This window comes from Cytobacillus solani, from assembly GCF_001420595.1.
GTDB classification, from domain to species: domain Bacteria; phylum Bacillota; class Bacilli; order Bacillales; family Cytobacillaceae; genus Cytobacillus; species Cytobacillus solani.
In genome coordinates this window covers 3,372,909-3,429,300 of record NZ_LJIX01000006.1, presented here as the reverse complement: position 1 = coordinate 3,429,300, position 56,392 = coordinate 3,372,909, and the positions used below count along the sequence as shown (strand labels likewise).

At 37.9% G+C, this 56,392-nt stretch carries 63 protein-coding genes, 1 other RNA gene and 2 riboswitches (1 of these 66 running past the window's edge); of the genes, 51 read left to right on the top strand and 13 right to left on the bottom strand.

From position 1 onward, the window contains the following. The 11 genes in view from AN957_RS19015 to AN957_RS18970 are tightly spaced (at most 40 nt apart) and all read left to right on the top strand, a layout consistent with a single transcriptional unit that may run on beyond the window. Positions 1–291, top strand: the 3' portion of a protein-coding gene (locus AN957_RS19015) for a phage adaptor protein (protein WP_056685608.1). It extends 258 nt beyond the left edge of the window; the window shows 291 of its 549 coding nt (coding positions 259–549); its start codon lies beyond the left edge, outside the window; the stop codon is at positions 289–291. After that, positions 291–1,844, top strand: coding sequence for a hypothetical protein (locus AN957_RS19010; RefSeq protein ID WP_056685605.1), 1,554 nt, complete (start codon positions 291–293; stop codon positions 1,842–1,844). The genes AN957_RS19015 and AN957_RS19010 overlap by 1 nt, the downstream gene beginning before the upstream one ends. Before the next feature lie 11 nt (positions 1,845–1,855). Beyond that, positions 1,856–4,291 (top strand): hypothetical protein, encoded by a 2,436-nt coding sequence (locus AN957_RS19005; protein ID WP_056685602.1) that lies wholly within the window; start codon positions 1,856–1,858, stop codon positions 4,289–4,291. Next, on the top strand, positions 4,288–4,590 hold the full coding sequence (locus AN957_RS19000; RefSeq protein WP_056685599.1) for a hypothetical protein: 303 nt from the start codon (positions 4,288–4,290) through the stop codon (positions 4,588–4,590). The genes AN957_RS19005 and AN957_RS19000 overlap by 4 nt, the downstream gene beginning before the upstream one ends. A gap of 17 nt (positions 4,591–4,607) precedes the next feature. Beyond that, a complete protein-coding gene (locus tag AN957_RS28150) occupies positions 4,608–4,763 on the top strand; it encodes a hypothetical protein (protein ID WP_172797658.1) in 156 nt (51 codons plus the stop codon). Positions 4,764–4,803: 40 nt separating this feature from the next. Beyond that, entirely contained in the window at positions 4,804–6,270 is a 1,467-nt protein-coding gene (locus AN957_RS18995; protein WP_056685596.1) for a M23 family metallopeptidase, read from the top strand. A 13-nt stretch (positions 6,271–6,283) separates the two neighbouring features. Further along, entirely contained in the window at positions 6,284–6,778 is a 495-nt protein-coding gene (locus tag AN957_RS18990; protein ID WP_056685593.1) for an HNH endonuclease, read from the top strand. A gap of 39 nt (positions 6,779–6,817) precedes the next feature. Then, positions 6,818–11,071, top strand: a complete 4,254-nt coding sequence (locus tag AN957_RS18985; RefSeq protein WP_056685590.1) for an LPD38 domain-containing protein — start codon at positions 6,818–6,820, stop codon at positions 11,069–11,071. 11 nt (positions 11,072–11,082) lie between these two features. Then, positions 11,083–11,331, top strand: a complete 249-nt coding sequence (locus AN957_RS18980) for a hypothetical protein (protein WP_056685587.1) — start codon at positions 11,083–11,085, stop codon at positions 11,329–11,331. 40 nt (positions 11,332–11,371) lie between these two features. Next, on the top strand, positions 11,372–11,785 hold the full coding sequence (locus AN957_RS18975; RefSeq protein ID WP_056685583.1) for a phage holin family protein: 414 nt from the start codon (positions 11,372–11,374) through the stop codon (positions 11,783–11,785). Continuing rightward, complete coding sequence (locus AN957_RS18970; RefSeq protein WP_056685580.1) at positions 11,782–12,477, top strand: peptidoglycan recognition protein family protein; 696 nt, start codon at positions 11,782–11,784, stop codon at positions 12,475–12,477. The genes AN957_RS18975 and AN957_RS18970 overlap by 4 nt, the downstream gene beginning before the upstream one ends. A gap of 36 nt (positions 12,478–12,513) precedes the next feature. On the opposite strand, the gene AN957_RS18965 is transcribed toward AN957_RS18970, so the two are convergent. From AN957_RS18965 to AN957_RS18955, 3 genes are read right to left on the bottom strand one after another with little or no spacing between them, the layout of a single operon-like run. Next, complete coding sequence (locus AN957_RS18965) at positions 12,514–12,780, bottom strand: hypothetical protein (protein ID WP_056685577.1); 267 nt, start codon at positions 12,778–12,780, stop codon at positions 12,514–12,516. 9 nt (positions 12,781–12,789) lie between these two features. Next, the gene (locus AN957_RS18960; RefSeq protein ID WP_056685574.1) at positions 12,790–13,065 is read right to left on the bottom strand and encodes a hypothetical protein; all 276 of its coding nucleotides are present in this window, start codon (positions 13,063–13,065) and stop codon (positions 12,790–12,792) included. A gap of 1 nt (position 13,066) precedes the next feature. Then, a complete protein-coding gene (locus tag AN957_RS18955) occupies positions 13,067–13,270 on the bottom strand; it encodes a helix-turn-helix domain-containing protein (protein WP_156341153.1) in 204 nt (67 codons plus the stop codon). Positions 13,271–13,541: 271 nt separating this feature from the next. On the opposite strand from AN957_RS18955, the gene AN957_RS18950 reads away from it, so the two are divergent. The 11 genes from AN957_RS18950 (at position 13,542) to AN957_RS27040 (ending at position 19,972) form a co-directional block, all read left to right on the top strand. Next, a complete protein-coding gene (locus AN957_RS18950) occupies positions 13,542–15,383 on the top strand; it encodes an FtsK/SpoIIIE domain-containing protein (RefSeq protein WP_156341152.1) in 1,842 nt (613 codons plus the stop codon). 16 nt (positions 15,384–15,399) lie between these two features. Further along, positions 15,400–15,873, top strand: coding sequence for a hypothetical protein (locus AN957_RS18940; RefSeq protein ID WP_056685568.1), 474 nt, complete (start codon positions 15,400–15,402; stop codon positions 15,871–15,873). Between the two features lie 33 nt (positions 15,874–15,906). Further along, positions 15,907–16,302: an ATPase, T2SS/T4P/T4SS family gene (locus AN957_RS18935; protein WP_075209183.1), complete on the top strand. Its 396-nt coding sequence runs from the start codon at positions 15,907–15,909 to the stop codon at positions 16,300–16,302. After that, entirely contained in the window at positions 16,289–17,320 is a 1,032-nt protein-coding gene (gene comGB / locus AN957_RS18930) for a competence type IV pilus assembly protein ComGB (protein WP_056685563.1), read from the top strand. The genes AN957_RS18935 and comGB overlap by 14 nt, the downstream gene beginning before the upstream one ends. Beyond that, positions 17,320–17,655, top strand: a complete 336-nt coding sequence (gene comGC / locus AN957_RS18925) for a competence type IV pilus major pilin ComGC (protein ID WP_053476997.1) — start codon at positions 17,320–17,322, stop codon at positions 17,653–17,655. The genes comGB and comGC overlap by 1 nt, the downstream gene beginning before the upstream one ends. Then, entirely contained in the window at positions 17,648–18,088 is a 441-nt protein-coding gene (gene comGD, locus AN957_RS18920; protein ID WP_056685560.1) for a competence type IV pilus minor pilin ComGD, read from the top strand. Before comGC ends, comGD begins: the two co-directional genes overlap by 8 nt. Further along, complete coding sequence (locus tag AN957_RS18915) at positions 18,072–18,404, top strand: hypothetical protein (RefSeq protein ID WP_053476995.1); 333 nt, start codon at positions 18,072–18,074, stop codon at positions 18,402–18,404. The genes comGD and AN957_RS18915 overlap by 17 nt, the downstream gene beginning before the upstream one ends. Next, a complete protein-coding gene (gene comGF, locus AN957_RS18910; RefSeq protein ID WP_056685558.1) occupies positions 18,358–18,840 on the top strand; it encodes a competence type IV pilus minor pilin ComGF in 483 nt (160 codons plus the stop codon). Before AN957_RS18915 ends, comGF begins: the two co-directional genes overlap by 47 nt. After that, a complete protein-coding gene (gene comGG, locus AN957_RS18905; RefSeq protein WP_053476993.1) occupies positions 18,827–19,210 on the top strand; it encodes a competence type IV pilus minor pilin ComGG in 384 nt (127 codons plus the stop codon). Before comGF ends, comGG begins: the two co-directional genes overlap by 14 nt. Before the next feature lie 14 nt (positions 19,211–19,224). Continuing rightward, on the top strand, positions 19,225–19,728 hold the full coding sequence (locus AN957_RS18900) for a shikimate kinase (protein ID WP_053476992.1): 504 nt from the start codon (positions 19,225–19,227) through the stop codon (positions 19,726–19,728). 67 nt (positions 19,729–19,795) lie between these two features. Continuing rightward, positions 19,796–19,972: a YqzE family protein gene (locus AN957_RS27040; protein ID WP_075209182.1), complete on the top strand. Its 177-nt coding sequence runs from the start codon at positions 19,796–19,798 to the stop codon at positions 19,970–19,972. Positions 19,973–20,009: 37 nt separating this feature from the next. Here AN957_RS27040 and AN957_RS18895 read toward each other — a convergent pair whose 3' ends face one another. After that, a complete protein-coding gene (locus AN957_RS18895) occupies positions 20,010–20,822 on the bottom strand; it encodes a YqhG family protein (RefSeq protein ID WP_056685555.1) in 813 nt (270 codons plus the stop codon). Beyond that, on the bottom strand, positions 20,791–22,488 hold the full coding sequence (locus AN957_RS18890) for a DEAD/DEAH box helicase (protein WP_056685552.1): 1,698 nt from the start codon (positions 22,486–22,488) through the stop codon (positions 20,791–20,793). The genes AN957_RS18895 and AN957_RS18890 overlap by 32 nt, the downstream gene beginning before the upstream one ends. 205 nt (positions 22,489–22,693) lie before the next feature. After that, a riboswitch (glycine riboswitch) is annotated at positions 22,694–22,785 on the top strand. Positions 22,786–22,788: 3 nt separating this feature from the next. Continuing rightward, a riboswitch (glycine riboswitch) is annotated at positions 22,789–22,944 on the top strand. Positions 22,945–23,037: 93 nt separating this feature from the next. On the opposite strand from AN957_RS18890, the gene gcvT reads away from it, so the two are divergent. From gcvT to gcvPB, 3 genes are read left to right on the top strand one after another with little or no spacing between them, the layout of a single operon-like run. Then, entirely contained in the window at positions 23,038–24,144 is a 1,107-nt protein-coding gene (gcvT, locus tag AN957_RS18885) for a glycine cleavage system aminomethyltransferase GcvT (protein WP_056685549.1), read from the top strand. A gap of 16 nt (positions 24,145–24,160) precedes the next feature. Continuing rightward, positions 24,161–25,507, top strand: coding sequence for an aminomethyl-transferring glycine dehydrogenase subunit GcvPA (gene gcvPA / locus AN957_RS18880; RefSeq protein ID WP_056685546.1), 1,347 nt, complete (start codon positions 24,161–24,163; stop codon positions 25,505–25,507). Further along, a complete protein-coding gene (gene gcvPB, locus AN957_RS18875; RefSeq protein WP_056685543.1) occupies positions 25,500–26,960 on the top strand; it encodes an aminomethyl-transferring glycine dehydrogenase subunit GcvPB in 1,461 nt (486 codons plus the stop codon). Before gcvPA ends, gcvPB begins: the two co-directional genes overlap by 8 nt. A 299-nt stretch (positions 26,961–27,259) precedes the next feature. On the opposite strand, the gene AN957_RS18870 is transcribed toward gcvPB, so the two are convergent. Then, on the bottom strand, positions 27,260–27,643 hold the full coding sequence (locus AN957_RS18870; protein ID WP_053476986.1) for a rhodanese-like domain-containing protein: 384 nt from the start codon (positions 27,641–27,643) through the stop codon (positions 27,260–27,262). Between the two features lie 189 nt (positions 27,644–27,832). On the opposite strand from AN957_RS18870, the gene AN957_RS18865 reads away from it, so the two are divergent. The 5 genes from AN957_RS18865 (at position 27,833) to AN957_RS18845 (ending at position 32,290) form a co-directional block, all read left to right on the top strand. Next, on the top strand, positions 27,833–28,669 hold the full coding sequence (locus AN957_RS18865) for a lipoate--protein ligase family protein (protein ID WP_056685540.1): 837 nt from the start codon (positions 27,833–27,835) through the stop codon (positions 28,667–28,669). Positions 28,670–28,921: 252 nt separating this feature from the next. Next, positions 28,922–29,821, top strand: a complete 900-nt coding sequence (locus AN957_RS18860) for an ABC transporter ATP-binding protein (protein ID WP_056685538.1) — start codon at positions 28,922–28,924, stop codon at positions 29,819–29,821. Next, positions 29,821–30,561 (top strand): ABC transporter permease, encoded by a 741-nt coding sequence (locus tag AN957_RS18855; protein WP_053476983.1) that lies wholly within the window; start codon positions 29,821–29,823, stop codon positions 30,559–30,561. The genes AN957_RS18860 and AN957_RS18855 overlap by 1 nt, the downstream gene beginning before the upstream one ends. 5 nt (positions 30,562–30,566) lie before the next feature. Further along, positions 30,567–31,691, top strand: a complete 1,125-nt coding sequence (locus tag AN957_RS18850) for a sensor histidine kinase (protein ID WP_056685535.1) — start codon at positions 30,567–30,569, stop codon at positions 31,689–31,691. Beyond that, a complete protein-coding gene (locus tag AN957_RS18845; protein WP_056685532.1) occupies positions 31,688–32,290 on the top strand; it encodes a response regulator transcription factor in 603 nt (200 codons plus the stop codon). The genes AN957_RS18850 and AN957_RS18845 overlap by 4 nt, the downstream gene beginning before the upstream one ends. 35 nt (positions 32,291–32,325) lie before the next feature. Here AN957_RS18845 and AN957_RS18840 read toward each other — a convergent pair whose 3' ends face one another. From AN957_RS18840 to AN957_RS18830, 3 genes are read right to left on the bottom strand one after another with little or no spacing between them, the layout of a single operon-like run. After that, positions 32,326–33,237: a glycine betaine ABC transporter substrate-binding protein gene (locus AN957_RS18840; protein ID WP_056685529.1), complete on the bottom strand. Its 912-nt coding sequence runs from the start codon at positions 33,235–33,237 to the stop codon at positions 32,326–32,328. Then, a complete protein-coding gene (locus AN957_RS18835) occupies positions 33,237–34,085 on the bottom strand; it encodes an ABC transporter permease (protein WP_056685525.1) in 849 nt (282 codons plus the stop codon). The genes AN957_RS18840 and AN957_RS18835 overlap by 1 nt, the downstream gene beginning before the upstream one ends. Further along, positions 34,085–35,353, bottom strand: coding sequence for a quaternary amine ABC transporter ATP-binding protein (locus tag AN957_RS18830; protein ID WP_056687233.1), 1,269 nt, complete (start codon positions 35,351–35,353; stop codon positions 34,085–34,087). The genes AN957_RS18835 and AN957_RS18830 overlap by 1 nt, the downstream gene beginning before the upstream one ends. Before the next feature lie 340 nt (positions 35,354–35,693). Between AN957_RS18830 and AN957_RS18825 the strand changes: the two genes are divergently transcribed. The 3 genes from AN957_RS18825 (at position 35,694) to AN957_RS18815 (ending at position 40,169) form a co-directional block, all read left to right on the top strand. Next, complete coding sequence (locus tag AN957_RS18825) at positions 35,694–36,236, top strand: GbsR/MarR family transcriptional regulator (RefSeq protein WP_142108660.1); 543 nt, start codon at positions 35,694–35,696, stop codon at positions 36,234–36,236. Between the two features lie 340 nt (positions 36,237–36,576). Next, the gene (locus tag AN957_RS18820; RefSeq protein ID WP_056685523.1) at positions 36,577–39,138 is read left to right on the top strand and encodes a vitamin B12-dependent ribonucleotide reductase; all 2,562 of its coding nucleotides are present in this window, start codon (positions 36,577–36,579) and stop codon (positions 39,136–39,138) included. Positions 39,139–39,284: 146 nt separating this feature from the next. Beyond that, positions 39,285–40,169, top strand: a complete 885-nt coding sequence (locus tag AN957_RS18815) for a patatin-like phospholipase family protein (protein ID WP_053476976.1) — start codon at positions 39,285–39,287, stop codon at positions 40,167–40,169. A gap of 25 nt (positions 40,170–40,194) precedes the next feature. Here the strand turns inward: AN957_RS18815 and AN957_RS18810 are convergent, their stop codons facing one another. Next, positions 40,195–40,584 carry an SA1362 family protein gene (locus tag AN957_RS18810; protein ID WP_281176508.1) on the bottom strand — a complete coding sequence of 130 codons (390 nt, stop codon included), beginning with the start codon at positions 40,582–40,584 and terminating at the stop codon, positions 40,195–40,197. A gap of 237 nt (positions 40,585–40,821) precedes the next feature. Here AN957_RS18810 and AN957_RS18805 point away from each other — a divergent pair, with 237 nt between their 5' ends. From AN957_RS18805 to efp, 4 genes are all read left to right on the top strand, one after another. Next, positions 40,822–41,343, top strand: a complete 522-nt coding sequence (locus AN957_RS18805) for a YqhR family membrane protein (protein WP_056685519.1) — start codon at positions 40,822–40,824, stop codon at positions 41,341–41,343. A 131-nt stretch (positions 41,344–41,474) separates the two neighbouring features. Continuing rightward, positions 41,475–41,921, top strand: coding sequence for a type II 3-dehydroquinate dehydratase (aroQ, locus tag AN957_RS18800; protein WP_053476973.1), 447 nt, complete (start codon positions 41,475–41,477; stop codon positions 41,919–41,921). A gap of 2 nt (positions 41,922–41,923) precedes the next feature. Then, positions 41,924–42,985, top strand: a complete 1,062-nt coding sequence (locus AN957_RS18795) for a M24 family metallopeptidase (RefSeq protein ID WP_056685516.1) — start codon at positions 41,924–41,926, stop codon at positions 42,983–42,985. Positions 42,986–43,068: 83 nt separating this feature from the next. After that, a complete protein-coding gene (efp, locus tag AN957_RS18790) occupies positions 43,069–43,626 on the top strand; it encodes an elongation factor P (protein ID WP_056685514.1) in 558 nt (185 codons plus the stop codon). A 42-nt stretch (positions 43,627–43,668) separates the two neighbouring features. Here the strand turns inward: efp and AN957_RS18785 are convergent, their stop codons facing one another. Continuing rightward, positions 43,669–43,848, bottom strand: a complete 180-nt coding sequence (locus AN957_RS18785; RefSeq protein WP_053476970.1) for a hypothetical protein — start codon at positions 43,846–43,848, stop codon at positions 43,669–43,671. A gap of 142 nt (positions 43,849–43,990) precedes the next feature. Here AN957_RS18785 and ssrS point away from each other — a divergent pair. Continuing rightward, a non-coding RNA gene (gene ssrS, locus AN957_RS27035) (6S RNA) lies at positions 43,991–44,174 on the top strand. 48 nt (positions 44,175–44,222) lie between these two features. Here the strand turns inward: ssrS and AN957_RS18780 are convergent. Further along, complete coding sequence (locus tag AN957_RS18780; protein WP_281176535.1) at positions 44,223–44,843, bottom strand: SIMPL domain-containing protein; 621 nt, start codon at positions 44,841–44,843, stop codon at positions 44,223–44,225. A 597-nt stretch (positions 44,844–45,440) separates the two neighbouring features. Between AN957_RS18780 and spoIIIAA the strand changes: the two genes are divergently transcribed. From spoIIIAA to AN957_RS18740, 8 genes are all read left to right on the top strand, one after another. Beyond that, on the top strand, positions 45,441–46,373 hold the full coding sequence (spoIIIAA, locus tag AN957_RS18775) for a stage III sporulation protein AA (protein ID WP_053476968.1): 933 nt from the start codon (positions 45,441–45,443) through the stop codon (positions 46,371–46,373). Then, a complete protein-coding gene (gene spoIIIAB, locus AN957_RS18770) occupies positions 46,367–46,882 on the top strand; it encodes a stage III sporulation protein SpoIIIAB (protein ID WP_053476967.1) in 516 nt (171 codons plus the stop codon). Before spoIIIAA ends, spoIIIAB begins: the two co-directional genes overlap by 7 nt. A 20-nt stretch (positions 46,883–46,902) precedes the next feature. Then, complete coding sequence (gene spoIIIAC / locus AN957_RS18765; protein WP_009794945.1) at positions 46,903–47,109, top strand: stage III sporulation protein AC; 207 nt, start codon at positions 46,903–46,905, stop codon at positions 47,107–47,109. A gap of 14 nt (positions 47,110–47,123) precedes the next feature. Next, complete coding sequence (spoIIIAD, locus tag AN957_RS18760) at positions 47,124–47,513, top strand: stage III sporulation protein AD (protein WP_172797718.1); 390 nt, start codon at positions 47,124–47,126, stop codon at positions 47,511–47,513. Between the two features lie 110 nt (positions 47,514–47,623). Further along, entirely contained in the window at positions 47,624–48,832 is a 1,209-nt protein-coding gene (spoIIIAE, locus tag AN957_RS18755) for a stage III sporulation protein AE (protein WP_053476965.1), read from the top strand. A 12-nt stretch (positions 48,833–48,844) separates the two neighbouring features. Then, positions 48,845–49,474: a stage III sporulation protein AF gene (gene spoIIIAF / locus AN957_RS18750; RefSeq protein ID WP_053476964.1), complete on the top strand. Its 630-nt coding sequence runs from the start codon at positions 48,845–48,847 to the stop codon at positions 49,472–49,474. Continuing rightward, entirely contained in the window at positions 49,467–50,141 is a 675-nt protein-coding gene (gene spoIIIAG / locus AN957_RS18745; protein WP_053476963.1) for a stage III sporulation protein AG, read from the top strand. The genes spoIIIAF and spoIIIAG overlap by 8 nt, the downstream gene beginning before the upstream one ends. Positions 50,142–50,144: 3 nt before the next feature. Continuing rightward, positions 50,145–50,693, top strand: a complete 549-nt coding sequence (locus AN957_RS18740) for a SpoIIIAH-like family protein (protein ID WP_056685511.1) — start codon at positions 50,145–50,147, stop codon at positions 50,691–50,693. 51 nt (positions 50,694–50,744) lie between these two features. Here AN957_RS18740 and AN957_RS18735 read toward each other — a convergent pair whose 3' ends face one another. Continuing rightward, a complete protein-coding gene (locus AN957_RS18735) occupies positions 50,745–52,226 on the bottom strand; it encodes a methyl-accepting chemotaxis protein (RefSeq protein ID WP_056685508.1) in 1,482 nt (493 codons plus the stop codon). A gap of 299 nt (positions 52,227–52,525) precedes the next feature. Between AN957_RS18735 and accB the strand changes: the two genes are divergently transcribed. The 5 genes from accB to folD all read left to right on the top strand — a co-directional run bounded on the left by accB (position 52,526) and on the right by folD (position 56,366). Next, positions 52,526–53,014 carry an acetyl-CoA carboxylase biotin carboxyl carrier protein gene (gene accB / locus AN957_RS18730; protein WP_053476960.1) on the top strand — a complete coding sequence of 163 codons (489 nt, stop codon included), beginning with the start codon at positions 52,526–52,528 and terminating at the stop codon, positions 53,012–53,014. Positions 53,015–53,028: 14 nt separating this feature from the next. Further along, positions 53,029–54,387, top strand: a complete 1,359-nt coding sequence (gene accC, locus AN957_RS18725; protein ID WP_053476959.1) for an acetyl-CoA carboxylase biotin carboxylase subunit — start codon at positions 53,029–53,031, stop codon at positions 54,385–54,387. A 15-nt stretch (positions 54,388–54,402) separates the two neighbouring features. Further along, entirely contained in the window at positions 54,403–54,807 is a 405-nt protein-coding gene (locus tag AN957_RS18720) for an Asp23/Gls24 family envelope stress response protein (protein WP_053476958.1), read from the top strand. 255 nt (positions 54,808–55,062) lie between these two features. After that, positions 55,063–55,452 carry a transcription antitermination factor NusB gene (gene nusB / locus AN957_RS18715; RefSeq protein WP_053476957.1) on the top strand — a complete coding sequence of 130 codons (390 nt, stop codon included), beginning with the start codon at positions 55,063–55,065 and terminating at the stop codon, positions 55,450–55,452. Positions 55,453–55,499: 47 nt separating this feature from the next. Then, positions 55,500–56,366, top strand: a complete 867-nt coding sequence (folD, locus tag AN957_RS18710) for a bifunctional methylenetetrahydrofolate dehydrogenase/methenyltetrahydrofolate cyclohydrolase FolD (RefSeq protein ID WP_053476956.1) — start codon at positions 55,500–55,502, stop codon at positions 56,364–56,366. Positions 56,367–56,392 lie beyond the last annotated feature (26 nt).

Genomic DNA, 56,392 nt, shown 5'->3' with positions numbered 1-56,392 from the left:
AAAAAGTGGGGCAATGCCTTAACTATTCAGCCAAAGCCTGAAAATAACGGAGAATTAACGCTATATTACTATGCGAAATTACCGCACCTTGTAAACCCTGATGATGAACCTGTACTTCCATCGAATTATCACGATCTATTAGTCTTGTATGCAGTTGCTCGAGCAAAATATCAAGATGAGGAACCAGAAATGCAAATGAATGCATGGAGTGAGTACCAGGCAAAGAAAAGAGATTTTGCTATTGAGCAGAATCAGGATGGAGAAGTCGGGCAAGTAAGGTTGGTGACTTGATGGCTAAGAAATTACTTTATCCACTCCGAACATTTGAATTAGGTATTAATGATAAAACAGCAGCCAATCTCATACCTGATCAGGCGGTAGTTGATGCCGAAAATGTGGTATTTGGCAAGGGGCCGATATCCAAGAGAAACGGCTATGTGAAATACTCTAATCATTTACCAAATCCAATTACAAAGCACTATCAGCACAACAGATTTAATGGAGATAGGGCTTATTTGGCAGTCAGTGATAAAAAGGTTTACTCGGAATCAAACGGCAATCTGAGCGTAATTACAGGCTCTTTATCTAGTTCCGAAGTACAAATGATTAGCTATAAAGACCGTAACATTGGGGATGTAGTGCTGTTTGCCGATGGCGGTAAGTTAAAACAATATCAAGCTGGGGTTGTATCTGAAGTAATTCCACATGTTCCGGTTGTGGAAGGGACCGAGGGAACAGGAGTGAATGAAGAACAAGATCCCGGGCTTAATGATTTAGCTAATCTCACTAATTTTAGGGCATTGGCTATTAAACAAGACCGAATTTATGCTGCAGCACACCCAACAGTTAAAAATCGACTTTCCTTCTGCCATCATGATCCAAAGCTTGGATATGCGGTATATGATTATTGGCCAGCCATATTCTTTATTGATGTAGCGACTGATAATAACGATGTGATCAACCAGTTAGAAGCTTTCCGTGACGGTTTAGTTATCCTTTGTGAAAGCTCTGTGTGGTTCTTACGGGGTGATGGCCGAACAATCGAAGCGTTTGACCTTCAGAAAATAAATGTACCTACAGGGTGTATTGCTCCAAACTCCGTTAAAATGGTCGGCAATGACCTTTTCTACCTTGCGGAAGATGGTGTATATGCCATGTATTCCACTGATCAGAACTATGTAAGTGCAAGGCAAGTGTCTACTCTTACTAGTCAAGGCAGGGTACTATCTAGTATTGAAAGCACTCTGAAAGGTATTTCGCTTGCTGACAAAAGAAAAGCTGTTGGACATTACTTTGATAACAAATACTATCTCTCTTTCCCAAGTGGTTTAACACTTGTTTACGATACAATTCTTCAATGCTGGACCAAGTTTACAAACATTAAGGCAAACTCCTTTTTATCTAAAGAAGGGGTTTTATTTTTTGCTTCTGACTTAGGGTACATCTATAGATTTGATGAAAATGTATATTCAGATGATGGTGCAGCTATTACTTTTAGACTTCAAACAAAGAATTTTGATTTTGGAAAAGAGGTTCAAGATAAGAAGTTCCGTAAGTTTTGGACTTTATGTAAGCAATATGACAAAGAACAATCAGTATTTAATCTCTCGGCTAAAGTGGATTATATAGATGTTGATATAGAGGAAGTTTCAACGGATGAATCTGACCCATGGGGAGAGGCAATCTGGGGTGAATCCTTCTGGGGCTACAGGGATGTTGTTGAGAATGAGTTAAGGATTCAAAAAAGAGGTAAAAACATTCAGTTAATCATCACCAATGATAAAGTAGATCAGCCCTTAACAATTTTAGGAATGACATTTCAATACAAAGTAAAGAAGCCATAAGGAGTGATAATATGGCAAAGATTCAAAGGAAATATGATTTTCAGAACGGAACTAGAACAAATGCTGAACAGGTAGATGAGGAATTTAATAATATTATAGATGCCCATAATAGTCTTGATGATGAAGTGAAGAAAAAAGTTGATGAAACTGGTGACTTTAAAGGTACCTGGAATGGCCATTCATTTCAAGAAGCAGATCCTTTAATCTCTTCACGAGTCACAGAAATGGAAAACATGGTCAAGGAAGAAGAAAAGATAACAGTAACCCTAAAGCGTGGAGAAAATACCATTGAAGCTCCTGAAAATGCTGCGCTTGTTCCGGTTGAAATACTAGGGGATGAAGTGAAAAACCATGCTCTTGATTTCAATCATTGGACCTTACATGCAAACGTGGTTAAAAACAGCCCTGATAAAGTTACCTTGAATGCTGCCAGTGCTAAAGAAGTAAGTTCTATTAGAGTTGAAATCAAACGCAATCAGGATTATGTGTATAGTATGAAGCATTCTGGAGCGATTGCAATTCTTGACTCTACAATGAGTGATACGGCAGTAGTAGCTTATACAGATGCGCAATTTATTAAATTTAATTCGGCAAACAACTCTATAATTCATCTTGCTTTTAAAAATAAAAATGATGAACCTGGTACTTTCACTTTTGAGGGTCCGATGCTTGTCGAGGGAACTGTTGAAAGGGAATTTGTGCAAAACTATCAGCCAGTGAGAGGGCCGTATATTGAAATAGATAATGGCTCTGGCTTATATTTTGATGAATATTTATATAAAGGCGATAAGCTGTATCAAGATGATCGCGGAAATTGGCGTAAGAAACAGAATAAAATTGAATGTGAATTGACTGCTGAAACCGTTAAAAATCCAACTATTAACAGTAGCTATATAGGTGGTAAGGCTATAAAGATACCATTAAGTGATTTTTCTAAAGGGATTGATATATACGATGTAGAGGTTATTAAATTCAATAACTCTTACTTTACTCGTACCGATTCTGCTGCCAATATTACTAACAATCGATATTATCTCGATAATGATAGTTTAATATTGTTTGTTTCTGCAACAGATACTGGATGGCAAGATGATCCTGCGCCACCTGTAAGTGGACAACCAACTTACAATATTATTCCAAATAAGCATGAGATTTTAGCATTTATACTAGGATGGAAAATGGCTCACGCTGATGGTACAGTACCTTATGTCGATGCAAACAAAGCAACAAAAGGTGACAAAAAATGGCTCCGTATAATCGGCACGGGTGAAAGCTTAACTCTACCAACAGCGAGTTACCATGACTGGAAGCCAATAAAAGTCATTTATAAAACTGTTTCTGAACAAGATGTTTCTACTAAGTATGAGGGTGCTTTGCGTTTAGTAAAGGGCACAAATAAGGTTACTTTAGGTGAAGGTGTTGTAATAAGAGAAGTAACTAATCCAGTTCACATTGAAAAGCTTTACCGTATTAATGATAAAGGTCTACAAGATTCATCGTTAAAAAATGAGGTTTCACAGTTTTTAGGTGTTTATAAAAATAATAAGAAGGATAATTTGTGGAGTTATTATGAAAAAACAGATGTTCCTAACGCATTCGGTGACTATATTGCCCAAATAGATGATAGTCTCTATGACCCTGTAGCTATTTATACAGCCACCTACAAAGTTCTAGATCGCTTTAGATATTCTTGTTATGTAAAAGACACACTAGTAAAGGGCAACGTTAACTTCCATATGGAAAGTGACGAACAAGTAGTCCAGATTGAAGAATTGAAAAGGCGAGTTTCCCAAATTGAGCTAGACATTGTTGATAAACTAGGTAAGCCGTACGGTATTCCTATGATTGGAAAAGACGGATATCCTCGTACACCTGACGGTAAGACTGTAGGAAAACTAAGATATAAAAGGTTTTATTGGGAAGTCTACACTACTGATAATATATCATTGTACCCTGCCCATTTGGAAGCTCCTGACAAACCGAATAAGTATACTAAAACAATTCCATTGGATGGTATCGTTCCTAAAATGATTAAGGTATATTTTAGTAAAATAGCTACCAAACCATCAACCGCAACCGTTATAGAGTCAGCGAATGTTAGGAGACAAGATCCAACTTTTGGGTATACGATGGGCGTGGAGGAATGGCTTACTACTGGCAGAGTGTGGATTGAAGATCGTTCAAGCTCTGATGCTACCAGAAAGTATTATGTTCAGTTTAATAAGGACATCGATCCTAAAAATCCCTATAATTCCTCATCCGCACCGCCGGGGCATAGTCATGGTAGCACATATTCAAATAGCGGCGGCATATATCTAACTAAGTTTTATAATCTCGATCCTTTATTTAGTGCTTTTCTTCTTGAATTTACAAACACTGTAAATAACACTGTAAACACACCTATTAACCTGACAGCACAAGTGGAAGTGGAGGTTTGGGGAATATGAGTGTTAAAATCTATCGTAAATCTGATTTAAAGATTGTTTCTACCGTTCCTGTAGGGATAAGTCCTGAAAGAGATTTTGAATTAAATGTAGGCGGGAATGTAGAAGATTACGGATTTATTGAGGTAACAATACCATACTTTCGATTAGAGAGGGTAAAAGGAGAAGTAGTAGCAGTAGAAATTGAAGCACCGCCTTCCCCTCCTGAACCACCACAACCACCAACAGAAACAGAAATACTCATGGATTATGTGGTGAATGTAGATTATCGTGTAACTGCCCTTGAACTAGGAATCATTTAAAATAGGAGGAATGGAAAATGAATTTAACTTATATTGGATGTAAATCAGTTATAGAGAGAAAATCATTTGAAACAAAAGAAGATATGCAACAAAAACTAGACATTTTCTTACTTGGGAATCGCATTACTCAAGAACAATATACAGAATTAGTTACATTCTTGAACGCTGCTTAATAGTAGGCGTTATTTTTTATGCCTGAAGGGAGTGTAAGGCGTGAGTAGCTTAAAAGATTACCAAGACAGTGTTAAAGACAAATTAACAAGTGGTTATTATGACAATCCGGACAACCGAAAGATGGCTGATCCGGATTCGTTGCGTAATTATTATATATTTAAGCAAACGGGAAAAACAGATCATGTGGGAAACTATGATTCTAAATATGATGATCTTCCAGGTTATTATGGTGTCGATAGTAATCAATGGGGGAAAATGAGCCATGAACAACGACAAGGAACCATTAGTGGGAAGGTTAACGAAGAGTATAACAAAGAACCTGAGGTTACTTATACAGGTGGTTCAAGTTCAAGAGGTTCGTTCACACCTAACCAGCGAAATGCATTATCTTATGGTGAAGCTGCTGACCGTGCTAAACAACAACTCGATCCTCTTTATGAACGAGCATTAGAAACTGTTAGAAAAAATAGGTACCAAAATGAGTTAAACGCTTCCGAGGTTTCTAGTGCACGAGGATTGGCTCACAGTGGTCTAGCAGCAGACCAAATGAATAAGATTGGTATTGCTACTCAATCGAATATTTCTGATCTTGATGCTCAACGTGCTGCAAAGACTGCTGAGATGGCTCAACGTATGATGGAATTTGACCAAAACTTGGCATTGCAAGAAAGAGGGCAGGCTCTAAGTGAGTATCTTGGTATTGAAGGTCTTAACCTTAACCGAGAGCAATTCGATTGGGGTAAGTACACTAATCAGCGTGATTTTGACTACGGTAGGTCACGAGATTTAGTAGGTGATCAACGATATAATCAGGAATTTGATTATCAGAGGGCGCTTAATGACCGTAACTTCGGTTACCAACAACAACGAGATAAACGCCGTGATGCAGAGTGGGAATCTGAACAAAAGGATAATCGAGCTTGGCGCAAATATGTATTTGAGAATATGTCTGCATCTGAAAAAGCACAGCTTGAATGGGCTAAAGCACAATATGGTGAAGATGCTGCTTGGCGCATGTATGAAATGGAATATAAAGGTAACCTTGATCAATCTATGAATCAAGCCATGATTGATTACTATAACAACGCAAATTTTAAATCAGATGTGAAAGGAGATGGTTGGGTACCTAACTTAAAAGATTACAAGATTACTTCTGGTTTTGGAGGACGAACACACCCTGTTACTGGTCAGAAAAATTCACAACATAGAGGGATGGATATAGCTGTTCCTAAGGGTACGCCTGTTGCATCTACCGTTGCCGGAAAGGTAGTTTCAACTTCTGGTAGTTCGAGTTATGGAAACACCATAGTTATTCAGGATGCTAAAGGCTTCTTACATCGTTATGCCCACCTTGACAGCATTGGTGTAAAAGTTGGCCAGAACGTTTCAAGAGGTAGTTTAGTAGGTAAATCAGGTAATACAGGACGTTCAACAGGGCCTCACTTACATTATGAAGTAACCAATGCAAAAGGTGCTGTGTTAGATCCATCACCATTTTTAAGATAAAGAGAGGTGCGACATGCCTTCTAATTTTCACTGTAATGGTATGAAGAAAGAAACTTATGTATTTATCCGAGATAATCTTCACAAATTAGAATTAGACTTAGAGAATGGAAAAGTGTTAAATCGTAATGTAAATGCATTAAATAAGGGATATTTAAGAATGAAGTTAGCAGGAAAACGCGTTTTTCAACATCAAGTTTTAGCTGTTGCACGTTGGGGAGAAAAATGTATAGGGATGACAGTCAATCATATCAATGAGAATAAAATTGATAATAGTTGGAATAACCTTGAGCTACTAAGCCATGCAGATAATGTTAGAGTTATGACGACACATGGAAACCACCTTAGGCAACCTATTAAAGCTATCAGGATTGAAACAAATGAAGAAATAGTATTTGAATCTCAAAGAGAAGCAGCGAGAAAGTTGAGTTTATCACAGGCTCATATTAGTAGTATCCTATACGGCAAACGTAGAAGTACAGGTGGATATAAATTCGAAAGAGTAGTCTAATGGCTACTCTTTTTATTATGCCTGTTTAGGAGGGTAGATATGGCAGGATTTAATCGAGAAAAATATAAAGATGTATTTGAGCAACGTTTCGGAAAAGGCTCATATGATGCCGGTCTTTCTAATGCACGGAATATTGGAGCAACAAAAGCACAGGTTGATATTTCAAAAGATGAATATAATCATCGTTTAAAGGAATATCAAAAGGCTCAAAAGGAAGCTGAAAAGAAAGCTTCTAAGAAGACGTATGAGGATGCTCTCGCTTATTGGAAAGAGCCTGAAAATAATACAGCACTTCGTAAACAAGGAGCTAATAGGAATGCTGAAAACATTCGTAATAATCCTATGTTACAAGCGCAGATTAAAGAGCAAGGATTCACTGTTAATGATTATATCAACGCTATGTATAACGCATCTTCAAATGGGCAATTCCGTTCTGAAAGAGAATTTAAGGAATATACAAAGCGATTGACAAAGGAAGTCAAAGCGGAAAAAAATAATGTTTATAAAAAATATAACCTTCAAGAACCTACTCCCAAAAAGAACGAGCAGAAAAAAGGTGACTTGAGTGTCTTAAAAAAAAACAATGATAACAAGAGCAAGAAGGATAAAAACAATGGATCGTTAATAAATGACATCATGACTCCCTTAAAAAACTTTGGTCAAGCGATTAACCCATTTGATGATGTTAGCTTTACTGAAGCCTTTAAAAACAACGTGGATGATGCGGTGAGTACGGATAGAAGTAAATTCACCAAAGAATCAACTAGAGGGCTTACAAGGCTTGCTAACACAGCGACACTAGGCACTCTTGACCAAGTTTATAAGAAAACAAACGATGGTCAACGGGCAGCGCAGTTTACAAATGAAGATAGATCATTAGCAGGAAAGATAACAGACTTTGGTTATGATGCCTTAGGATATCTTGTTCCTGGTATGGGAACTTATAAAGCAATCCGTGGAGCTGGTTTAGGATTAAAGCCGGGTTCAAAAGGTTTAGATAAACTTAAGCAATTAGCTCAAGAAGGTGCAATTGCTGGTGGTATGATTGGTGGGGGCGAAGTGGGTGTTCGTGAAGCTATAAACCCTCAAGATACCAATTATATAGATAACTTGAAACATATCGGGTTGGGAGTTGGGCTTGGAGCTATTGCCGACCCTGCCTTATATGGTTTAGGAAAAGGAATAAGTAAAGCCATTCAAACTAGCTTATCACCCTTTGCTAAAGGTGATGTACCAACATTCTCTGGGGCACCTAGTAAATCAGTAGTAAATAGCCTGCCAACTAGTAACCTAGCCAACTCAAGAAAATCAAACGAATTGTATAATCGATTATCAGGTCTTGCGCGCCCTAAAGGAGAGATGCTTCCAGTTGATAACGTCACTCTTCCGAATCGACCAAGGCAAAATGATCTAATTGCTAATAACCAAGAAATTTCCCAGAAGTCGATACAAGAAATTGATAATGAGATAGAACAATTAACTAATTTTATAAGGGCTAATCAAGAAAATGAAATTATCTTTGGTCCAGAGATAGAAGCACTACAACAAGAGAAAGCTGAGCTATTAAGGTTGATGGATAATGCGGATGGTTCGACTGTGGCAGCATCAATCGAACCTTCATTAGCTAGATTGAGTGAATTACGAAGTAGTGCAGAGCCTACCCAACAGCCAGCTTTGGATCGTTTGCGTCCGGGAAGGGATTTTGAACCTATTGAATCAGGTGTAAATGAGGTGCCTATGGTTCGTGGAACACCAATTGACCGTACACCGATTGATATAGATAATCCGAAAGAAATTGTTAAACAACAAATTGATTCAACTGGTAACCGTGAAAAGTCTAAGTGGTCATTTGATAAAGCTTATACTGCGATTGTGAGTGATTTACATGCAGTAAATAAGGCATCAAAGGATTTAGGGGGCAAAGGATTAAAAATTGACAATGACCCTCATAAACTGGCTCAACTGGCTCGTGGCGTAGCAGGAAAAGCTGAAACCTATCTAAATGGTGGTGTATTTAGTGACTCTGGCCAAAAGCTAGAAAAATCATTGAAAGAAATCATTAAACCAATTGAAAATAATATAGATGATTTCTTAGCTTACACTACTTCAAAACGTGCATTGGATTACGATAGTAAAGGGCTAACAGCAGGAATTAAACCGAAGAATGTCGAAGGTATGAATGATTACCAATTAGCAGAAGCGACCATTCGCCAAATTGAAGCAGAATCACCTAACTTTAAGACGCATCAAAAGGAATTAGTTAAGTACAGTCAAAATTTAATGAAAGAATTGAAGGATTCAGGATATTATACTGACGATGCTCTTAAAAAGATTTTTAAGGAAAATCCTAACTATATTCCAATGAATCGGGTGCAAGAGCCACGAGTTAGAGGGTTTGAACCTTTAACTAGTCCTAAAATGAAGTTTGCTAGTCAAGCTAACCCAATCAAACAAAGAACTGGATCTACAAAACCTATTATTAATCCTATTGAAAGCATTGTGAAAAACACGTATGTTATAACTAACATCGCAGAAAGAAATAAAGTTGGAGTAGCATTGTATGACTTATTGAAAAGTGCTCCAGAAAATAATATGTGGGGTAGAATTACAAACGTAACAAAACAAGATGCTTCCATCGACAATCTTTCAAGTGTCCTGGATGATGCAACAGTACAAATGAATGATGGCAGAACAGACGCGATTGATAATCTATTTAAAGGTGAAGGTAACAAGGTTTATGTGTACAAAGATGGGCAAAAGATTGAAATGGAGCTACAAGACGATTTATACAAAGCTATGCTTTCATTGGATGCACAAAAGCAAAACTTCTTCATTAACTTAATGGGGGTTCCTGCTAAAACATTACGAGCCGGTGCTGTGCTATCTCCTGATTTCGGACCTGTAAATATATTCCGTGATCAGTTATCAGCTTTCGTTAACTCAAAATATGGATTTATTCCATTTGTGGATATGGCTAAAGGGATGAAGAGCGTTCTCAAAAGAGACAGTGATTACTGGTTATGGAAACAAAGTGGTGGAGCGAACTCAGTATTATCTACTCTTGATCGCGAATATCTACAAGCCGACCTACGTAAAATGGTAAAACAATCCCTAAGTCAGAAAGTTAAAAATAACTTTGGCACCCCTTTAAAAGCTTTAGATACTTTTCTTAGACCATTACGAAAGGTATCGGAAATTACGGAAGAATCCACTAGGTTAGGAGAATTTAAAAAGGGTTTGAAAAAAGGAGCTACTCCAAAAGAAGCAGCCTTTTCTTCTCGTGATTTGATTGATTTTAGTCGAGCTGGAACGGTAGGTAGGCAATATAATCAAGTGACAGCATTTTTTAATGCAGCTGTTCAATCTATGGATAAACTTGCCCGTACCTTTAAAGAAAGAAAAGTTGAAGCTACTGTTAAATCGTTAGCTAGTATCACTTTGCCTTCGGTTGTTGCGTATTATTATAACCAAGATAAAGATTGGTATAAAGAAATTCCACAACGTGAAAGGGATCTATTCTGGCATTTTGAAATAGGAGATCAAATTTACAAACTCCCTAAACCTTTTGAAGCTGGAATTATGTTTGGAACTTCATTTGAACGAATGCTCGACTACATGAAAACAAATGATCCAAAAGCGTTTGAGGGATTTGGAAAGACAGTTAGAGAAGCCTTTACTCCAAACTGGATTCCTACAGCTATCCTTCCTTGGATTGAAGTTTACGGAAATAAAAGTATGCATTTTGACTCTCCAATTGTTCCGAGACGCGAACAGGATATGTTACCAGAAGATCAGTACGGTCCATATCAATCCGAATTATCGAAAGGCCTTGGAGCATTATCGGAAAAGTCACCTAGAAAAATTGAACATGTATTTAAGGGGTATACTGGCGGCTTAGGTGGCTATTTCTTAAAGGGTACAGATTTAGGTTATAAGTTAGCGGGTAATGATAAACCAGAGCTTCCTGATAAAGGCTTAGCTGGTGCTCCTATTCTTAATCGTTTCGTAGTCAAGAATCTTGAGGGAAATAATCAAAGTGTTAATGACTTCTATAAGCGTATGGACAAATTAAAGAGAGAAAACTTATCAGCTAAGAAGCATGATCCGGAACATGAAAATACTGAAACATTGAAAACAATAAATCAGTTATCAAAAGAAATAAGCGAATTACAAGCAGCTAAGCGTGCTGTGATTGATGAACCAAACATGAGTGGAAAAGAAAAAGCAGACGTTATTAAACAGATTGATCAGATAATAACTCAAATAGCAAAAGCAGGGAATAGAATCCCGTAGGTGGTGAGAACTTGAGAAAATTTCTATTTAGTGCATTTTCACCTTTGATATGGATTCCATTGGGGATCGTTGTTTATTTATCTTACATTCACTTAATATCTTGGCTATCCTATCCAATTGGTGCGGTTGTGGTTATATTTTTCGGTGTAGCTATAATATGTTGGCTTTTCTTCTTTATGAAGGATGTCATCTATTTCATTAAAAGACTATTTAAGGACGATAACACCAGAGATGAAAAGGGATTTAAAAAACATTTTTAGAGGACTCATTGAGTCCTCTTTTAATTTTGGGAGGTAACAAATGAAAAATACTACGGACACACTTTATACATTTATAACAGGCGGCACTTTTGCAAGTGCTGCTTTTCTTTTAGGAGGGATTGATAAACTGCTAATTGCTCTTGCTGTTATTATGCTTACGGACTATTTAACTGGCATACTCGCAAGTCTTGGTGAGAAGACGACATCCTCTAAGAAAGCCTTTCGCGGATTAGTAAAAAAGGGAGCTATGATCTCGCTTGTTATTGTCGCGAACCAACTAGATGTTATTTCAGGATCAGATAGCAACTTCTTAAGAAATGCTATGATCTTCTTTTTGATTGGTACTGAGGGTATTAGCATTACTGAAAACATGCATCGATTAGGAATTCCAGTACCATCTTTTATTAGTGATAGATTTGAACAATTGAAAAGTGAAAAAGGTGATAGCAAGTGAAGGTTGTTCAAAGGCTGGTTCCAGATAATAAAAAGCCTAAATATAACGTTAATGGAAAACTGGTTATATTACCGATGACGCCTGAATATATCACCATTCACGAAACAGATAACACTAATACGGGAGCTAATGCTGATGCACACTCCCGACTACAATTAAACGGAAACAGCAGAAAAGCTTCATGGCACATACAAGTTGATTGCCAACAAGCAATACAATCATTACCTTTTTACGAAGCAGGAATGCATGCTGGTGATGGAACAAACGGTTCTGGTAATAGAAAATCAATTGGAGTAGAAATCTGCGTAAACTCTGATGGAGATTATGAAAAAGCATTACAAAATGCTGCAGAAGTTGTTGGACAACTAATGAAACAATTCAGTATTCCTTCCCATAAAGTTGTTCCTCATAAACATTGGAGTGGAAAGAATTGTCCGAGAAACCTTTTACAAGGTCGTTGGCAAGAGTTTGTTAATCGTTGTATAGCTGAGAGAGGGAAATTAGAACAAGGGGTTGATGAGGTGAAAGAACAAAAATTATCTGATGCTCAAGAAGATGTAAGACAAGAAGCTATACGCCTTGGCATTACAGATGGAAATGATCCATTTCGAGTAGTGAATCAATATTATGTTTGGAATGCGACGATTCCATTAGCAAAACGAATTGAGGAATTAGAAAAGAAAATGAAGTAATAAGAATAGCCCCTCTCTTATTTGAGAGGGGCTTAATTAAAATGGCAAATCATCTGGTGGTTCGATTGGTCTTATTTGTTTAACAAGATCAGTAATATCATGCTGTTCATCCCAAATAACTTTCTCTATTTCCATCCTTCTGAAACCAAACTCTCTCCGTCTGCTCTGAATCCATTCATAAGCAATTATTCCTACTGCAAAGTCTGCATCTTTCTTAAAGTCACTATCTTTTACATAAAACGTTGCCCGACTGGCACTTATGCTATCTTCGACGTTTAGATGTATTGCTATATGCACTTTCATCTTATACCTCTATGCAGTTTTACTTTTGGTACGGTTATTTTCTTTTTTATTGATTTTTATTAGGTCAAATACTAACCAAATAAAAAGAGCAGGTAAATAGATAATGAATCCTGCCACAATTCCCATTGTAAAACTTGTGACAATTAATATCAAAATAGAAGAACCAATAAACGAAACATATCGAAGTGTTTTTGGATCAAGAAATCTCATTAAAATTATTTGAAAAATATTATATATCGCCCATGTAATAATGAATGCACCTATGAAATCAAATACCAACTCCAAATTATTCACTCCTTTCGTATAAATCATCCACTTTTACACCCAACAATTCAGATAATACGTATGCTTTGTCAATAGGAATTAGACTATGTCCAGTTTCGTAGTTTCTTAACTGCGCTACACTCACCTTCAATTTTTCCGCAATAAACTTCTTTTTTAATCCACTTTCGTTAATTAAATCACCGATTTTGCTAATTAATTTAACCACGCTTGTCATCACCTAATACAATATTCAACAAAATTTGGTGTTTTCCTTTCGTCAATTTAATTCAATAAAACAAGCAATTTAATTGACATATCGAACAATCCTTACCTCATACCCTTTACTATACCTAATCTTTTACCACTCTGGAATACTATCGAGAATATGCCCTATATAGCAATGGTGTGTGGATTTAACGACATTTTGCATTCCTGATGAATGGGAGAACTTACTCTGTAAGTTTCAATGAGGTGGCGTTGAAAGGAGGAAATATCTAATGATTTTTGAAGCAGTCACAACAGTTTTGATGGGAGGGTTGGCTCTTAATGCATATTTGTCCAAAAACGGAGAGGGAAATGATTCGAAAAAAATAAATAAAATCTTTACCCTCAGTGGTTTGAATGTGAAAGATGGAAAGCAAACCTTCACAACTCAGTTAGTGAAGAAAAGAAATTATGATTGGGGGAACGAATATCGTTATCGCATACCGTTGGGGCGAAGTTTCGAAGATTATTTAGCTAAACAAAGGACTATTGAAGCTGGAATTAATACTCGTTCAGTAAAAATACAGTTCAAAGACCTTAAAACCCTTAAATTAGATGGCAATATTCTTTCTAACATCAAAAGCCTATACACAAAGAAGCTAACTGCCAGAAAGGAAATTGAGCTTTCATATGATGGTATGTTAATTATCAGGGTTTATAATGATCCTTTGCCAACAAAAGTTGATTTTCATCCATCCTCAGATTGGAAAGTTTTTTTCGGAGTAACGAGAGAACAGAACAAACCTATCAATCACGATTTTAGCAAAATTCCTCATTTAGCTTTAGGAGGGGCAACTAGATATGGCAAATCAAATACTATTAATTGCATTATTACCTCATTGCTTCAACAGCAACCAGATAATACAAAATTACACCTAATTGATTTAAAGGGCGGTGTGGAATTGTGTGATTATGAAAATATTAAACAAACAATCTCGATAGCTTATGAGCCAGAAGAAGCTCTCTTAACACTTGAAAATGCCTATAATCAAATGAAATTAATGCAGCAAAGGATTAAGCGATTAGGTAAAAAGAAAATTGAAGATACAAATATTAAAGAAAGAAACTTTATCATCATAGATGAAGTAGGGGAATTAAACCCTGATGAAGCAGTTGATACAGATGAAAAAAAATTAAAGCAGAAGTGTCAAAAGTATATGTCTCAAATAGCTCGATTAGGAGCTGGCCTTGGCTTTTATCAAGTGCTTGCCACTCAATATCCCACTGGTGATGTTATTCCTCGCCAATGCAAGCAAAACAGCGATGGTAAGTTATGCTTTCGTGTACAGTCCGGCACTGCTTCAAGGGTTGTATTAGATAGTGATGGTGCTGAGAATCTTCCAGAAATAAAAGGACGCGCTATATATCAAACAGCAGATAAACGTATTATTGTTCAAACCCCTCTTATCACATCAGATATTATCCAGAAAACCGTTAAGCCCCACATTATAAACAAAGGAGGGGCTAGAGAGGGGCTAGAATTGAAGCAGCTGAACGAGAGACAAGAAAGAATACTGTTATCATTGAAGAAACTGGACTTTCTTAACAGGGATCAATTAATGAAATTACACAGGCTAGGAAAGAAAAGAAATGCAAATCGAATTCTGCATGACTTATCTTATTATCTATCAAGTTTTAGGGAAGGATACCAGGCTATTTATTACCTTAACAAAGAAGGAAGAGAATATGTTAACTCCCAAAAAGTACGTAAAAAGAATAGCTTTGTAAACCACGTTTTAATGCGAAATGACTTCTATATATTCATGGGTTTTCCTCATGAATGGATAAATGAAGCCAAGGTGAAAGACAGTAAATATTCTGTTGTTTGTGATGCTTGGTTTAAGAAGGGTGGACTATATCATATTTTAGAAGTGGATCACACTCAAAAGATGAAAGAAAATAAAGTGAAAGTCGCGGAGTATAAGAATCTATATAAATCGGGAGAAATGGCTGCTCATTTTGGATATTTTCCTAAATTAATATGGATTACTACTACTGAATTAAGAAGAAAACAGTTAACAGAACTTTGTAAAGGCCTCCCTTGTACAGTGTATACAATCAGTGATATTCGATAAAAAGGAGAGGAAGAGAATGAAAACGATAGCTTTTAAGGACTTCATGAGTGGGGATTTTAAGGAAAAAGAAAAAAATAAAAGGAAAAAGATAGTTAAGAGAACTCTAAGTGCAGCAAGTACCATTTCAATCCCTTTAATGTTAACTGGTTCAGTAGGAGCTGTAGGGCTTGCTATTTCAGGTGTAAAGGTATTAGCTTCTACTTCTGTAGCAATACCTGTACATGAAGCTATACCGGTAACTGCTAAAGAATGGATGGGTGAACAAACTTTGTCGGCATTGGCCCATGTTTTAGATCCAGTCGTAGATATATTGGTTGCATTAAGTTTTCCTGTTGCATCTGTAGTTATAGTAGGAGCATGTTTCTTCTTTATATTTGGAAATGCTGAAAAAGCGTGGAGTATGATTCAAAATGCTGGATTAGGTTATGTGTTGATACAAGTGTCTCCTTTAATTCTAAATGTTTTGAAGCAAGTGGGTAATGCAGTTTGATTTATCTTTTACAGTACAAAAATAGTATTATATGTGCCTATTAACATAACTGCGCATTTAGTTCTTTCAACGATGCATACGAGGGATGCTAGAGGAGCGATTTACAGGTTGAGTGAATTTGGTGTGGATGCAGTAGAAATAGAACAGACCCTTGTTGCTGTAACCGCGCAGAGACTTGTGGAATTATCCTGTCCGTTTTGTAAGGGGGAATGTTCCCCATACTGCTATTGCTATGGCAGATTGAAAAGAGCAAGTATTTTTGAGCTTTTAACTGGGAGGGCATTAAATGCCTCTATGAAAGTGGCGAGAGGTGAAGAGGCTGTTATTAAATACCGAAACTTAAAGGATATCATTAAAAAGGGAATAGCACTTGGTTTTATTAAAGAAACAGAATATGAGCGGTGGGTGCTTGAGCATGATCAAACGTAAGTGGAGTTTGCAGGAGCAATGCCAGTTTTTAAAACGAATGGGTGAATTGCTTACTAGAGGCTATCCTTTATCAGAAGCAATTGAGTCTCTATTATATCAAATGCCAAATAAAAAGAAGCTTGAGCTTAGTCAATGTCTAGCAGATTTAAGAGAAGGCTATCCTTTTTATCAAGTTTTGGCTAAACTCCACTTTAATCAGCATCTGATTGGCTATGTGTATTTTGCTGAGCAGCATGGGGGGTTAGCTGCAGCCTTTCAAGATGGAAGTGAAATGATGCTGAAGAGGGATAGAGATTTTGAAAAGCTAAAGAAATTGTTTGTATATCCTTTATTTTTAATCTTTATAACTGCTGTCTTATTTATATTTGTTGAGAGAATTATATTGCCGAGATTTTCCTCGCTGTTTATCTCAATGAGCCTCAAGCCTAATTTTTTCACAAAGGTTGTTTCCACATTTGGAGAACTATTGCCGTACCTAACGATAGGGATCCTCTTTTTATTCCTGCTTCTCCTATGCTACTACTTCTTCAGATTCCGTCATTTTTCTCAAATCGGACAAAAGAAAATGCTAGTCTCCCTTCCGGTAATCGGGATATTTTTCAAATTGTTTTATACCCATTATTTTTCCGTACAAATTAGTTATTTGTTAGCTGGAGGATTATCTGTTCATGAAGCACTAAGCTTATTTGAAAACAATGATAAACAGCCACTTTACAAAGAGCTAGGTAGGGAATTAAAGCATGGTTTACGAAAGGGCGATAAGCTTGAGGACATTTTAATTAGTTATCCATTTTTTGAAAGAGAGCTTGCTCATATTATTAGGCACGGACAAAGGAATGGAAAATTAGACCAAGAGCTATTCTTTTTTAGCCGATATTGTTTAAACCTCTTAGAGGAAAGAACGGAAAAAATGTTAAAAACGATCCAGCCATGTTTGTATGTATTTATTGGCTTTTTAATTGTATCTATGTATTTAGCTGTATTATTACCAATGTTCCATCTATTGGAGGGATTTTAATGACAAAACGACTAAAAGGTGAAAAAGGATTTACATTGCTGGAGATGATGATTGTCCTTCTTGTTATATCAGTTCTGCTGATTATTACAATACCGAATATTACGAAGCATAATGGAAACATCAATAAAAAGGGATGTGAAGCTTTTGTAAAGATGGTTCAAGCCCAAGTACAGGCATATGAAATTGAACATAAAAAGCCCCCTGCAGATATAAAAGCATTAGTGGATGAAAAATATTTAAACGAGAATGAAACAACGTGTCCAAATGGAGAAGCCATTGTGATTACAGACGGAAAAGTGTCCTCGAAACAAAAGGAATCTTCTACAAATGAATAACACAGAAGATGGCTTTACATTATTAGAGTCCCTCTTTGTACTTAGCGTATTCCTCATTATCGCCTCTGTTTCTGCCATCCTGTTAAAAGCTCAATTTGTCTCTCTTGAAAAACAGCAATTTATTAGCCAATTAAAAGCAGACTTATTATATGGACAGCAATATGCCATGTCACATCAGATTTTGATCACTGTTCATATCCTTCCAGAGGAAAATTACTACTATTTGCGTGAGGGGCATAATAAAGGCTTCTTAATCGAAAGGGACATCCCTGAAGCAATTACGATAAGGGAAGGCACGATGAAGCTTTTTTTTCAATATCATCCTAATGGGAATATCAATCGATTTGGCTCCTTTATTATCATCGTTGATAAAGTTCGTTACAGAATGACCTTCTTAATTGGAAAGGGGAGATTTTATGTGGCGAAAGAATGACGGATTTTTTTTGGCAGAATTATTATTAACTCTTTCTGCATGGCTAGTCATAGCCAGTGTTCTTTTTCCATTGATTATTCAAGCAGTTAATCAATCTCTCCAAGTAAGACAGGAATTCTTTGCTGCTAAGATTTTATACGAAAGTTTAATAGATGCGAAGAAGAAAGCGGTATATCCAGCCACTGAAACAATTGTTGTTAATCAAACTGTATATGAGATCTTTCAAAATGGAAATGGGGAAACCGCTAATATGGAGGTATGCATTAAATATGAAGATCTTCTTCAACAGCCCTATAAAAAGTGTGAAACATTTTAATGATAAAGGCTTTACGATGGTAGAAATGCTTTATGCATTCTCCATTTTTCTCTTAATTGTGTCCTTTTTTCCTCTTAGCTTTAAGTACCTTTTCCAAAATGAACAGTTTGAAGCAAGAAATAAAATAATGGAATGGCATGTTTTTGTGCAGCAATTGAAAAAGGAAGTTCGGCTATCTGATGAGATGTATGTATTTAATGACAGGATTATTTTATGGAAGGATGGACAAAGTATCCAGTTTGATAAGCATGGGTCAAATATTAGGCGAAGAGTAGATGAAAAGGGTCATGAAATTGTCTTTCAGCAAGTGGAAACAGTCTGTTTCGATGAGTTAAAAGACGGCTTCCGGTTGACTGTAAATGATTTATTCCAGCAACAGCATGCTGCCTCCTTCATTTCATTTCTCGATTTGGAGGCAGACGATGATCCGGAATGAAAAAGGTTTTTCTTATCCGCTAACTTTTTGTGTGATTCTCCTAGCTTTCGTTGTGCTCTCCATTCAGCTTGAATTATATGTGTCTGAGAGAAAAATGAATAATGAATCAGTAACGATGTTAAAACAGGAATATTATTATTTAAGTGCGGTGAAATGGACGGAAGAACGATTTTTAGAGGAAGAAAGTGGGGAGGTATCAGGAGTATATTCGTTCACAGCAGGGGAAGTGAATTATCATACCATAAAAGTAACAGACAGCCTATATCGGGTGACATTTATGTTAAAAATAAAGGATCTTCCAGAAATTGAAGGAACCGGTTACTATGACAAAGATCTTCAGAAAATGATAAAATGGAATGAAAAAAATTGAGTGGGGATTTGTGAATGAAATCAATCTATTTGACTGGATTTATGGGGGCAGGAAAAACGACGATTGGAAAAGCACTGGGTGAATACTTGAAGATGCCGGTTTTTGATACAGATGAAGAAATCGAAAAGAAAGAAGCACTTACAATCAGTGAAATATTCGAGCGGCAAGGGGAGGCGTATTTTCGGGCATGTGAGACTAGAATATTAGGAGAACTGCCTGTAGAAGATACAATTATTACAACAGGTGGAGGTATTGTCTGCAAGAATGAAAATAGGAAGTTATTAAAAGAACAAGGAATCGTGATTTTCCTATTTGCGAGTGAAGAGGAAATCGCAAAACGACTTGAACGAGACGAAACAAGACCATTGCTTAGAGGGGATAAACTAGAAAGGATAGGAACACTTTATAAAGAAAGGCTGCCAATATACAAACAGGCTGCAGATAATATAATTAATACGACTGGAAAAGGAATCAGTGAGGTGGTAAAAGAAATTGTCGCCTGTTTAAATTTGCAATAAAGGGGCATACTTGGACGTGTAGTCTGGATTTATTTAATAGAAATCAGCTAAGTGCAGGTGTATGGCAATGAAATCAAATGATTATGTAAAATACATTACGCAGACAGTAGTCAAATATATCGATCAGCCAAAGGATGAACGGAAAAAATACCGGATAGAAAAAAAGAATACAAAAGAGCCTTTTTTATTGAAATGGTTTGGAATTATTCCATATGCCCTTTATGCTTTGTTCAAAAGAAAATAATTAGAAAAGAAACCGGCCGATCGTGGCCGGTTTCTTTTTAACTCACAATTGAACGCTGGAATGCATTTTCTGTCAAATAAAATAACCCGCCATTAATGATCGATATATTTATTCTTGGTTCATATTGCTCCTTTAAAGCTGTTTTTTCAATTTCATAGCTTTCTTCCTTTTCTTCCATTTCTTTATAAAAATGTTCAAGCAAATTCAAATCCTTCTCCCAGCGTGCTGTCGCTTCTTCTGCCCATGTGTGATCCTCTTTATCTATTTCATTTTGTAAAAAATGCTGAATCCTAATCATTCCGCTTTTGGGCATGATTAAAGGGGATAAGGTAAAGGAGTAGTCAGGAATTTTAGGCGTGAGCTCTAGTTCCAAAAGCTTGTCATGAAAACCCTCCACCATTTGTCCATTGATTAATTGTAATCCGATCGACCTGAATACATCTCTTTTGCGATCACATTGGTAGGAGATACGAACGTTCATCCCAAGCCATGGACGTAAAGGGGTTTGCTGCCCAAATGTATTTTTATGTTTTTCATATAAACGAATATAGCCTGCGAGCTTCTTCGTAGATTCGAAAATTTGATGCAGCCGTGGAGAGCCAAAGTGGATCGTTTCCCCTTTTAATGCTTTTGGGGCAGCTTCAGGATTTGTGATCATAGTCAGCTGCAACGGATTCGGAATGCCACCTGTTTTTTCTAGATAATGCCAGTAGAATGGTCGATTCATTAGCTGTTTGTCTAGCTCAATTGTTAATTGTACAGTTAGATAGCCAGGTCCCGACTCAATCATCTCACAGTAGTTTGCATGAAAATACCTTTCAAGAAAATGCTGAATTTCCTGTTGCTGCACGCTGTTCACCCGCTTTCATCTCTTCTGCAAATTGAATCATCGAAGTTAAATTGTCCATTTTTATTCTCATTTCACCTTCTGAAGAAGACTTGCCAAAAATGTCGATAAGATGGTCATCGATATTTCCGAAGTCAAGCTTTGTTAGAATATCATCTAAGTCACCAATTACTTTTTCAAAAAGATGTATTTTTTCATACAATAGCTTCAGAACATGTTCCTCCACTGTATCCTTTATGGCGAAGTTGTAAATGTTTACATCTTTCTCCTGTCCAAGCCGGTGGATCCGCCCAATTCTTTGTTCTAGCCGCATAGGATTCCATGGCAAATCGAAATTAATAATATGATTGCAAAATTGAAGGTTAATGCCTTCTCCTCCCGCTTCCGTAGCGATAAGAACTTGAGCGTTTTTTTGAAATAGCTCTCTCATCCAATCTTTTTTTCCACGCCTGAATCCGCCTCTAAAAGGGACTGATGTAATTCCGTGCTGCTTAAGAAACCATTGTAAATACATTTGTGTGGCTCGATATTCAGTAAAAATAATAACTTTATCATTTATTTGCTTAATTAATTCCAGTGCCTTTTCTGCTTTTGCATTCTTTTGAACTTCTTCTACCTTCGTGATTAAATATAGAATTTTATCCTGATATTCTTTTGTAGGCTCTTCTTTTTTCTGGAGCATATTTCTTAATGTGAAAAAAACAGCCTCTCTGCTGCTGCATGCTTCCCGTTGAAGGGTCATAACAGAAAATTGGCTTGAGCTCATCCAGTTCCCATCTCCACGAAGGTTTGTAACTGCTTCATATAGCTCTCTTTCTTCCTTTGAAAATTCAATTGGCAATGTTTCCACATTTCGTTTCGTCCATTCAATCCCTGTATCTGCTCTTCGGTTTCGAATCATCACTTTATTGACAAGCTCTTTTAAATATTCATTATCATCCAGTGATCGTGAATCCTTTTGATATTTTTCATAGAAATCAGCTTCATTGCCTAAATGACCAGGCTTTAATAGGGAAACTAAGTTAAAGATTTCACTGATTCGATTCTGAATAGGTGTAGCGGTCAGAAGCAGGCAGAATTTCTTTTTTAATTTTTGAACAAACTCATAGTTTTTTGTCTTATTGTTTTTCAGTTTGTGAGCTTCATCGATTATGACTAAATCATAGTCTTGATTATAGATAATATCCTTATGGGGATTTCGCTTAGCTGTATCAATCGAAGATACGACCACATCACATTGTTCCCATACATAGCTTTTCCGCTGTGCAATCGCAGGGATGAAAAACTTTGAATTTAATTCGATGGCCCACTGTGTGACAAGAGAAGCAGGAACAAGGATGAGCACCTTTTTCACTAGTCCTCTAATCATATATTCTTTTAAGATCAAGCCAGCTTCTATCGTTTTTCCCAAGCCAACTTCATCAGCAAGAATCGCTTTTCCATTCATATTTTCTACTACCTGTTTAGCCACTTCCAGTTGATGTGGCAAAGGAATAAGGCTTGATAGATGCTTGGGTGCCTGAAGTCCTTCAAATTCAGGAATGATTGTATGATTTTCTACTTCTATGGCTAGTTTATAAAGCTCCCAGCTTCCCCATGGTCCGTCCTCTTCAATTCTATGTAAAAACTCATTTTGCCATGAAGAATCAAAATTTATTTGCACTGTCATCTAATCCAACTCCTTAAAAAGAGAAAAATAATTCCCCATTGCTCAAAAGTGGTTCTAATGGTAGGATAAAATTAGCTTTGAAAGTTTTGAAATTTGCCACTTTACTTAGTTAATCGAAATAATATTGTTTACTTTTATTTTCCGTAATCGTTCAGTTGGTATTTGCGTTTAGTATGAACCAATTGGGAAAATTTTATAAATGCGGATGAAGGCAAGGGGAGAGACTACATTTGTAGCGCCGAAGGAGCAAGCAATATTTATTGTGAATCTCTCAGGCAAAAGAACCCTTGTTGGACGTAGCTCTGGAGAGAGCTCATTTTTATTGTCTAGCTCCAGCGCCTAACCCTCGAGGTCACAAGCCATCCTGAGGGTGACCAGGTGCTTGCGCTTTTCTCGATAAATGAGCCACCAAAGGGGAAAACCGTAAACGGTAAACTTTCAGGTGCAAGGACAGAGATCTTCTCACGATACGAGGGGATTCTCTGTCTTTTTTTATGGATGTAAGGTAAATTTTCAAACCTTTCAAAAGGATTAAAGGGGGACGAGTAAATGTCACAGTTAAAACGAACACCATTATTTGATGTTTACAAAGACTATGGTGCAAAGACAATCGACTTTGGAGGCTGGGATCTGCCTGTTCAGTTTTCAAGCATCAAAGAAGAGCATGAAGCAGTAAGAACAAAAGCTGGTTTGTTTGATGTATCCCATATGGGTGAAATTGAAGTAAAGGGTTCTGACAGCCTTTCATACCTTCAAAAAATGATGACGAATGACATCTCAAAATTAAAAAACTCAGCAGCCCAGTATACAGCTATGTGTTATGAAAATGGCGGAACTGTTGATGATTTGCTCGTTTACAAATTAGAAGATAATCACTATTTACTTGTTGTGAACGCATCAAATATTGAAAAAGATTATAAATGGCTAGAAGAGCATCTTGAAGGCAATGTGGAGCTAAAAAATCTTTCAGATGAAACGGCTCAGGTGGCAATCCAAGGCCCATTGGCTGAGGAAATACTGCAAAAGCTTGCAGGAGACATAAATTTAGCTGATATTGGTTTCTTTAAATTTCAGGAGAATGTAGATTTAAATGGAAAGAAAGCACTTGTTTCTAGAACTGGCTATACAGGTGAGGACGGCTTTGAAATATATTGCGATGCTAAAGACGTTGTGGCAATCTGGAAAGATATTTTAGAAGCTGGTAAGGATGAAGGAGTTCTCCCTTGTGGTTTAGGAGCTCGTGATACATTGCGCTTCGAAGCCAATCTTGCTCTATATGGGCAAGAATTATCACCAGAAATTTCTCCTCTTGAAGCAGGAATTGGCTTCGCGGTTAAAGTACAAAAAGAAGCAGATTTTATTGGAAAAGAAGCACTTGCCGCTCAAAAAGAGAAGGGTTTACCAAGAAAATTAGCAGGGATTGAAATGATTGACCGCGGGATTCCTCGTCACGGCTATCCTGTATATAAAGGCGATGAACAAATTGGCGAAGTGACTACAGGTACACAATCACCTACATTAAAGAAAAACATTGGCCTCGCTCTATTAAAAACAGAACATACAGATATTGGTTCTGAAGTAGAAGTTGAAATACGCGGAAAACGCTTGAAAGCTGTTGTGGCGGCTACGCCTTTCTATAAAAGAGAGAAAAAATAGGAGAGGAGATATAACAATGAAACATCGCTACTTACCGATGACAGAGACTGATAAGCAAGAAATGCTCGAAACAATCGGAGTCAACTCAATTGATGAATTATTCAGTGATATTCCTGAACGTGTAAGATTTAAAGGGGAATATAACATTAAACCGAAGAAAACAGAAACGGCATTAATGAAAGAACTTACACAAATGGCACAAAAAAATGCCGATTTAAGAAGCCATACATCCTTTCTAGGTGCAGGTGTCTATGATCACTATATGCCAGTAATTGTCGACCATGTGTTATCACGTTCTGAATTTTACACAGCTTATACGCCATATCAGCCTGAAATTTCACAGGGAGAGCTGCAAGCAATTTTTGAATTCCAGTCCATGATCTGCGAATTAACGGGGATGGATGTAGCGAACTCTTCTATGTACGATGGAGGAACGGCTTTGGCTGAAGCAGCGATGCTTAGTGCAGGGCAAACACGCCGCAAAAAAGTGCTCATTTCAAGCGCTGTTCATCCAGAAGCAAAAGAAGTGGTGAAAACCTATGCAAAGGGCCAATATATTGAAGTAATAGAAATTCCGCACAAGGATGGAATTACAGATGTTGCTGCTTTAAAAGACATGATCAATGATGAAATCGCCTCGGTCATTGTTCAGTATCCGAACTTTTTTGGCCGTATTGAACCGTTAAAAGAGCTTGAAGAAATCATTCACGCACAGAAATCATTGTTTGTTGTTTCAAGCAATCCGCTGTCTCTTGGGGCATTAACACCTCCAGGGAAATTGGGTGCAGATATTGTTGCCGGTGATGCTCAGCCATTTGGTATCCCAACTGCATTCGGTGGTCCACACTGCGGTTATTTCGCTGTAACAAATAAATTGATGAGGAAGGTTCCGGGTCGTCTTGTTGGTCAAACAGTTGATGAAGAAGGACGCCGCGGTTTTGTCCTTACTCTTCAAGCACGTGAGCAGCATATTCGCCGTGATAAAGCAACATCTAATATTTGTTCAAACCAAGCATTAAATGCTTTGGCTGCATCTGTTGCAATGACAGCTCTTGGAAAAAATGGCGTGAAAGAAATGGCTATCTCCAACATCCAAAAAGCACACTATGCGAAGGAAGCATTTAAGACCAAAGGGTTTGAGATTGCGTTTGAAGGTCCTTCCTTCAATGAATTTGTGGTGAAGTTAAATGCGTCTGTTAAAGATGTAAATAAAAAGCTGCTTGAAAAAGGGATGATTGGCGGCTATGATTTAGGCCGTGATTATTCAGATCTAAAGAATCATATGTTAGTTGCTGTCACTGAACTAAGAACAAAAGAAGAAATTGATACATTTGTAAATGAAATGGGGGATTACCATGCATAAGGATGATCAAGCACTCATTTTTGAAATATCGAAGCCTGGCCGCATCGGTTATAGCCTCCCGGAAATGGATGTTCCGGAAATAGATATAAACGAACTAATTCCTGCCGGATATTTAAGAGAAGAGGAGCCCGAGCTTCCTGAAGTATCAGAGCTTGATATTATGCGTCATTACACAGCTCTGTCTAATCGGAACCATGGGGTTGACTCAGGCTTTTATCCGCTTGGATCATGTACAATGAAATATAATCCGAAAATCAATGAGAATGTGGCGCGTTACCCTGGATTTGCCCACTTGCATCCATTGCAGGATGAGAGTTCTGTTCAAGGAGCATTAGAGCTTATGTACGATTTACAGGAGCATTTAATTGAGATTACTGGTATGGACCAAGTAACGCTTCAGCCTGCTGCTGGTGCCCATGGCGAATGGACAGCTCTTATGATGGTCCGTGCATTCCATGAAGCAAATGGAGATCATAAACGGACGAAAGTGCTCATTCCTGACTCTGCGCATGGGACGAACCCTGCATCTGCAACAGTTGCTGGTTTTGAAACTATTACCGTTAAATCTGGCGAGAATGGGTTAGTCGACTTAGATGATCTCCGCCGGGTAGTTGGGGAAGACACGGCAGCTCTTATGCTGACCAATCCTAACACTTTAGGGCTTTTTGAAGAAGATATTCTTGAGATGGCTGAGATTGTTCATGCTGCTGGAGGGAAGCTCTATTATGACGGAGCCAACTTAAATGCAGTTATGTCAAAGGCACGCCCAGGAGATATGGGATTTGATCTTGTGCATTTAAATCTTCATAAAACATTTACTGGTCCACATGGCGGCGGCGGTCCTGGTTCAGGTCCTGTCGGAGTAAAGGCGGATTTAATTCCGTTCCTTCCAAAGCCTGTGCTTGTGAAGCAAGGAGATCAATTTGTATTGGATTATGACCGCCCGCAATCGATTGGCCGTGTGAAGCCTTATTATGGTAACTTTGGCATAAATGTTCGTGCATATACGTATATTCGCACGATGGGTCCAGATGGACTTAAAGCGGTGACTGAATATGCCGTATTAAATGCAAACTATATGATGAGAAGATTGCAAGAATCGTATGATCTTCCATTTGATAGACATTGTAAGCATGAATTCGTCCTTAGTGGAAAGCGTCAGAAGAAGTTAGGAGTAAGAACACTTGATATTGCGAAGAGGCTTTTAGACTTCGGTTATCATCCGCCAACCATTTACTTCCCATTAAACGTGGAAGAATGCATCATGATTGAGCCGACTGAAACGGAATCAAAAGAAACACTAGATGCATTCTGCGATGCTATGATCCAAATTGCGAAGGAAGCAGAAGTGAATCCAGAAATCGTGCAAGAAGCGCCTCATAATACAGTGATTGGGCGTCTGGACGAAACTTTGGCAGCTCGTAAACCTGTCCTGCGCTATCAAAAACAATAACCTGACAAGACTGGTTCTTTATAAGAGCCAGTCTATTTTTGTTCACTGATAGAATTTATAAATCGCTAGTTTGAAGGTATTTAAGGTAATTGCAACTGTTAGATAGGGGCAATTGCAAATAAAATCAGTTTTTGGCAAATAAAATAGGTAGATTGCAAATAAAATCTGTTTTTCGCAAATAAGATAGGAGAATTGCAAATAAAATCTGTTTTTCGCAAAAAAATAGGACGCTAACCACTAAAAATTGTTACGTTGTACATAAAAAATCCTCTGCGCGAATAGGCTAGAGGATTTCACTATTAGTTTTTCGCTTTTATTTTGCCGCCCCATTTTTTAAAGCCGCCTTGAAGTTGAGATAGGTCTTTATAGCCTCTGCGGTAAAGGAATTGTGCTGCTCTTCCACTTCTCATTCCGCTTTGGCAATATAAATAAACAGGCTTGTCTGTACGAAGCTCTTTCAATCGTACTTTCAATTGAGACATGGGAATATTTCGGGCGCCGAGAATATGTCCTGCTTCAAATTCATTCTGTTCTCGGACATCAATTAATTGGGCTTTACGATAACCCTCGCGAAATTGTTCTTCTGTTAACGTCTTGACAATTTTTCGCTGATATAACCATGTAATAACTGAGTAGACAATAATTGCCCCTAACATAATTAGAAGTAAATAAAGGGTATTCAATGCGTCTTTCTCCTTTCAATCTTAGCTAGGCCATCTTTTATTATATAGGTCTTTCTTGATATGAGTAAAGGAATTCAGATAAATTTTCTTCTATTTCCCTATTTTCTTCAACTTCCTTTGTTTTTTTATTGTATTTTGATAGACTAAAAACGTACACATAGCAAAACAAATCGTAAAAGAGGTTTTATAATGACAAAAGAAGTTTGGCGTTTTATTGATTCTGGTGCAGGGTCACCTTCCTTTAATATGGCATTGGACGAAGCACTTCTTGATTGGAATAGCGAAGGGAAAATCCCGCCTGTTATCCGTTTTTATGGATGGGATCCGGCTACTCTATCGATTGGTTATTTTCAAAAGGTAGATAAGGAAATTGATATGGAACAGGTGAAGGCACATGGACTTGGATTTGTCCGTCGTCCGACTGGCGGCAGAGGAGTGCTCCATGAGCATGAACTTACATATAGTGTGATTGTATCTGAGGAGCATCCTGATATGCCAAAAACTGTTACTGAGGCTTATCGAGTGATTTCTGAGGGAATATTGAAAGGATTTCACCATTTGGGAATGGATGCTTACTTTGCCGTTCCAAGAACTGCGGAAGAACGTGATTCATTGAAAAATCCCCGCTCAGCTGTTTGCTTTGATGCACCAAGCTGGTATGAGCTAGTTGTAGAAGGCCGGAAAGTGGCCGGAAGTGCACAAACTAGGCAAAAGGGAGTAATTCTGCAGCATGGTTCTATTCTGCTTGATATAGAAGAAGATAAGCTGTTTAGCTTATTCAAATATCCAAGTGATAGAGTAAAAGAGCGGATGCAAAAAGCCTTTAAAAATAAAGCAGTTGCGATAAATGAAATAAGTAAAGAAAGAATTACGTTAGAGCAGGCAAAAGAAGCATTTAAGAAGGGCTTTGCCGAAGGACTGAATATTGAACTTGAGCCATATGATCTTTCAGCAGAAGAGCTTGCTTATGTAAATAAAATTGCTAAAGAGCGTTATGAACAAGATGAATGGAATTTCAAAAGATAAAAGCGGCCTCGGCCGTTTTTTTTGCTTTTAAGCATATATAAATTTTAAGTAAGACGATTATTCGACGTAGTCGATATGAATTAAGTATAAGTGCAACTGCTGCGTCTCTTTCTTCGTCTTTTTTTATAGACTTTTTGTTCTAACTCTCTGTTTTCAAATATGACAAATGTCATCTGAAATAAATGACATAATCCACTAATCCAATATCTTCCTACAGCTTAAGATTAAAGTAGAAAAGCTGGAGGTGGAAAAATGGATTCGATTGTGGTTCTCGATCATGTTACGAAAACATTTAAAAATAAAAAAGCGGTGGATCAGGTTTCATTTTCGATAAAAAAAGGAGAAGTTGTTGCGATTCTTGGTCCGAATGGAGCGGGGAAAACAACATCTATTATGATGATGCTTGGGCTGCTCGATCCAACAAGCGGGGAGGTAAGAGTATTTAACAGTCACCCAAAGGAAAAGAAGATCCGAGAGAGAATCGGTGCGATGCTTCAGGAGGTTAGTGTGATTGATGCTTTAAAGGTGAAAGAAATTATTCAATTATTTAGAAGCTACTATCCAAATCCAATGCCTTTTGAAGAACTAGTCGCATTTACTGGTTTAAATAAGGATGATTTAAAGAGAAGAGCTGATAAGCTTTCGGGAGGGCAGAAACGCCGCCTTGGGTTTGCACTTGCATTGGCAGGAGATCCTGAATTAGTCTTTTTTGATGAACCGACTGTTGGATTGGATATTACTTCTCGAAAACTGTTTTGGAATACAATTGGTGAATTAAAGGCTCGGGGAAAAACGATTATTTTCACAACACATTATCTTCAGGAAGCAGATGATGTTGCAGATCGAATTATTTTATTTAACCATGGAACAATTATTGAAGACGGGACACCAGCAGAAATAAAAGCAAAATTATCTAAACAATCAGTTTCGTTTGCTGCAAGTGAAGCAATAGATATTGCAGATTTAAAGCGGCTTCCTCATGTATCAGATGTATATAAAAGAAACGATAGAATCTATGTGATAACTGATCAAACGGATGCTGTCATAGCTGCATTATTTGAAAAGAACATTAAAATAAGTGGAATTCAAATCGAACATGGACGTTTAGATGAAGCTTTTGAGCAATTGACTGAAAACAAGGAGGCAATATAATGAGTGCTTTTCGTATGCAATGTAAAGTAGAAATCATCCGTATTTTGCGGAATCCATACTTTGTCTTTTGGTCCTTGCTTATGCCGATTGTATTCTATATTATTTTCACAAAAGTCTTTAATACGAATATTCAAGATAAACAAGAGTGGCAGGCCCATTACTTAATGTCGATGACAGCCTTTAGTGTGATGGGTTCAGCGATTATGACACTTGGAATTAGGCTTGTGGAGGAACGGACAAAGGGCTGGTCTTTATTTATGCGGATCACTCCATTATCTGACCATGCTTATTTTGCCGCAAAAATGATTGGGCAAACAGTCATTCATCTATTTTCTATTGTAATTATTTTTATTGCTGGTGCTTTAATTAATGGTGTTACGCTAACAGCTTTTGAGTGGCTGATGAGCGGTATATGGATTTTGCTTGGGTCACTTCCATTTCTTGCCTTAGGTACGTTAGTAGGAACGATGAAGAGAGTAGATACCGCTTCTGGTATTTCAAATGTTATTTATATGATTCTCGCAATATCAGGGGGTATGTGGATGCCGATGGATGTGATGCCAGCGTTTATCCAAAAAATTGGGATATGGCTTCCGTCGTATAATTTTGGTAACGGTGCCTGGGAAATCATCCGTGGGAATACCCCAGAGTGGATAAATTTTCTTCTATTAATAGGATATCTTTTCCTTTTCATGCTATTATCTAGTTATATTAGGAGAAAGCAGGAAGCGGCGGTGTAAATTGAATGTCAAAAGGAAAATTAGAGATTTTCCCTGCAAGGTATGGGTTTTTCCCTTATATGTTTTTAATCTATCTATTTATGCCGGGTTACTATATTTACTTTGAGACAGGCTGGAAGCTGTATGCCGGTTATGTATTATTAGGATTATTCCTAGTTACATACCGGCAGCTTTATTTTGCTATGAAGTCATTTACAAATTGGTTGATCCTTCAGATTGCTATTGTCTTATTCTTATCTGTCTTTATTAATATTAATATTGTCTTTTTAGGTTTTTTTCCAGCGCATTTTATTGGCTGGTATAAGGAAAAGAAGCAATTCTTTACTGCGCTGATCCTTTTTGGGTTATCCATCTTCACACCGATCATTATTCATTATAATCATTTAAATCCAAATACCTTATTTTATATTATCCCCTTTATTCTCATTATGTTGTTTTCTCCATTCGGGATTCGTTCAATGAATAGCAGAATGGAGCTAGAAAGACAGCTTGATGAAGCGAATGAGCGGATTGAAGAACTAGTGAAACGTGAAGAACGACTAAGAATCGCTCGCGATCTTCATGATACGCTCGGTCATACACTCTCGTTGATTACATTAAAGAGCCAGCTAGTTGGGAAACTGCTAATGAAAGATATTGAACGTGCCAAACATGAAGTCAAGGAAATAGAAAGAACATCAAGGGCAGCATTATCCCAAGTAAGAGAGCTTGTCTCAGATATGAGGGCAATTACAATTACGGAGGAGCTACAGGCATCTTCTGCTATTTTAGAAGCTGCTGGAATCAGTTTTCAATACCATGATGATTCAATACTTGAGGATGCTTCTGGAGTTACACAAAATATCGTAAGCATGTGTCTTCGTGAGGCAGTGACGAATGTGGTAAAGCACAGTCAAGCAAAAAATTGTTATATTGCAATCATTGAAAATGCAGGAGAAATGATGATTAGTATTCAAGATGATGGGAAAGGGATAGGGATAAATAATCAGGCAGGCAATGGACTGAAGGGCATCTCAGAAAGGCTTGAATTGATTGATGGGGCATTGAAAATTACCTCTCATAAGGGAACGAAGTTATTGATTACTGTCCCAGTTATTGTGAAGGAGAGAGAGGGGGATGTTGTTTCATGATCAGAATCGTAATAGCAGAAGATCAAGGAATGCTTCGAGGAGCACTTGGTTCCCTTCTTGATTTTGAAGAGGATATTGAAGTGATTGCCCAAGCAAAAAATGGAAAGGAAGCACTTTATTTCATTCAAACCCTTGAACCAGACGTCTGTTTGATGGATATTGAGATGCCGCTTATGAGTGGTTTGGAAGTAGCGGAAATATTAATGAAGCAGGGGTCTAATTGTAAGATTATCATTTTGACAACATTTGCCCGTCCAGGTTATTTTGAACGTGCTGTTAAAGCAGATGTTCACGGGTACTTGCTTAAAGATGGGTCAAGTGATGAACTGGCAGAGTCGATTAGAAGTGTGATGAAAGGGAAACGCGAATTTGCCCCTGAGCTGATTTTTGGCAGTATGAAGGATGAAAATCCGCTAACCGAGCGTGAACGTGAAGTGTTAAGGATGGTGGCTGATGGGAAAACAGCTAAAGAGATTTCTGCCATCCTCTTTTTATCTGCAGGAACTGTTAGAAATTATATGTCTGAAATCATTAGCAAGCTGCACGTAAAGAACCGAATTGAAGCAATTAGCATAGCGGAAGAAAAGGGATGGATATAAAGAAAACGAGGCATCGTTAAATGCCTCGTTTTCTATTACTCTTTTAAATCTTCAATTGAATTAATATCCATGTATGCAGGGACAACTAATCCGATTTTTGTCCCTTCTAGGTTTGCACCTAAATCCTCAAACTTACCTTCGAATTCTTTATAATAATCCGCGTGTGTTAATGGAAGCCAGCCTGCGATATGGGCATCAAGGCTTCCCTCAGCAACACCAGCCCACATTGGACCTGCTTCAACTTGACGAAGGGTAACTTTGTAGCCTAGATCAGTTAACACTTGTGCAACCACATTTGTACTTGCGATTTCCGTATCCCATGCGACATAACCAAGAGTGATTTTGTCACCGTCTACTTTCTCAGCACCTTCTGTCCATTCAGCCACTTTATCCGCATTCTCATCAACCCAATTGCGAGCAGCTGTTTCCGGATCTTCCCCATCAGTAATTTGAACCATCACTGCATTCATATCTTCCTCAGGCCAGTGGAATTGATCCAAAACCTTGTAAGCGGAAGGATGATCCTCGGAAAGCCCATTACGTGCAATGGAATGTATATTTTCTGCATCTCCATAAGTCCCTTTAGGATCTTCTAAATATTTTAAATCAAATTTCGAAAACTTCCAGTGTGGACTCCATCCAGTAACAATGATTGGTTCTTCTTTATCATAGGCTTTCTTTAAAGCTGCAGTCATCGCTGCACCTGAACCTTCTACTAATGTCCAGTCATCTAGCTCATATTCTTCAATGACATTAGCTGTTGCTTTCATTAAGCCAGCTCCCGGATCAATACCGATGATTTTGTAATCAACGCTTTCTCCAACTGAAGCTTTAGATGCCCCATTATCCGATTTTTCTTTGTCGCTGCTTGCGTCATCAGACCCACAAGCTGCTAGACTGAATGCTAAGGCAGGTACCATAAAAAAGGACAACCATTTTTTCTTCATTATATTTTTCCCCCTTGTTTTTTAATGCCTATATTTTGGGTAATCCGATCAAGGATAATGGCCATAACCACAATCGCAAGACCAGCCTCAAAACCTCTTCCGATTTGAATCTGAGTGACCGCACGGTATACGTCTGCTCCAAGACCGGGTGACCCAACCATTGAGGCAATCACAACCATCGACAATGAAAGCATAATGCTTTGATTAATACCTGCCATGATTGTTGGCATAGCAAGCGGCAGCTGTACCTTGAGCAAACGCTGAGTAGTAGTAGACCCAAAAGCCTCTGTTGCTTCAATGATGTCTGCAGGTACTTGCTGGATTCCTAGAATTGTCAGCCGTATCGTTGGCGGTACGGCAAAAATAACAGAAGCGACTACTCCTGGTACAACCCCGATGCTAAAGAAGAAAATTGCTGGGATTAAATAGACAAATGCAGGCATCGTTTGCATAAAGTCTAAGATAGGTGTAATGATTTGTTTTACTGTATTCTTTTGAGAAGCCCAAATGCCCATTGGAATCCCAATAACGACTGTTATTAAGACAGCGGTTAAAACTAATGAAAGGGTTTCAAGCATTCCTTCCCAATAACCTAAATTATCTATTAAGAACAGGCCAATAACAGCAAATAGGGCGATACCCTTTGTTGCTAGTTTCCACGCTAATAAACCAATAAGGATGATAAGAATATACGATGGAATAAATGCTAAAGCGGCAAAAAGCCCTTCCACAATCCCCTCTAAACTGACAGTAATTGCATCAAATACGACTGCAAAGGTAACTGTTAGCCAATCTACAAAGCGATCAATCCAATCGGCAAGCGGGAGTTTTGGTAATAAGCCTTCCATTAATGAGTCCCTCCTTTGCTTGACTGATCAGCAGCCACTTCTTCTTTTGCTTTTTCTAAAACATTAATGACTTCATTATTTCCTGCGAGACCACCAATGACCGCACCTCTTACAAGAATGCCATAGAGCCGATTGTTTTCATCTACGACTGCAACAGGGATGGTTGCAGTTGACACTTTGTCAAATAAATCTGTTAACAATGTTTCACCTGTTACTTTTTGAACATTCGGATTAATGATTGCCTGTAGTGTTTGCCCGTTCTCTGCAGCTGTCTTTGCATCATCAGCTGTTATGGCACCGAGAAGGATTTGCTTTTTATCAACCACATAAATACTTGAAATCCCAAGCTTCTTCATCATTTGCAAAGCAACTCTAGGACCTTTATCGATTTGAACGGTTTCCGCTCTTTTCATTACATGGCTTGCAGTTAATACCTTTGAAAGATCAACGTCTTCTACAAATCTCTCAACATATTGATTAGATGGGTTCATAAGGATTTCCTCAGGTGACCCAATTTGGACAATTTCCCCATCCTTCATTAAGGCTATTTTGTCCCCAATTCTAAGTGCTTCATCTAAATCATGTGTAATAAAGATAATCGTTTTTTCCATTGCGGACTGTAGCTCAAGTAATTCATCCTGCATGTCTTTTCTAATTAATGGATCCAATGCGCTGAATGCTTCGTCCATTAATAAAATGTCTGTGTCATTTGCCAGTGCCCGAGCTAATCCGACACGCTGCTGCATTCCTCCGCTTAACTGTTTAGGAAATTGGCTTTCATAGCCCTCTAGACCTACTAGCTTTAAAGCATTTAGTGCCTTTTTCTTTCTTTCTTCCTTATCTACTCCTTGTATTTCCAGTCCATACTCTGTATTTTCAAGGATGGTGCGATGGGGGAGTAAGGCAAAATTCTGAAATACCATGCTGATTTTTTTGCGCCGTACATTCCTTAGCTCTTCTTTTTTCATTTTTGTTATATCTTTTCCGTCAATCAAAACTTCTCCTACTGTTGGATCAATAAGTCTATTTAATGTACGAACTAATGTGGACTTTCCGCTACCAGATAGACCCATGATGACAAAAATTTCACCAGCATGGACATTAAATGTTGCTTGATTGACACCGACTGTGGAGCCGGTTCTTTTTAAAATATCTGTTTTTGAATTCCCTTCATTTAAAAGCTGCAGTGCTTTTTTAGGATTTTTTCCAAAAACCTTTGTTACGTTTTTAACACTTAATTTCACGTGTTGTTCTTTCAAATCTTTCACCTCGTTCAATTGAAACTTCTGGACTAGTAGCCTTTACTAATTAAGCTAATCAGTAATATTTGCCGCGCAATAAGGACCATTTAATTGTATTTGTTTTAAAAAAATAGGGCAAAGCTGGTAAATAGCCATATTCAGCTGTAAACTTTGTACAGTAAAAACTGAACGTACTGTATAACGTGAATCCTTACAATTCCTATCTTTTCCTCCAAGATGCTATGCTATATCCATCTTTACATTCTGAAAAATAGTGGTAGTCTAATAAATGATTATTTCATTTTTGAGGGTAAACTAATGAAATATTGAAACAGTTAATTTTACATTTATGGATGTGAATAATTACATGGATGGGAAAGAACAGCTCGAACGTGTTCGAGAAAGGGTCATTGAAACCATTGCGAAAAATATGAATTTATATGGTATTACCGATTCTATAGGGCGATTATATGGAATGTTATATTTTCAAAATCATCCGATGACGCTTGACGAGATGAAGGAAGAGCTCGGTATGAGCAAAACAAGCATGAGCACCTCAGTCCGCACCTTAACGGATTTAAAAATGGTAGAGAAGGTGTGGAAAAAGGGAACAAGAAAAGATTTATATCAAGCAGAAGAGGACTGGTACCAAACCTTTATTGATTTCTTCTCCATTAAATGGCGTGCAGGAATTTCAATGAACATTGCTGCGATGACTAAATCCATATTAGAGCTTGAAAGGTTAGCAAAATCTGAAGAGGCAGATGAGGAAGTGCGCACTGCCGCAGAAATTGATATTACGAAAATGAAGGCCGCACTTAGTTATTATGAATGGTTAAATCGTTTGGTGGATAGCTTTGAATCAGAAGAGATTTTTGATTTTATCCCGAAAAACAAAGACGAATTGTAAGTTTATTGAAAGCACAGGATCCTGTGCTTTTTCGTTTTTTAAACATTAGTATCTAATTAGAAGTGCAAGCCGCAAAAAATATTGAAATTTGTCTTATTTTGTTATAAACCTATGAATCTCTCTTATTTTCTCCCGATTCTAGTTTTTTTTGATTTTGACAAATTTAACTTCACGTGAATCAAACACAATATGTAGTGGTGTCGAAAATAATTCAGGTACTATATGTTGATTTTAGAGTTCTGGTATGGTAACTTTAGGTTATTCATTAAATCAACTAGATTTAACATAGGTTTGAAGTTACTATCAAAATTGAATATTTTTATTTGAAGGAGTTGTAAAAATGTCTGTTGCATTAGGACAAAAAATGAGTTTAAACATTGAGCGCTTGAATGAAGACATCCGTCTATTTCCTCAAGTACACCCTATCACCTCTGATATGAAAATGACCCACAAAGGGGTATCCCGTTTAGTCATGTTGGATAGGTATACATTTAAAGATACAGAAAAAATAACTCTAACTAATGGGGACTTCGTCGTTCTTACCATCAAAGAAGATCCAAAATTCCCTGCTCGAGGGCTTGGCTATATCCTAGATATTGATTGGGAAAACAAAGCAGCATCTGTTCTAGTGGAAGAAGATTATCGCGGGGTTCTTGATGACCCAGAAGAAGCACAAACTGGAATCATCAAGCGATCCCTAGATGTCATTGAAAAACCGCTGGAGCTTTTTTATGAGCAAATTGCAAAACGTAATGCAACAGGTCTTGCTTCCGTTGAGAAAACAGAAGAGAAAAGACAAGAATGGTTTGAGAAATTCTACCAAGAGCTTGCAAGCTTAAACTTTATCCCTGCTGGCCGTGTTCTATATGGGGCGGGAGCAGATACGGACGTAACATACTTTAACTGCTATGTTATGCCATTTGTTCAAGATTCCCGTGAAGGCATCTCTGAACACCGTAAGCAGGTGATGGAAATCATGAGCCGCGGAGGCGGAGTCGGAACGAACGGTTCCACCTTAAGACCACGAAACACGCTGGCAAAAGGGGTTAATGGAAAATCATCAGGCTCTGTTTCATGGTTAGATGATATTGCGAAATTGACTCATCTTGTTGAGCAAGGCGGTTCCCGCAGGGGGGCCCAGATGATCATGCTTAGTGATTGGCATCCTGATATTATTGAATTCATCATTTCAAAAATGCAAAATCCAAGAATTTTGCGATTCTTGCTTGAAACGACGAATGATGAAACAATTAAAAAATATGCAAAAGAAAAATTAAAATATACCCCTTTTACTGAGCAAGAACTAGCAATGTACCAAGGAATTGTAAATTATAAACAAATTCCAGGACATGGCGGCTTTAATGAGAAAATTATTAATGATGCGGAAGAGAAATTAGCAACTGGCGGAAATTACTCTGTTCATAATTCTGAATTCCTTACTGGAGCGAATATTTCTGTTTGCTTAACGAAGGAATTCATGAATGCAGTTGAGAATGATGCTGAATATGAACTTCGATTCCCAGATGTAGAGAGCTATGATCAAGATGAAATGCGTATCTACAATGAGGAATGGCATAAAATTGGGGATGTCCGCGAATGGGAAAAGCTTGGTCATAAAGTCCGAGTTTATCGCAAAATCCAAGCAAAAGAGCTTTGGAATTTAATCAACATATGTGCGACTTACTCAGCAGAACCAGGCATTTTCTTTATCGATAATGCAAATGATATGACAAATGCAAGAGCATATGGACAGAAGGTAGTAGCAACAAACCCGTGTGGGGAACAGCCTCTCGCACCATACAGTGTCTGCAATTTGGCTGCGGTTAACCTAGCAGAAATGGCAGATAAGGAGAACAAAACAGTAAACTTTGAGAAACTAAAACGTACAGTTGAAGTTGGTGTACGGATGCAGGATAACGTAATAGATGCAACTCCATATTTTCTTGCAGAAAATAAAAAACAGGCTCTTGGTGAACGCCGTGTTGGTTTAGGAGTCATGGGTCTGCACGATTTATTAATCTATTGTGAAACAGAATATGGTTCTGAAAAGGGCAATGAGCTTGTTGATAAAGTATTTGAAACAATTGCGACGACTGCCTACCGTTCTTCTGTTGAACTTGCCAAGGAAAAAGGAAGCTTCCCGTTCTTAACTGGGGAAACAGAAGAAGAGACAAATCGTTTAAGAAAAGCCTTTACAGAAACTGGATTTATGCAAAAAATGCCTGCAGATATTCAACAATCAATTATCGAAAACGGAATTCGCAACTCCCATCTTTTAACCGTGGCTCCTACAGGATCCACAGGAACGATGGTTGGGGTATCAACAGGCCTTGAACCTTACTTCTCCTTCTCTTACTTCAGAAGCGGCCGCTTAGGCAAATTCATTGAAGTGAAGGCAGATATTGTTCAAGAATATTTAGATGCAAATCCGGATGCAGATCCGAATAACCTGCCTGAATGGTTTATTGCTGCTATGGACTTAGCACCAGAAGCGCATGCAGATGTTCAGTGCATTATTCAGCGCTGGATTGACAGCTCTATCAGTAAAACGGTTAATGCACCGAAAGGATATAGTGTTGAACAGGTAGAAAAGGTGTACGAGCGATTATACCGCGGCGGTGCAAAAGGCGGAACTGTGTATGTTGACGGTTCACGTGATTCGCAAGTTTTAACGTTAAAAGCTGAGGAAAACAGCTTCGATGATACGAGCTATGATAAAAAAGAAAAAACGAAACAACATGTTGTACTTGTTGATACAATCAATGATCTTCGTTCTACAAATGTAACGATTGGTTCAGAGGTTGGGAACACATGTCCAGTCTGCCGCAAAGGAAGCGTTGAGGAAATTGGTGGATGCAACACATGTACAAATTGCAACGCTCAGCTAAAATGCGGATTGTAGAATAAAAACGAAAGAAAAAGAAGATGGAGTCTTAGTCCATCTTCTTTTTTGCGTATCAAAATAAAAAACATCATGTCCACCGTACTATTTTTGTGTGTCCTTGATTAAAAATGTATCAAGTGAGTACATCGACGGGAGTGGCTTGCATGTATATAGACGGTGTTTTTTCAGGAGGGGGAATAAAAGGGTTTGCACTAATAGGTGCCTATGCTGAGGTTGAGAAAAGAGGCTTTCGTTTCAAAAGAGTAGCTGGGACAAGTGCAGGATCAATTGTCGCAGCTTTAATTGCTGCAAAATATACAAGTGAAGAAATTTATCAATTAATGGATGAACTTGAATTGGAGAAGTTTCTTGATTCGAGAAAAACCTATATCCCTTTAGCAGTGACGAAATGGGTGTTCCTTTATTGGCGACTCGGATTGTACAAAGGAGATGAACTGGAGAAATGGGTTAAAGAAAAGCTGGCTGCCAGAGGGTTAAGAAAGTTTTCTGATCTTCCTCAGCAGGCACTGAGAGTCGTTGCTTCTGACTTAACCAATGGCCGTCTCGTCGTTCTGCCGGATGATTTAATTCATTACGGCATTGATCCTGGGTCATTTTCAATTGCTAAAGCTATCCGAATGAGCTGCAGCCTTCCGTATTTTTTTGAACCAGTAAAGCTTCATACAAGGGGGGAGGCAAGTATTATTGTTGATGGCGGAGTACTGAGTAATTTTCCGATGTGGCTATTTGATAAAGACAATGTGAAAAAAATACGTCCAGTATTAGGAATAAAGCTAAGTCATAATGCCGTTGACCGACCGAAAAATAAAATCAAAAATGCGATCCAAATGTACGAAGCGTTATTTGAAACGATGAAGGATGCGCATGATTCGAGATATATTTCCAGAAAGCATGCGAAAAATATTATCTTTATTCCAACGGAGGGGGCATTAACAACAGAATTTCAATTAACTCAGGAGAAGAAACAAGCACTTGTCCAGTTAGGAGAGCAATGTGCAAATCAGTTCTTTTCACAATGGACGTATTAGACAAAAATAAAAAAGGTCGAGCTTATTATAGGGAAGCCCGATCTTTCTTTTTGCCTTTTTTTCCTTGAATCACGGTTAAATGTGTGGAAGATTTTTTTTTCGACTTTTTAAGAGATGTTAAGGAATTCCCGGAATTGGTCTTACGGGTATGTCCTTTCCCTAAGTGATTCGTCTGAAAACGCTTTTTTGATTTTTTTGCTGCGCGTATAAAGGCTTGTTGTTCACGTTTTCTTGGGCTAGCTTTATAAAAACGCTGAAAAATATAGTAAATTACAGCACCAACTAATAAAATGACAGCAATCCTTAGCAAAAAACCGGTAGGATTTGAGAACAAATTAGCAGTCATTCCCACGACAGCAAGTAAGATAAGGCCGAGGACTACGAATACTGAAATCCGATTTTTCAAGAAAGCCACCTCCCTATGAGCATGATGAGCATATTTTCTATCTTTTAAACTTGATCTACCTAGAAATTATTCGATATTTTTTGTTATTAACTCGTAAAAAGCTGTCTGTACCTATCTCTATTCTACAGAAAATATGAAAAAACCTCTAGGAAGGAGGCTTAATTTCCTTTAGGGTGTTTATCTAAATTCTTTTTCATGCAAGGGAATAAACCGGAAAGGACATAATAAGAAATGGAGGTGGTAAAAATGGCAGTAGAAAAGCAACTGGAACAAAATCAACGTGAAAAACCAATGTCCTTTATTACCTTGGTAATAGTAACTGGATTAATTGGTGGAATATTGTGGAGTGGTCTTGGCTATTTAGCCTACGTATTTAATTTAACAGGTATTAGACCCAATGTTATATTGGAGCCATGGACAATTGGGGACTGGAAAGAGGGCTGGCTTGGAACGGTTATTAGTATTGTAATGATTGGTGGAATATCCATTGTTCCAGCTTTTATCTATTATATTTTCTTACGCAGGTTCCCGAGTATCTGGGTAGGGGCAGGTTATGGCATCGGTTTATTTATCGTTGTTTTTTTTATCCTCAATCCAATATTTCCAGGTATTGACCCTTTTAATGAACTTGAGAGAAATACCATTTTTACTTCTGTTTGTTTTTATATTTTATATGGTGTATTTGTAGGATATTCCATTTCATATGAAGAGAGCGAAATCAAATATAAAGAAAGAATGGAAAAAGACGCACAGCAGGATTCTAATTGAGAGAACTTAAAAAGCAGTTATATCCCCTGTTTGATCCTATCCTATTAAAGAAGCATTCTTAAAGTAGTGGAAAAGAAATCATTTATGATAAAATATTCTTGTAAATCAATCTTTTCCACGGGAGTGCGTAAATGAATAAAATATTATTATTGAATGGTCCCAATCTTAATTTATTGGGGAGACGTGAACCAGGTATATATGGTTCTACAACGTTAAAGCAGCTGGAAGAGAAAATTGTGGCTTTAGGCGAATCTAATGACACAGAAGTAGTCTGTTTTCAATCCAATCATGAAGGGGAGATCATTGATAAGCTTCATGAAGCAAATGATATCGGTGTGAATGGAATTATTTTTAACCCAGGTGCCTTCACGCATTATAGCTATGCAATAAGAGATGCAATTGCAGGGATACAGGTTTCTGTGATTGAGGTACATATTTCAAACGTCCATTCCCGTGAGTCCTTCCGTCATACCTCGGTCATTGCCCCAGTTGTGGCTGGACAAATTGTAGGCTTAGGCATGATTGGATATGAATTAGCCTTCCATGCTTTTCTAGAAAGAATAAAGGGGAGAGAATAAAAATGGAAAAATTACAAAGATTACGCTCAAGCTTTGAAAAACTAGGAATAGACGGCATGCTCATTACAAGTACATATAATCGCCGTTATATGACAAATTTTACTGGTTCTTCAGGGGTAGTGCTTATCAGCGGGGAGCATGCTCAATTTATTACAGATTTTCGCTATATTGAACAAGCTACTGCTCAATGTGCAGGGTATGAAATTGTTAAACATGCAGGCTCTATTCCAGATGAAGTAGCAGTACAAGTGAAGAAATTAGGAATAAAAAAGCTCGGCTTTGAACAAGATTATTTAACTTTTTCTGCTTTTAAAACATATGAAAAGGCCGTTCAGTCGGAATTAGTCCCTGTTTCTGGCGAAATTGAAAAATTACGCTTGATTAAGACGGATGCAGAGATTAAGATATTAAAGGTAGCGGCAGACATTGCGGATGCTGCCTTTAAACATATGGTTGAATACATCCGCCCAGGATTAACTGAGATGGAAGTTTCCAATGAGTTAGAGTTCTTTATGAGAAAAGCGGGTGCTGCCTCATCATCCTTTGATACAATTGTCGCTTCAGGCTATCGTGGTGCCCTTCCACACGGTGTGGCAAGTGATAAGGTAATTGAAAAAGGGGATATGGTAACTCTCGACTATGGTGCTTATTATAAAGGGTATGTCTCTGATATTACACGAACAGTAGCAGTCGGTGAACCTGATAAAAAGCTTAAGGAAATATATGACATTGTATTACAAGCACAAATGCGCGGAATGGATGGCATTAAGCCAGGGATGAGCGGAAAAGAAGCAGATGCTTTAACACTTGATTATATTACCGAAAAGGGGTACGGAGAATATTTCGGACATTCTACTGGCCATGGGATAGGCTTGGAAGTTCATGAAGGACCATCTCTTGCTTCTAAATCAGATATTATTCTTGAACCTGGAATGGTCGTAACGGTAGAGCCTGGCATTTACATACCAGGATTAGGCGGTGTCCGTATTGAAGATGATACTTTGATTACGAATGACCATAATGAAACGCTAACACATTCAACAAAGGATTTAATTATTCTTTAATAGCTTGCGTCTGGGGCTAGTGAATTATAGTAGCAGAGGCGTTGAAACTAGGCACGAAAAGCTAGACAATTAGGAGGAGTTACATGATTTCAGTAAATGATTTTCGTACAGGTTTAACAATTGAAGTTGATAACGGGATTTGGCGTGTAATGGATTTCCAACATGTTAAGCCGGGAAAAGGAGCGGCATTTGTCCGTTCAAAATTGCGTAATTTGCGTAACGGTGCTATTCAGGAAAAGACTTTCCGTGCAGGTGAAAAAGTTGCAAAAGCACAAATTGACAATCGCAGAATGCAATATTTATATGCAAATGGAGATCAGCATGTTTTCATGGATAACGAATCTTATGAACAAATTGAACTGCCAGCAGCATCTATTGAATATGAACTAAAGTTTCTAAAAGAAAATATGGAAGTTCAAATCATGTTGTATCAAAGTGAAACACTTGGGGTCGAACTCCCAAATACGGTTGAATTAGAAGTAACTGAAACAGAACCCGGCATTAAAGGTGATACTGCTTCAGGCGGCACTAAACCAGCAACACTTGAAACAGGTCTAATTGTTCAAGTCCCTTTCTTTATCAACCAAGGCGATAAATTAATTATTAATACTACAGAAGCTTCATACGTTTCACGTGCATAATATGGAAAATGAAAATCCCGAAAGGAAGTCCTTTCGGGATTTTTAGTTGTCTTTTTTTATTGTTGACCGGCCTTCTGCCCCAGGGGAAATATCTGTATCACTTCGATTATTATAGGTAGGATCAGAAATTGCTTCGGTTCTATTATCACGTGTTCCTCCAAGATATCTGTACTTTAAATCTCTTTGGTTTTTTAAGAATTCTTCGCGATTTTCGTTTGTCATAAATACTTTCCCTTCATTTCTTTATTTCAGCCATATATAGTATTGTTATCTACTTCCAATAGATTATGATAATAAATATCAGATTTCTCCTTCTATTTATTTCCACTTGTACAGTTGGCTAATATAAGCTAAGATAGGAATACAGAAGCTGCGTTGTTCGCTTGTATATGAAGTTTCAACCTTTATTTAGAATGAGGGAGTTCAATATCATTGCTGGAACATCATGCCTCCATTTGATGAGGACGAATGAGAAAGCAATTGCGGACACCCACCTGTTGGAGCAGGTATGAAACTCCGTATAAATCGGCGGCAAAGGCGGCTATACATAACAAATGAGAAAAGCAATAACCAAATGGGTTATTGCTTTTTTTATTTCATGAATATATATATTCAGCAGTGATATAACTTTTAAATTCTATTGTCCCTGGCTGAATTGGAGTAGCAGCCTCGCTTTTTGCAAAGGCGGTTGCCTGGAAGGGAATAGGGGCACCTTGCTGATGTATATTTTCTATCACTTGTATTGGTGTTTTTATTAATTTGACACCTAAAGTCCCCGCAATTGTTTCTGCTTTCTGGAAGGAATTCACAACTGCTAAGGATAGCGCCTGTTGGACGAACTGGTCAGCATCCTTTGTAGTAAATTGTATTCCAGAGACGATGTTTGCACCATTGCTGACAGCTGTATCAATGACTATCCCGGTATTTTCTATATGTTCAATAGTAACAAGGAGAAGATGTTGAACTTTATACCCTCTAAAAATTTGTTCTCCATCCTTATAATCATATTGCGGAAAGATAGAATAGTCGACAGTTTGAATCTGTTGCTCCGGCACTCCAAGTTTCTTTAATGCCTCCTTAATCCTCGCTATGATTATTGAATTATTATTCTGAGCCTGTGTTACATCCATAGCCTCAGTAGATGCCCCTAATGTCACCTTAGCCATATTTGGCTGCACTGAAACCCTGCCTTCCCCAAAAACACTTATTATATTCATCCTTTTATTTGACATGTAATTATTTCTATATGGCGGATAGTAGTACATTCTCTCCTGCACTTCCCTTCACTATTTTGGCTTTATTTATATGTACGATAAAAGGAAAGGCAACATTCGAAAATTTTAATAGAATTTAGGGCAACAGAAGAAATCAAGTCATATTGTTTTAAAGCAGGCATACATTTTAAGTAGTGCTAGTCCAAATAGAAAAGCGAAAGCGCCTTGTTCAGGGGCGACAAGCATAAGACGAGCCGACGGGAAGGTTGCTCTTTAACCTTCATGGCGGATGGGCTTATGACCTCGAGCCCCTAGGCGCAGCAGCTAGACAAATAGAAAAGCGAAAGCGCCTTGTTCAGGGGCGACAAGCATAAGACGAGCCGACGGGAAGGTTGCTCTTTAACCTTCATGGCGGATGGGCTTATGACCTCGAGCCCCTAGGCGCAGCAGCTAGACAAATAGAAAAGCGAAAGCGCCTTCGGAACAATCAAAGTGCCGATTGTTCCTGCGGGGATTACTCAAAGGAGATTTCCTTAGTGCCCACCCCCGACAAGCACAAGTTTGCTAGTAAATCAGACTATGATTAGGAGGATTAGTGCATTGGAAACGATTCTAGCCTTTTTGCCGAAAACGATAGCTGATCAATTGCAGCATTTTTCCCCTCCTCAATTGCTGGAGTTAGAAGAGATACGAGTCCGAATTCATCGACCCGTTGAATTAACTGTGAAAGGAATTCCGACGTTTTTACCCTATATTGTAAAACCGGATGATGCTGTTCATCTGCTAAATAAAATTAGCCACTTTTCCATCTATACCCTTGAGGAAGAATTGCGGAGGGGTTATATCACAATTGAGGGTGGACATCGTGTGGGATTGGCAGGCAAGGTTATTCTTGAATCTGGCAAGGTAAAAGCGATAAGAGACATTTCATCCTTTAATATCCGAATTGCCAGAGAACAAATTGGTATTGCCGACAGGCTAGTCCCTCATTTATATAATGAGAGCTGGCTTCATACGATGATTATCGGTCCACCTCAAACAGGTAAAACAACGCTTTTGCGTGATATTGCAAGAATCATATCTAGCGGGGATAAGAATGGGCTTTTCCATTCATATAAAGTAGGGATCGTTGACGAACGATCAGAAATTGCAGGAAGTGTAAATGGAATCCCGCAAATGACATTTGGCCCTCGAATCGATGTCCTTGATGCATGTCCGAAAGTAGAAGGGATGATGATGATGATTCGCTCGATGAGCCCCGACGTACTGATAGTTGATGAAATTGGCAGGCAGGAAGATGCAGATGCCATTATGGAAGCGGTAAATGCCGGAATCAAATTAATGATGACAACACACGGCACCTCATTAGAAGAGATAAGAAAACGGCCAACCATTCGACCTATTCTTGAGATGGGTATTTTTCAGCGCTTCATTGAATTGAACAGGAGAAGCGGGCCCGGAAGCATAACGAGCATGAAAGATGGGACAGGCAGAGAACTCCTGAATGAAGTGAGAAGTGATGTAAGATGGTGAAAGTCATAGGGGCTATTTTCATCATTATAGCTACTACTTGGGCTGGATTTGAGGCGGCCAGACATCTAAATGAGCGGCCGCGTCAGCTGCGGCAATTAAAATCAGCACTCCAGTCTTTAGAGGCGGAAATTATGTACGGCCACACCCCACTGCACGAGGCCGCAAGAAGGCTTGCTTCTCAGCTATCAAAACCGCTGTCTTCCTTCTTTGAGTCCTTTGCGAAAAGATTGACTCATTCAGAAACAACAGTGAAAGATGCCTGGGAGCAGAGTTTAAAGGAAATATGGAAAATTACTGCACTAAAGCAAGGGGAATTTGAAATCATGAAACAATTCGGGGAAACATTAGGCAGGCATGATCGGACTTCTCAGCAAAAGCAAATTATGCTTACCTTGGCCCATTTAGAACGTGAAGAAGCAGATGCATATGATAAGCAGGCAAAATACGAAAAAATGGTTAAAAGCTTAGGTTTCTTATCAGGGCTTTTACTAATTATCTTATTAATGTAGAACGAGGCGGAGGAGAGGTTATGGGCTTAGAGGTCGATATTATTTTTAAAATTGCTGGTGTGGGGATTGTTGTTGCATTTTTACACACAATCCTTGATCAAGTGGGGAAGAAGGAATATGCCCAGTGGGTGACATTGTTTGGCTTTATCTACATTTTATTTATGGTTGCTTCCATTGTTGATGATCTGTTTCAAAAAATTAAGTCTGTCTTTCTATTCCAAGGCTAAAGGAGGGCTTCGCCATTGAAATTCTCCAAATAGTTGGTGTGGCACTTGTTGCTACATTTCTTGCATTGATTGTAAAAGAACAAAAGCCAAATTTCGCCTTCTTACTAATTGTATTTGTTGGCTGTGCAATTTTCCTTTTTTTGGTTGATCAAATTTATGCGATTATCCACATGATTGAACAAATAGCAGTAAATGCAAAAATCAATATGATGTATATTGAAACAATCTTAAAAGTAATTGGGATCGCCTATATTGCTGAATTTGCTGCCCAAATCACAAAAGATGCGGGTCAAGGAGCCATTGCTTCCAAGATCGAGTTAGCAGGGAAAATTTTAATCCTTGCAATGGCCATTCCTATTTTGACAGTAATGATTGAAACAATCATTCAAATGATTCCTGGCTAGACCGATTCCAACTTTAGTTCCCACCTCACGATGCTGTATAGCTCTCCTTCCATTCCAATTTTATTGAATCCAGAATTTTCAAAAACAGCCTTCTAAAATGAGGTGTAACAATGAAGCATTTGATGCTGAAAGTGATGTTTCTCAATCTTTTCCTGTTTTTTTTACTAATTCAAAGTGTACAAGCCTCTCCAGATACTACTAACGTAAATGAAGATTTAGATGTAATTAACCCGCAGGCAATCGTTGACTCCCAACTTGATTCACTTAATATCGACGAATTAAAAGGGTTTTGGGAAAAAATCAGCAATGAATATGGCGGTTTTTTACCAGAGAGTCAAAAAGGAAGTCTATATGAATTTTTAAAAGGAGAAAAAAGCTTTTCCTTTCAGGAATGGGTTTCGGGTTTTATAAAGTTCATTTTCCATGAGTTTATTGTCAATGGGAAACTGCTGGGTTCGTTAATCCTTCTGACTGTATTCAGCATGTTTCTGCAATCACTGCAAAACTCTTTTGAAAAGAGCACAGTCAGTAAAGCGGCATATGCGATTGTTTTTATGGTTTTAATCATTATTGCATTAAATAGCTTCCATGTTGCCATTAGCTATACACAGGAAGCAATTGACACGATGATTTCTTTCATTATGGCGCTTATTCCGTTGTTGTTAGCATTAATTGCTTCCTCAGGCGGAATCGTATCAGCTGCATTCTTTCATCCGGTCATCCTCTTTTTAATGAATATGAGTGGATTATTTATCCAATATGTGGTTCTCCCATTATTATTTCTATCTGCATTACTTAGCATTGTTAGTACATTATCAGAGAATTACAAGGTGACCCAGCTTGCTAATTTGCTGAAAAATTGGAGCATAGGACTTCTCGGAACATTCCTAACTGTCTTTCTCGGCGTTATCTCTGTTCAAGGGGCATCTGCCGCTGTAACAGACGGAATTACGCTGCGGACGGCAAAATTTATCACCGGAAACTTTATCCCGGTCATAGGACGAATGTTTACAGATGCTACAGATACGGTGATTAGTGCCTCTGTCTTATTAAAAAACACAGTAGGGATCGCAGGTGTAGCGATTTTAATCATCATTGCTGCCTTTCCAGCAATCAAAATATTAATGATTGCTTTCATATATAAATTTGCAGCTGCGATTTTGCAGCCCTTAGGCGGAGGGCCAATCATTACCTGCTTGGACATCATCAGCAAGAGTGTCATTTATGTTTTTGCCGCTCTCGCTATTGTCTCGCTAATGTTTTTTTTAAGCATTACAGTTATTATCGCAGCCGGAAACTTGACGATGATGGTCAGGTAGGAGGTGAGCTAAATGGATTTTATTAAAGAATGGATAACGAATATCATCTTATTTGTGCTCTTGGCAACTGTTATTGATATGCTCCTTCCAAATTCAAATTTGCAAAAATATATCAAAATGGTTACGGGACTTCTTCTGATTGCGATTATTTTGACGCCAATATTGAAGTTAGTCTCCAATGATTTTGAAGAAGTGCTCGCAGCAATCCCTTCTATTGAAGCATCTGGAGAAAAAAACTTAGAAAATTCCATCGAAATGCAGAAAAAAGAAATACAAGCATTCCAACATGCATATATTTTAGAAGAAATGCGTGTCCAATTAAAAAAGGATACGGAAGAGGAGTTGATGGAACAGTACGGATTGGAAATTGTGAATGTAGATTTTTTAGCAGATGAATATGATCAGCGTGCTTCCCCAGAAAACTTGCAAAAGGTTGTAGTCTATCTTAAACACATGGATGAAGTAACCGAAGCTGTTGAAGTGGTAAAAAGGGTAGAAATTAATACTGAAGAAACTCTTCCTTCAAATCAGGCAAATGATGAAACAAAAAAAGTTGCTTCACTAATCGCACAAAAATTGGGTGTGGATGAAAACATGATCGAAGTATCGGTAGAAGGAGGGAAGATGAATAAGGATGGATAAGGATAAAGGACCTTTAAATTTTTTAAAAAAGCTATTATCAAAGGATGAACAGTCAGATAAAAAGCCAGGCAAATATCAATATTTGCTGCTTGTCCTTCTCTTTGGAGCTGCAATCATGCTAGTCAGTAATATCTTTTTTAAAGATAAAACGGCAGATACAAGCTTGCCAGTTTTTAATAATCAAGCTGGAGCTAAGAATGAAGAGGATGTTGCTACCTTTGGCAAGGAGCAGCCAGAAGGCAATAGTGTCATTGCTGATTATGAGCGAGCATATGAAACACAAATAAAAGAAATTCTTGATGACATTGTAGGAGTCGAGGGTGCCACAGTTCTTGTGAACGTGGATGCAACCGAACAAAAGGTGTTAGAGAAAAATACAACAAGTAAGACACAAACGACGGATGAAACAGACCGTGAAGGTGGAAAGAGAAAGGTAGAAGATCAATCGAAGGAAGAGCAGCTAGTCATCATTAGAGAGGGAGAAAAAGAGGTTCCAATTGTTCTGGAAACGAAAAAACCAAAAATTAGAGGTGTGGCCATCGTGGCAAAAGGAGCAGAAAATATTCAAGTGAAAAGCTGGATCATTGAGGCGGTATCAAGGGGTCTTGATGTACCAAGTCATCGAATATCAGTCATGCCGAAAAAAACGAAAGCTAAGGGGGAATAATAAATGTTATTGAAAAAACAAACAGTCTGGTTGTTAACAATGCTAAGCCTTGTTGTCGTATTGTCTGTGTACTATATTACTTCACCTGAACAAAGAGGAAATGATTTAGCAGATACGGAAGAAAATGCAGAACAAAAAAATGAAGAAGCGGTAAATACGGACTCTGCTGATGCTGATAGTGATATCATTACAAATGCTGCTGGCGATGAAAAGTTCGAGGCATTACGACTACAGTTAAATGACGAGCGCAACAAACAAGTTGAAGAATTGACTGAAGTGATGGCTACTACAGATCTACCTGCAGAAGAAATTAGCGGAGCAAAGGACCAAATTGATAAGCTTGATGAATTAGCAGAAAAGGAATACATTCTTGAAACGCTTATTAAGGCGATGAATTATGAAGATGTTCTTGTTCGTGCAGATGAGAAAAATGTTCAAGTGACTGTGAAAGCAGAAAAGCTTTCTCGCACAGAAGCGAATGAAATTATTCGCCAGGTAAAAAGTGAAATTGGTGACCTGCAATTAGTAACAGTGGAATTTCAGCCTGAATAATATCAAATTCGGAAGCTGTGCTTAGACAAAATAGCGAGGGGAGATCCCTCGCTATTTCTTTTGTAACTCGATCAGCTGTTCTATTGAATCATGGGCATTGGATACAGAAATAAATAACTGTTCATGATGATTTGTTTGAAGGCCAACTGTTGATGCAATCTCTTGCAGGGAAGCACTAGCTTGTTCAATTACCGAGCTAAATTCACTAATGGATTCACCAATTAGGTTTGATGAATGGTAAATTTGTTTAGTATGTGAATCGTATTGTGTAATATCATCTTTAAGATTGAAAAAGGTTTTCTGGATCTTTTGAAAGACCTCTTGTGTTTCATTGGCAAGGGAAAGATTATTCGTTAATTTTTCTCCTGTAGTATAAATTGTATTTTTTGTGCGTTCTGTATCCATCATTACATTTTGTAAGTTTTCAGTGATTTGCGCAGCTGTTTTTCTTGAAATATCTGCAAGCTTCCTTACTTCTTCAGCTACTACAGCGAATCCCTTTCCGCTAGCACCAGTCCTAGCAGCCTCAATGGATGCATTTAAAGCGAGAAGATTTGTTTGATTCGCGATATCCTGAATCGCTGAAGCAAATTGGGATGTTTCTTTCACAAGGCTTCCTAATGAGGAAATTTGGGTATTTACAACACTCATTTCAGCTAAAGAAAAAGAAATATCCTCACGAAGATTCGTTACTAAAGAATCTCCTTCATAGGTTGTTTGTTCAGCGTCAATCGCATCTTTATGAAGTTTATCGACGAGATGGGCTGTATTTTCAGCAAGTTGATTCGCTTCGTTAAGCGCGTGCGTAATATCAATAATCGTATCTGTTTGCGTTTGTATGCCTGCTGAGATTTCTGTAATTGTATCATTCATTTCAATTGCAGATTGGTAATTTTCTTTACTAAGCCGTTTGACATCTTCTATAAGAGAAGAAATACTAGTGGTACTGTTAGCAACGGTTTCCTTCATTGTGATGTTATTCTCCAATAATAATTGCGTTTCTTTTTGGGCTGAAACAATATTCTTCGATAATTTTTTTGCTAGTGCGAGCTGAAAAGTTAGCAGAATTGTTATTAGTATAAAGAGTAAATACACGGTCACATAATTTTTTCCTTCTAGTGGAAGCTGATCGTGGTGCATAACCGTAAATACAGTTATTACAACTAAACCGATAGCTGAAGCGAGCCATAATAAACATCGTTCCATATAAATAGCTGCAAGGGCAAGAATGAAAAAGATGAGAAAATAAGCAGTTGGAGAAACACTATTTTCCATAATGATAAACATAACACCAGCTACTAAAAAAATGGATAAATAGGGAATGACTTTCATTGCTCTCTTTAAATAGTGGATGATAGCGACAATGCCAACCCCTACACCACCAGCAATTATAATGGATAAAATAACGGCAATTTCTTTTTTCATTACTATATCCACAAGGGCTGCTAGGATGACACATACAAAGGCAGCTTTCACAACTAGGGAGTTTTTCCTTATTAAGTCTTCCTTTTTAATCTCTTCAATCGTCTTCATTTCCACTCTCCCTCTCACTTCTAGTCCATTTGAATGATTATTTCGCTATATTTATTCAAATTTCCTCTGTAAATAGTCACAAAGTTTTCAAAAACAGAGAAATGCATCTTTAAAGTGAAGGTTTCAAATGATAAGGTTGAAAGAAGGAAAATGAAAATATTATGCATAGTTGATAATCCCGTATTGAATTTTAATAAGATCTTATCGTATGATATTAGTAGCTAGTCATAATTTTTTCATCGTATTATTTTCTAATGTTTTTTTAGGAATAAACGAATTGATAATAAGGGGTGCCAAAAATGTTAAAAGTTCAGGAAATTCGTGAACTGATTAAACTTGTTGATCAGTCGAATATTGATGAGTTTGTATATGAGCATGATGGATCGAAAATTAAGATGAAGAAGAAAACAGCAGAGGCTGTTGTTGTTCAGCCGGCTAAAACGGTTATTGAAGAAGTTCAAACACCTAAAGAAGCTGTAAAAGCTCCGGTTAAACAAGAGACAGTTGTAGAACCAGCTGTTACTGAAGCAGTTAAAGAAACTGAAAATCTACATAAAATTGTTTCGCCAATGGTAGGAACGTTCTATCAATCATCCTCACCAGATGCTGAAAGCTATGTAAAAACAGGATCGAAAGTATCAAAAGATTCAATTGTTTGCATCGTAGAAGCAATGAAGCTGTTTAATGAAATTGAAGCTGAAATTAATGGAGAAATTGTTGAAATATTAGTTAGTGATGGACAATTAGTTGAATACGGTCAGCCATTATTTTTAGTAAAGCCTGAGTAAGGAGCGGTAACAGGATGATTAAAAAACTGTTAATTGCAAATAGAGGAGAAATTGCTGTTCGTATTATTCGCGCTTGCCGCGAAATGGGCATTGAATCTGTTGCAGTATATTCTGAAGCTGATAAGGAATCGCTTCATGTTCAGCTTGCAGATGAAGCCTATTGCATTGGTCCGACAGCATCAAAGGATAGTTATTTAAATTTCACGAATATTATTAGCGTCGCTAAGCTAACGGGTTGTGATGCGATTCATCCGGGATATGGATTTTTAGCAGAGAATGCCGATTTTGCAGACCTTTGCCGAGAATGTAATATTATTTTTGTCGGTCCTACTCCAGAGGCAATTACGAAGATGGGAACGAAGGATATCGCAAGAGAGACAATGAAGGAAGCTGGCGTTCCGATTGTTCCTGGTTCAAATGGGATAATTAAAGATGTAGAAGAAGCCATTGAACTGGCTAATAAAATTGAATATCCGGTGATTATTAAAGCTACGGCTGGCGGCGGCGGAAAAGGAATTCGTGTCGCACGTAACGAGGCAGAGCTTGTAAAAGGGATTACGATTACCCAGCAAGAAGCCTTAACTGCATTTGGAAACCCAGGTGTTTATATAGAAAAATATATTGAAGATTTCCGCCATGTTGAAATACAAGTGCTTGCAGATTCGTTTGGAAACGTTGTTCACCTAGGGGAAAGAGACTGCTCTATTCAAAGACGTCTGCAAAAACTGCTTGAAGAAACTCCTTCACCTGCATTGGATGAGGAAACGCGTAATAAAATGGGTAATGCAGCTGTAAAGGCAGCACAAGCAGTTGATTATACTGGGGCAGGAACGATAGAATTTATCTATGATTACCATGGACGCAACTTTTATTTCATGGAAATGAATACACGGATTCAGGTTGAACACCCAGTAACAGAAATGGTAACGGGTGTGGATTTAATTAAAGAGCAGATTAAAGTGGCATCAGGTGAGAAGCTGGAATTTAGCCAGCAGGATGTAACTTTTAGTGGCTGGTCGATTGAATGCCGTATCAATGCTGAAAATCCAGAAAAGAACTTTATGCCATCTGCAGGGAAAATTACCATGTATCTCCCTCCTGGCGGTTATGGTGTTCGAGTTGATTCTGCTGCGTACCCAGGGTATGTGATTCCGCCTTACTACGATTCCATGATTGCAAAGGTAATCACTTATGGACATACAAGGGATGAAGCTATTGCTCGGATGAAAAGAGCATTAAGTGAATTTGTTGTAGAGGGTATCCATACGACAATTCCGTTCCATTTAAAGCTTTTAAGCCATGAACAGTTTATAGATGGAAATTTTAATACAAAGTTTTTAGAAATATATAATGTAATGGATAAAAAAGATTAAAATGGAGGTGCAAGGATGAGCGAAAATATTTTAGAGATGAATAAAGAAAACGCTGGTCTTGGTAAAGTTGAAATTGCTCCTGAAGTGATAGAAGTGATAGCTGGTATCGCGGCATCAGAGGTCGAGGGGGTTGCCCAAATGCGCGGGAACTTTGCTTCAGGTGTTGTTGAACGTTTAGGAAAGAAAAACCATGGTAAAGGCGTTAAGGTTGAGTTATCTGATGAGGGAATTAAAGTGGATGTTTATTGCTCAATGACGTTCGGTATATCCATTCCGAATGTAGCGCAAAAAATTCAAGATAATATCCGCCAGGCTCTTCTGAATATGACAGCGCTAGAAGCACAAGAAGTAAATATTCATGTAGTCGGTATTACATTTGAAAACCAAAAGCATGAAGTGGAAGTAGATCAGGAAATGTAAAGAGTGAGGCCAAAGACGTTCATTTTGTCTTTGGCTTTTTTACGTTACAAAAAAACTTTTTATACTGTGATCTAAGACGTTTAATTACTAAATATTTCTTGCTAAAGTAATGAATGACGGTTTATAACCGTTTTTACAAGGGGAATGATGATGGTATAAGAAGATGCGTATTCGATATACTTATGCTATGATTACTAATGTATTTTTTGAACGATTATAGCAGAAATTTTCCCTGTAAAAGGAGTTATGGAATAGATGAAAAGAAGAACAGCCAGAGAAAAGGCATTACAAGCATTATTTCAAATTGATATGAGTCAGGTAGAACCAGGTTCAGCCATTGAACATGTACTGGAAGGTGCGCCAAATGATAAATATTTAAGCAAATTAGTACATGGTGTATTAGAGAATAAAGACCATATTGATCAATCAATTAAGAAGCACCTTTCAAATTGGACACTGGAAAGATTGGCAACCGTAGATCGAAATCTATTAAGATTATCCGTTTATGAGTTACAGTTTGGCAGTGAAGAGATTCCGCCAAATGTTGCAATTGATGAAGCCATAGAAATTGCAAAAATGTATGGTGACGATCAATCAAGTAAGTTTATAAACGGTGTTCTATCAAAGATTAAACAGCAACTGTGATTCATTCAACCAGCGGTTTACTCACATTACATTAGGAGGAAGCTTAAATGGGGAAAAGTTTAATTGATGGAAAAGAAATTGCTAGACAAAAGAAAACCTTAATTGCTGAAGAGGTTGAGAAACTAAAAAAGGACGGTATCGTTCCTGGTCTTGCTGTTATCTTAGTTGGAAATAATCCAGCCTCTAAAACTTATGTAACCAACAAAGAAAGAACATGTCGTGAGCTTGGCATGCATTCTGTGTTAATTGAACTTCCTGAATCAGTAAGTGAAGAAGCCTTATTAAATCAAGTAGCTGAATTAAATGAAGATTCGAGCATTCATGGCATTCTTGTACAAATGCCATTGCCAGACCATATTAATGAAAAAAAGGTAATTGAAGCGATTTCACCTGAAAAAGATGTGGATGGATTTCACCCTGTAAATGTCGGCCGGATGATGACAGGTCAGGATTCTTTCTTACCATGTACACCTTATGGGGTTATGGAAATGTTAGATTACATAGGTGCTGATATTGCCGGGAAACACGTAGTTGTTGTTGGGCGCAGTAATATTGTTGGGAAACCAGCTGGACAGCTATTTTTAAATAAGAATGCTACCGTTACTTATTGCCATTCCAAAACACCTGACTTGAAAGCTTTTACAACGCAGGCAGATATTCTTGTTGCAGCTGTTGGCAAGGTTAATATAATTACGAAGGACCATGTGAAAGAAGGAGCAATTGTCATCGATGTCGGCATGAATAGAAATAGTGAAGGCAAGCTCTGTGGCGATGTGGACTTTAGCAATGTGAAGGAAATTGCAAGCTATATTACTCCAGTTCCTGGAGGCGTAGGCCCAATGACCATTACAATGCTCATGTTCAATACCTTAAAAGCAGCGAAAGCCATTAAGAACAAAGCGACTACAGTGTAAAAATTAAATAAAAATAATCACTCTGC

What these genes read in the sequence shown, in the direction of transcription:
- AN957_RS18975 (WP_056685583.1), top strand. Translation starts at nt 11,372, where the DNA reads ATGAAAAATACTACGGACACACTTTATACATTTATAACAGGCGGCACT.
- efp (WP_056685514.1), top strand. Translation starts at nt 43,069, where the DNA reads ATGATTTCAGTAAATGATTTTCGTACAGGTTTAACAATTGAAGTTGAT.
- spoIIIAC (WP_009794945.1), top strand. Translation starts at nt 46,903, where the DNA reads ATGGGCTTAGAGGTCGATATTATTTTTAAAATTGCTGGTGTGGGGATT.
- AN957_RS18890 (WP_056685552.1), bottom strand. Translation starts at nt 22,488, where the DNA reads ATGACAGTGCAAATAAATTTTGATTCTTCATGGCAAAATGAGTTTTTA.
- AN957_RS28150 (WP_172797658.1), top strand. Translation starts at nt 4,608, where the DNA reads ATGAATTTAACTTATATTGGATGTAAATCAGTTATAGAGAGAAAATCA.
- nusB (WP_053476957.1), top strand. Translation starts at nt 55,063, where the DNA reads ATGAAAAGAAGAACAGCCAGAGAAAAGGCATTACAAGCATTATTTCAA.
- AN957_RS18985 (WP_056685590.1), top strand. Translation starts at nt 6,818, where the DNA reads ATGGCAGGATTTAATCGAGAAAAATATAAAGATGTATTTGAGCAACGT.
- AN957_RS18720 (WP_053476958.1), top strand. Translation starts at nt 54,403, where the DNA reads ATGAGCGAAAATATTTTAGAGATGAATAAAGAAAACGCTGGTCTTGGT.
- AN957_RS18845 (WP_056685532.1), top strand. Translation starts at nt 31,688, where the DNA reads ATGATCAGAATCGTAATAGCAGAAGATCAAGGAATGCTTCGAGGAGCA.
- AN957_RS18820 (WP_056685523.1), top strand. Translation starts at nt 36,577, where the DNA reads ATGTCTGTTGCATTAGGACAAAAAATGAGTTTAAACATTGAGCGCTTG.
- gcvPB (WP_056685543.1), top strand. Translation starts at nt 25,500, where the DNA reads ATGCATAAGGATGATCAAGCACTCATTTTTGAAATATCGAAGCCTGGC.
- AN957_RS18825 (WP_142108660.1), top strand. Translation starts at nt 35,694, where the DNA reads ATGGATGGGAAAGAACAGCTCGAACGTGTTCGAGAAAGGGTCATTGAA.
- spoIIIAB (WP_053476967.1), top strand. Translation starts at nt 46,367, where the DNA reads ATGGTGAAAGTCATAGGGGCTATTTTCATCATTATAGCTACTACTTGG.
- comGB (WP_056685563.1), top strand. Translation starts at nt 16,289, where the DNA reads ATGATCAAACGTAAGTGGAGTTTGCAGGAGCAATGCCAGTTTTTAAAA.
- AN957_RS18965 (WP_056685577.1), bottom strand. Translation starts at nt 12,780, where the DNA reads ATGAAAGTGCATATAGCAATACATCTAAACGTCGAAGATAGCATAAGT.
- AN957_RS18735 (WP_056685508.1), bottom strand. Translation starts at nt 52,226, where the DNA reads ATGAAGACGATTGAAGAGATTAAAAAGGAAGACTTAATAAGGAAAAAC.
- accC (WP_053476959.1), top strand. Translation starts at nt 53,029, where the DNA reads ATGATTAAAAAACTGTTAATTGCAAATAGAGGAGAAATTGCTGTTCGT.
- aroQ (WP_053476973.1), top strand. Translation starts at nt 41,475, where the DNA reads ATGAATAAAATATTATTATTGAATGGTCCCAATCTTAATTTATTGGGG.
- AN957_RS18850 (WP_056685535.1), top strand. Translation starts at nt 30,567, where the DNA reads ATGTCAAAAGGAAAATTAGAGATTTTCCCTGCAAGGTATGGGTTTTTC.
- AN957_RS18915 (WP_053476995.1), top strand. Translation starts at nt 18,072, where the DNA reads ATGTGGCGAAAGAATGACGGATTTTTTTTGGCAGAATTATTATTAACT.
- folD (WP_053476956.1), top strand. Translation starts at nt 55,500, where the DNA reads ATGGGGAAAAGTTTAATTGATGGAAAAGAAATTGCTAGACAAAAGAAA.
- comGD (WP_056685560.1), top strand. Translation starts at nt 17,648, where the DNA reads ATGAATAACACAGAAGATGGCTTTACATTATTAGAGTCCCTCTTTGTA.
- AN957_RS18860 (WP_056685538.1), top strand. Translation starts at nt 28,922, where the DNA reads ATGGATTCGATTGTGGTTCTCGATCATGTTACGAAAACATTTAAAAAT.
- AN957_RS18855 (WP_053476983.1), top strand. Translation starts at nt 29,821, where the DNA reads ATGAGTGCTTTTCGTATGCAATGTAAAGTAGAAATCATCCGTATTTTG.
- AN957_RS18835 (WP_056685525.1), bottom strand. Translation starts at nt 34,085, where the DNA reads ATGGAAGGCTTATTACCAAAACTCCCGCTTGCCGATTGGATTGATCGC.
- AN957_RS19000 (WP_056685599.1), top strand. Translation starts at nt 4,288, where the DNA reads ATGAGTGTTAAAATCTATCGTAAATCTGATTTAAAGATTGTTTCTACC.
- AN957_RS18780 (WP_281176535.1), bottom strand. Translation starts at nt 44,843, where the DNA reads ATGAATATAATAAGTGTTTTTGGGGAAGGCAGGGTTTCAGTGCAGCCA.
- AN957_RS18740 (WP_056685511.1), top strand. Translation starts at nt 50,145, where the DNA reads ATGTTATTGAAAAAACAAACAGTCTGGTTGTTAACAATGCTAAGCCTT.
- gcvPA (WP_056685546.1), top strand. Translation starts at nt 24,161, where the DNA reads ATGAAACATCGCTACTTACCGATGACAGAGACTGATAAGCAAGAAATG.
- AN957_RS18805 (WP_056685519.1), top strand. Translation starts at nt 40,822, where the DNA reads ATGGCAGTAGAAAAGCAACTGGAACAAAATCAACGTGAAAAACCAATG.
- accB (WP_053476960.1), top strand. Translation starts at nt 52,526, where the DNA reads ATGTTAAAAGTTCAGGAAATTCGTGAACTGATTAAACTTGTTGATCAG.
- AN957_RS18840 (WP_056685529.1), bottom strand. Translation starts at nt 33,237, where the DNA reads ATGAAGAAAAAATGGTTGTCCTTTTTTATGGTACCTGCCTTAGCATTC.
- gcvT (WP_056685549.1), top strand. Translation starts at nt 23,038, where the DNA reads ATGTCACAGTTAAAACGAACACCATTATTTGATGTTTACAAAGACTAT.
- AN957_RS18795 (WP_056685516.1), top strand. Translation starts at nt 41,924, where the DNA reads ATGGAAAAATTACAAAGATTACGCTCAAGCTTTGAAAAACTAGGAATA.
- AN957_RS18865 (WP_056685540.1), top strand. Translation starts at nt 27,833, where the DNA reads ATGACAAAAGAAGTTTGGCGTTTTATTGATTCTGGTGCAGGGTCACCT.
- comGG (WP_053476993.1), top strand. Translation starts at nt 18,827, where the DNA reads ATGATCCGGAATGAAAAAGGTTTTTCTTATCCGCTAACTTTTTGTGTG.
- AN957_RS19010 (WP_056685605.1), top strand. Translation starts at nt 291, where the DNA reads ATGGCTAAGAAATTACTTTATCCACTCCGAACATTTGAATTAGGTATT.
- comGF (WP_056685558.1), top strand. Translation starts at nt 18,358, where the DNA reads ATGAAGATCTTCTTCAACAGCCCTATAAAAAGTGTGAAACATTTTAAT.
- AN957_RS18815 (WP_053476976.1), top strand. Translation starts at nt 39,285, where the DNA reads ATGTATATAGACGGTGTTTTTTCAGGAGGGGGAATAAAAGGGTTTGCA.
- comGC (WP_053476997.1), top strand. Translation starts at nt 17,320, where the DNA reads ATGACAAAACGACTAAAAGGTGAAAAAGGATTTACATTGCTGGAGATG.
- AN957_RS19005 (WP_056685602.1), top strand. Translation starts at nt 1,856, where the DNA reads ATGGCAAAGATTCAAAGGAAATATGATTTTCAGAACGGAACTAGAACA.
- spoIIIAE (WP_053476965.1), top strand. Translation starts at nt 47,624, where the DNA reads ATGAAGCATTTGATGCTGAAAGTGATGTTTCTCAATCTTTTCCTGTTT.
- AN957_RS18990 (WP_056685593.1), top strand. Translation starts at nt 6,284, where the DNA reads ATGCCTTCTAATTTTCACTGTAATGGTATGAAGAAAGAAACTTATGTA.
- spoIIIAG (WP_053476963.1), top strand. Translation starts at nt 49,467, where the DNA reads ATGGATAAGGATAAAGGACCTTTAAATTTTTTAAAAAAGCTATTATCA.
- AN957_RS18785 (WP_053476970.1), bottom strand. Translation starts at nt 43,848, where the DNA reads ATGACAAACGAAAATCGCGAAGAATTCTTAAAAAACCAAAGAGATTTA.
- AN957_RS18940 (WP_056685568.1), top strand. Translation starts at nt 15,400, where the DNA reads ATGAAAACGATAGCTTTTAAGGACTTCATGAGTGGGGATTTTAAGGAA.
- AN957_RS27040 (WP_075209182.1), top strand. Translation starts at nt 19,796, where the DNA reads ATGAAATCAAATGATTATGTAAAATACATTACGCAGACAGTAGTCAAA.
- AN957_RS18900 (WP_053476992.1), top strand. Translation starts at nt 19,225, where the DNA reads ATGAAATCAATCTATTTGACTGGATTTATGGGGGCAGGAAAAACGACG.
- spoIIIAF (WP_053476964.1), top strand. Translation starts at nt 48,845, where the DNA reads ATGGATTTTATTAAAGAATGGATAACGAATATCATCTTATTTGTGCTC.
- AN957_RS18950 (WP_156341152.1), top strand. Translation starts at nt 13,542, where the DNA reads ATGATTTTTGAAGCAGTCACAACAGTTTTGATGGGAGGGTTGGCTCTT.